Source organism: Oxalicibacterium sp. (assembly GCF_035565035.1).
In the GTDB taxonomy this organism is placed as follows: domain Bacteria; phylum Pseudomonadota; class Gammaproteobacteria; order Burkholderiales; family Burkholderiaceae_D; genus Oxalicibacterium.
Genome location: NZ_DATMTD010000105.1, coordinates 1 through 57,671, shown reverse-complemented (window position 1 = coordinate 57,671; position 57,671 = coordinate 1). Strand labels below are relative to the sequence as shown.

Genomic DNA, 57,671 nt, shown 5'->3' with positions numbered 1-57,671 from the left:
CAGCCTGTTCGTGAATCAGGAGGCGAACGTGGTTGTCGTCGATCCCGCATTCGTGCAGACATTGCGCGAACACATCCAGCGCGGCGTCGCCGATGGAGTGGAGGTAACGCTGGCGGATTTTGCGGGCATTCCGCAGTACAAAAAATTCTTCTATCAGGTCGCCTACTGGATTTACAAGAATGCACTGCGTTTGATCACGTGGGGGAAATCCGCCGAATAGCGGAACGGCACCCCTTCGGCGCGGGTTTGCAAATCGATTTACACTACAGAACGTCAGCGGCGCCGTCGGGCAGGAAAATGTCCGGCGGCGCCGCATTGTTTCGATGTAATAGCGAGTGCGTAAATGGTCCAGCAGACTGCCAATGTGAATCCCGACACACTGATCGACAGGGATGGCCTGCCGCCCAAAGAGCGTAACTGGGCCATTCTGTCGGTGGCGATGGGCGTTTCCATGTCATCGCTCGATACGGCAATTGCCAATACGGCGCTGCCGGCCATGGCGGCACAACTGCATGCGACGCCGGCGGATTCGGTGTGGATCGTCAACATCTATCAGCTCGCCATGGTGGCGACGCTGTTGCCTTTTGCGGCGCTGGGCGAAATTCTCAGTTTCCGTCGCATCTTCATCTTCGGCCTGTTCCTGTTCACTGTTGCATCGCTGGCGTGTGCGTTTGCATGGTCGCTGCCCTCGCTGGTGACTGCGCGATTTTTTCAGGGCGTCGGCGCGGCTGCCGTCATGGGCATCAATACGGCGCTGCTGCGTTCGATCTATCCGTCACGCATGCTGGGGCGCGGCCTCGGCACGAATGCGCTGGTGGTGGCGGTCTCGTTTGCGGTCGGCCCGACGGTCGCTTCCACGATCCTGTCATTGTGGTCGTGGCCGTGGCTGTTCGCGATCAATGTGCCGTTCGGTACGTTAGCCTTCTTCCTTGCGCGCAAGGCCTTGCCGGAAACCAAACGTGCGACGCATCGCTTCGATACGCTCACGGCAATCTACAACGCCGGTGCATTCGGCCTGCTGATCCTGGCCATCGGCGAAGGCGCGCACCTGAGTGGCATCGGTACCGTGGCGCTGGAGGCGGCCGGAGCATTATTTTTCTTCATCCTTCTGTTGCGTCGTCAGGCCGGTCATCAGGCACCGATGCTGCCAGTCGATCTGTTCCGCCTGCCGCAATTTTCATTATCTGCATTGACGGCGGTTTTCACATTTGCAGCGCAAGGATTTGCGTTCGTTTCCCTGCCGTTTTATTTCGAAGCGGTGATGGGGCGTTCTGCGGTCGAGACGGGCTTTCTGCTGACACCGTGGGCCGTATTGGTCGGCATCATGGCGCCGATTGCCGGTCGCATGAGCGATCGTTATCCGGTCGGTATTCTCGCCGGCATCGGTACCGCGGTGCTGTCGTTCGGCATGATCTTGCTGATCGTCATGCCGGCGGATGCGTCGGTCCTCAACATTTGCTGGCGCATGGCGGTCTGCGGCATTGGTTTCGGTTTCTTCCAGGCGCCGAATCTACGGGCAATCCTCAGCAGCGCCCCGCCTGAACGCGGTGGCGGCGCGAGCGGCATTGTCGCGACCTCGCGCCTGATCGGTCAGGCGTCCGGCGCTGCACTGGTGGCGTTCTGCTTCACCATTTCCAGCCAGCATGGCGAAACGCTGGCGCTTGGCATGGGCGCGGCTTTTGCGGCGGCAGCCAGCATTGCCAGCTTCATGCGCATGTTCGTGCTGCCGTCGCCGCATATTTCCGGCTCTGGAAAGATTTCGCGTTGAAAGGACGGCCATGACGATCGAGAACGTACGCATCGACAAATGGCTGTGGGCCGCGCGTTTCTTCAAGACGCGCTCGCAGGCGAGCGATGCAGTTGATGCCGGCAAGGTGCGCATCGATCGCGATCGCGTCAAACCGGCGCGCAATGTACGTATCGGCGAGACGCTGCAGATCGATAACGGTTCGACCGAGTGGGAAGTCGAAGTCCGTGCGCTGTCCGACAAGCGCGGCTCTGCCGAAGTGGCGCAGAAACTCTATGCGGAAACGGCAGAAAGTGTGCTGAAACGCCAGCAGGAATCCGACCGACGCAAATTCTTCCGCGAGCCCTCGCTGGAAATCAAGGGCCGTCCCACCAAGCGCGATCGCCGTCTGCTGGACAAGTCAAAATAATGTCATGGGCCGGACACAACGGCCCCGGCGTCATGAGATAGTATTCATCTGGTAAATCAATAGCCGCGAGGAGACATTTTCATGGGTCAATACAATGCACCGCTGCGCGACATGCGATTCGTGCTGCATGAATTGCTGAACGTTTCGGATGAGTTGAAGCAACTGCCGAAATATGCCGACATCGATGCCGATACCATCAATCAGGTACTGGAAGAGGGCGGCAAGTTCACCTCCGAAGTATTGTTCCCGCTGAATCATTCCGGCGACCGCGAAGGCTGCAAGCTTGATCCCGCCACACACGAAGTGACACCACCAAAGGGCTTCAAGGAAGCCTACGACCAGTACGTCGCCGCCGGCTGGCCTGCGTTGTCGGCCGATCCGGAATACGGCGGCCAGGGCTTGCCGATGGTGTTGCAGAACTCGTTTCTCGAAATGCTCAATTCGGCCAATCAGGCGTGGACCATGTATCCCGGCCTGTCGCACGGTGCCTATGAATGCCTGCACAAGCATGGCACGGAAGAACAAAAATCCCTCTATCTGCCGAAACTGATTTCCGGTGAATGGACCGGCACCATGTGTCTGACCGAAGCGCATTGCGGCACCGATCTCGGACTGTTGCGTACGAAAGCCGAACCGCAGGACGACGGCTCCTACAAGCTGACCGGCAGCAAGATTTTCATTTCCGCCGGCGAGCACAACATGTCGCAGAATATTCTGCATCTGGTGCTGGCACGATTGCCGGACGCGCCGAAAGGCACGCACGGCATTTCGCTGTTCATCGTGCCGAAGTTCCTGCCGAAGGCGGACGGCACGCCTGGAGAACGCAATCCGATCTTCTGCGGTGCGCTCGAAGAAAAAATGGGTATCCACGGCAATGCAACCTGCCAGATGAATATCGACGGTGCCAGGGGCTGGTTGATCGGCGAGCCGAACAAGGGCTTGAACGCGATGTTCGTGATGATGAATGCGGCGCGCCTCGGCGTCGGCATGCAATCGCTCGGCCTGACGGAAGTCGCCTATCAGAATGCATTGGTATATGCGAAGGATCGTCTGCAGATGCGCAGCCTGACCGGACCGAAGGAAGCCGACAAGCCGGCCGACCCGATCATCGTGCATCCGGACGTGCGACGCATGCTGCTGACTGCCAAAGCCTATGCCGAAGGCGGCCGCGCATTCAGCTCGTACGTCGCGCTGCAGATCGACCGCGAACTGAATCATCCGGATGAAGCGGTGCGCAATGAAGCTGCCGACGAGGTTGCCTTGCTGACGCCGATCATCAAGGCCTTCCTGACCGACAACGGCTGGATTTCCACTTCGGAAGCGATGCAGGTGTACGGCGGTCACGGCTTCATTTCCGAATGGGGCATGGAGCAGTACGTGCGTGACTCGCGCATCAACATGATCTACGAAGGCACCAACACGATCCAGTCGCTGGATCTGCTGGGCCGCAAGATTCTGCAGGACAACGGTGCGAAGTTGCGCAAGCTTGGTGAAAAGATTCGCGGCTACGTTGAAGAAAACGGCCTCGATGAATCGATGTCCGAATTCGTCACGCCGCTCGCCGATCTGGCAGCGAAGGTCGAAAAGCTGACGACTGAAATCGGCATGAAGGCATTCCAGAATGCGGATGAAGTCGGTGCTGCCGCGGTGCCGTATCTGCGCGTGGTCGGCCATCTGATCTATGCCTACTTCTTTGCTCGCATGGCAAAGATCGCATTGTCGAAACAGGATAATGGCGATCCATTCTATAAATCCAAGCTGGCAACGGCACGTTTCTATTTCGCACGTCTGCTGCCGGAAACGGCGATGCTGATCCGTCAGGCACGCGCCGGTTCGGCCAGTCTGATGGCGCTGGATGCGGAACTGTTCTAAAGCGGTACCGATCCATCATGACAGGTCGGTAACGATCGGGTACCACGCCGATCATGCATTGGCATCAATCACGGAGAAGTGCATCGAGAGACGCATTGGGGGATTCAAGCATGTCAAATTTCATCGTCAGGAAAGTAGCCGTATTGGGCGCGGGCGTGATGGGTGCGCAGATTGCCGCGCAATGTGTCAACGCAAAGGTGCCGGTCGTGCTGTTCGATCTTCCTGCGAAGGACGGGCCGAAGAACGGCGTCGTGCTGCGCGTAATCGATAACCTGAAGAAACTCAATCCCGCACCGCTCGGCAATCCGGAACATGCCGCGCTGATCGAGGTAGCGAATTACGAAGACGATCTGGCAAAACTGGCGGAATGCGATCTGGTCATCGAAGCGATTGCCGAACGCATGGACTGGAAGCACGATCTGTACAAGAAGGTCGCACCGCATATCGCACCCGATGCGATCTTTGCATCGAATACGTCGGGACTGTCGATCACGGCATTGTCGGAAGGTTTCGATGCGGCGTTGAAGGAGCGATTCTGCGGCGTGCATTTCTTCAATCCGCCGCGCTACATGCATCTGGTCGAATTGATCCCGACCGCGGCAACGCGCCCCGACATTCTCGATCAGCTCGAAGGATTTTTGACGACCGTATTGGGCAAGGGTGTCGTGCGTGCGTTCGATACGCCAAACTTCATCGCCAATCGCGTCGGCATTTTCGCGATGCTGGCAACGATGCGCGAAGCGGAGAAATTCGGCTTGACCGTCGATGTCGTCGACGACCTGACCGGTAGCAAACTCGGGCGCGCCAAATCCGGCACGTTCCGTACGGCGGACGTGGTCGGTCTCGACACGATGGCGCACGTGATCAAGACGATGCAGGATACGTTGAAAGACGATCCGTTCTATGCGGTTTATCAAACGCCGGCCATCTTGACGAAACTGATTGGCGGCGGTGCACTCGGCGCCAAGGCCGGTGCCGGTTTCTACAAAAAGGTCGGCAAGGATATTTTGCGCATCGATGCCGCCAGTGCCGATTACGTGCCGGGCGGCGGCAAGGCGGACGACCTGATCGGGCGAATCCTGAAGGAAAAAGATCCGGCCAGGCGGATGAAGGCACTTCACGACGCGACCAATCCGCAGGCGCAATTCCTGTGGGCGATTTTTCGCGATGTGTTCCATTACATCGCCGTGCATCTGGAATCGATTGCCGATAATGCGCGCGATGTCGACTTCGCGATACGCTGGGGATTCGGCTGGAACAATGGACCGTTTGAAACCTGGCAGGCCGCCGGTTGGCAGCAGGTCGCCGAGTGGGTGAAGGAAGACATCGCGGCCGGCAAAGCCCTGAGCGATGCACCGTTACCGGCATGGGTATTCGACGGTCGCGACGGCGTTCACGTCGAAGACGGTTCATGGTCGGCCAGAAGCGGCAAATATGTGGCGCGTTCGACACTGCCTGTCTACAAGCGTCAGGTTTTCCGCGCCGCGGTACTGGGCGATCAGACGCCGAACGGCAGCACTGCCGGCACCACGGTATTCGAGGACGATTCGGTACGCGTCTGGCATCAGGGCGACGATGTCCTGATTCTGTCGTTCAAGACCAAGATGCACGTGATTGGCCTGGGCGTGATCGACGGCATGGAAAAGGCCGTCGCCGAAGCCGAGAAAAACTACAAGGGGTTGGTGATCTGGCATGCAGACGCTGCCGAGGGCGGGCCGTTCTCGGCTGGTGCCGATCTGCAGTCGATGCTGCCCTTGTTCATGTCTGGTGGTGTGAAGGCGATCGAGCCGATGGTGAGCAGATTGCAGCAGGTGCATCAATCGCTGAAATACGCGAACGTGCCGGTGGTCGTCGCCGTTGCCGGCATTGCGTTGGGTGGCGGTTGCGAACTGTTGCTGCACGCCGCAAAACGCGTGGCATCGATCGAGTCGTATATCGGCCTGGTCGAAGTCGGCGTCGGCCTGATTCCCGGTGGTGGCGGTTTGAAGGAAGCGGCGGTACGCGCAGCGAACGATGCGAAGGGCAACGACATCCTGCAATTCCTGAAGAACTATTACATGAATGCGGCGACCGCAGCCGTGTCGCGTTCGGCCATGGAAGCGCAGACGATGGGTTATCTGAAACCGGATGACGTCATCGTCTTCAATCCGCACGAATTGCTGCACGTGGCGAAAGTGCAGGCTCGTGCGATGTTCGACAGCGGTTATCGCGCACCACGCAAAGCGCTGGTGCCGGTGACGGGACGTTACGGTCTGGCGACGATCGGGGCGCAACTGATCAATATGCGCGATGGCGGGTTCATCTCGGCCCACGATTACAAGCTCGGCATGATGATTGCCGACGTGGTCAGCGGTGGCGAAATCGAGAACGGTAGCCTGGTCGATGAACAATGGCTGCTGGATCGCGAGCGCCGCGCTTTCATGGAATTGCTCAATCATCCAAAAACGCAGGAGCGCATCATGGGGATGATGCAGACCGGTAAACCCGTACGCAACTAAAAAGGGCTGAACAAGCTACTGCGCAAGCCAATCTCAATGCTGCGATGCTCGCCGTACTTTCGTACGACTGTGCTTCTCACACCGGCCTTGACTCGCTCGCTACGCTTGTTCAACCCTTCGACAGTCAGTTAAATATGAGTCTTCTCAGGAGAGAAAGATGAGCAAACAACTTCAAGACGCCTACATCGTTGCAGCAACGCGTACCCCGATCGGCAAGGCGCCGCGCGGGATGTTCCGGAACACGCGACCCGACGATCTGCTGGTGCGCGCCATCCAGTCGGCGTTGTCGCAGGTTCCGGAACTCGATCGCAACCTGATCGAGGACGCGATCGTCGGCTGTTCGTTCCCGGAGGCGGAGCAGGGCTTGAACATGGCGCGCATGAGCGTCTTGCTGGCGGGCTTGCCGAAGACGGTCGGCGGCGTGACGGTCAATCGGTATTGCGCATCCGGCCTGACGGCGCTGGCGATGGCGGCTGATCGCATTCGCGTCGGCGAGGCGGACGTGATGATCGCCGCCGGTGCGGAATCGATGTCGATGGTGCCGATGATGGGACATCATCCATCGATGAACATGGGCATCTTCAAGGATGAAAACATCGGCATGGCCTACGGCATGGGGCTGACTGCCGAACGCGTTGCGGAACAATGGAAGATTTCGCGCGAGGCGCAGGACCAGTTTTCGCTGGAGTCGCATCGCAGGGCGATCGCTGCGCAGCAAAGCGGTGAGTTCAATAACGAAATGACCGAAGTGGAAATCGTCGAACGCCATCCAAATTTGTCTAGTGGTGAGATCGATCTTGCCAAACGCATCGTCAACATGGACGAAGGCGCGCGTGCCGATACCAGTCTGGAAGCACTGGCAAAACTGCGCCCGGTCTTTTCACCGAAAGGTTCGGTTACCGCCGGCAACAGCTCGCAGACTTCGGATGGTGCCGGCGCGTTGATTGTCGTCAGTGAGAAAATTCTCAAGCAGTTCAACCTGACGCCGCTGGCACGTTTCGTCTCGTTCGCCGTGCGCGGCGTACCGCCGGAGATCATGGGCATCGGCCCGAAAGAGGCCATGCCTGCCGCATTGCGTGCCGCCGGTTTGACGCAGGATCAGATGGACTGGATCGAATTGAATGAAGCATTTGCCGCGCAATCGCTGGCAGTAATTCAGGATCTCGGACTCGATCCGGCAAAGGTCAACCCGATGGGCGGCGCAATTGCGCTCGGCCACCCACTGGGCGCAACCGGCGCCATCCGTTCCGCGACCGTCGTGCATGCATTGCGTCGCCGCAATCTGAAATACGGCATGGTGACGATGTGCGTCGGTACCGGGATGGGGGCTGCGGGGATTTTCGAACGGATGTAGTTGGTTGCATCGGCCGATCGTAAAACATAAGAAAACGCAGACCTCGAGGTCTGCGTTTTCTTATGAAGCTTCCTCTTCCATTTCCGCTTTCGCGCCTTCGTCCGAATGAAAACGCTGCCGATAATCGAATGGACTGATCCCCAGTCGCTTGCTGAAAATCCGCCGGAACGTCGGTGCGTTGCCAAAGCCGCAGCGGCGTGCGATCTCGGTCAGGCCGAGATCGGTCGATTCCAGATGGCGGCGTGCAGCATCGATACGCGCGTCGTTGACGAAGTTCATCACGGTCATGCCGCATTCCTGCTTGAAGACGCGCGACAGGTGGCGTGCGCTCATCTGCATCTTTTCCGCAATCGATGGCAGTGTGTGTTCGGTTTCCAGATTGCCAAGGATGTAGCCTTGCACGGCGGCGACTGGCGAATCGTTTTCGACCTGCAATTCCAGCAACGGGCTGAACTGCGACTGGCCGCCGGCGCGGCGCAGGTAGACGATCAGATATTTGGCGACGTCGATCGCCATCTTCTTGCCGAAATCTTCCTCGATCAGCGCGAGCGACAGATCGATGCCGGCAGTGACGCCGGCCGTTGTGTACAGTGCGCCGTCCTTGACATAGATGCGATCCGGTTCGACGGTCGCCTTGCGGAACATCGTCGCCAGGCGTGCGGCGTCCATCCAGTGTGTGGTGACGGTCTTGCCGCTGATCATGCCGGCGGCACCCAGTGCGAACACGCCGTTGCAGATGGCGCCGATGCGGCGACAGTTTTCTCCCTGCGTGGCGAGCCAGTCCGTCAGTGTCGTGTCTTCCAGAATATCGAAGACGCCGAGTCCGCCGGGAACGATCAGCGTGTCGAAGTGCGGGCACGGATCGAAGATCGTGCGGTCCGGCGAGATCGTCAAACCACTGGATGACTGGATCGGGCCGCGCGTGGTGGCGACGGTCAGGATTTCATACTCGCATTCACCGTTGCTGAGGACGCGGACTTCGGCGAAGGCATCACCCGGCGCAGCGATGTCGAGCATCTGAAAGCGTGGAAAGACCAGCAGGCCGACGGTTATTTTTCGCATGATGAATACGGTGATCAAGAATGTTGGGGTATGCGGCGATCATAGCAAGATCGCCGCGCATGTTGCGTTACCTGTGACGATGCGTGGATGTGCGTATCGTCGCAGAGGGAAAGAACATTCGCTGGAACGTTCCTTGCCATTTCGGAAATCCTTGTGAAGATGTTCCGTTACACCGCTTGTGCTGCGTGCAGGGCGGCAATCTGTTCATCGTTATAGCCGAGCCGTTTCAGCACTTCGTCGGTATGCTCGCCGAGCAATGGCGATTCCTTGATTTCCGGTTTCAGGTCGGAAAACTTGATCGGACTGCCGACGGTCAGGTACTTGCCGCGTACCTTGTGGTCGACTTCGACGATGGAGCCGCTTTCACGCAGCGATTTGTCTTCGGCAATTTCCTTCATGGTCAGCACCGGTGCGCAGGGAATGTCGAACTTGCGCAGGATGTCGACCGCTTCGAACTTGGTCTTGTCGGCCAGCCATGTCTCGATGTAGGCAAAGATGTCGAAGATCTTGTCCTGGCGTGCCTGCGCAGTGGCGTATTCCGGATCGGCGATCCATTCCGGTTTGCCGATGGCGCGGCAGATCGGCTCCCATGCGTGGCCCTGAATCGTGAAGTAGATGTAGGCGTTCTGATCTTCTTCCCAGCCCTTGCATTTCAGCACCCAGCCAGGCTGACCGCCACCGCCGGCGTTGCCGCCGCGTGGCACGACATCGGTGAATTTGCCGTTCGGGTATTGCGGATATTCTTCCAGATAGCCGATCTTTTCCAGACGTTGCTGGTCGCGCAGCTTGACGCGGGTCAGGTTGAGCACGGCGTCCTGCATCGAGACCGAAACCTTCTGGCCCTTGCCGGTTTGCTGGCGTCCCATCAATGCGGTCAGGATGCCGATCGCCAGATGCATGCCGGTATTGGAGTCGCCGAGCGCGGCGCCGCTGACCATGGGCGGGCCGTCCCAGAAGCCGGTGGTCGATGCGGCACCACCTGCGCATTGCGCGACGTTTTCATACACTTTCAAATCTTCGTAGTGGTGGCCATCGCTGAAGCCCTTGACCGACGCGAGGATCATGCCGGGATTCAGTTCCTGAATGCGTTCCCACGTGAAGCCCATGCGATCGAGTGCGCCCGGTGCGAAATTTTCGACCAGCACGTCGGATTCGCGAATCAGTTTTTCCAGCACTTCCTTGCCTTCCGGCTTTTTGGTGTCCAGCGTCAGCGATTTCTTGTTGCTGTTCAACATGGTGAAGTAGAGCGCATCGACGCCTGGAATGTCGCGCAGTTGCGAGCGCGTCACGTCACCGGAACCCGGGCGTTCGATCTTGGTCACGTCGGCGCCGAACCATGCCAGCAATTGTGTACAGGCCGGACCTGCCTGCACGTGGGTGAAATCGATAATCTTGATGCCGTCGAGTGGCGTGTTCATGGAATTCCCTTTCAGTCGTGAAGATGCAATGTGTCCGTTTTTGGACGATGCCATGTCCTGGAAAGCGGTTTCTGTTGCACAGAATTGGCCAGCTTTTGGTCGCGTGTTCGGTGAATTCCTGTCACGCGATTTGTCTGGTTCGATTTGATTCTGCACAGGCCTGCGATCGATTTCCACGCCTATTTTTCGGCTGGCCCGCATTGCATTCGGGGTGTCAGGGATGTGTTGAAGGATCGTCCTTTTTATTTGAATGGTTAAAATAAGGACATGGCTGAAATGTCTGTTTTTGGTCAAAACAGACTGACTGAAAGAGAAGGAAAGTGCAGTTCGAGACAAGTCGCGGACAGAGCGCAGACAGGCTGGTTTAGCTTTTGCCGAAGCCTGCAAAATTGTCGCGGTACTGCATGGCGGTGATGCCGAGTCGTTTGACGAAGACTTGCCGCATCTGGTCCGGATTGCGAAAGCCGCAACGCCAGGCGACTTTTTTCAGCGGATCGTCGGTCGTTTCCAGTAACGCTCGTGCTGCATCGAGACGCGCGCTTTCGATGAATTCGGCAGGAGTGATTTTCGCGTCGCGCACGAACACGCGTGCAAAATTGCGCGGGCTCATGGTGACAATGGCGGCCAGATGTTCGACCGTCAGCTCATCCATCAAATGGTCGAGTACGTATTGCTGGACGATGGCGACCGGAGAGCTTTCCTCGACATACGGTGTCAGGTACGGGCTGAATTGCGACTGGCCGCCACGGCGCTGCATGAAGACCACCAGTCGCCGTGCGACGTGCAATGACACTTCCGCACCGCAGTCCTGCGAAAGGAGAAACAGGCAAAGATCGATGCCGGCCGTCACACCGGCCGATGTCACGAGACGACCATCCTGCGCAAAGATGCGGTCGGCATCGACTTGTGCGTGCGGGAACATGGTGGCCAGCAACGCAGCATCGTTCCAGTGCGTGGTGACGGTGCGGCCATCAAGTAATCCGGCATGGCCGAGCAGGAATGTACCGTTGCAGATCGAACCGTAGCGGCCGCTTTTTTCAGCGGCATGTTGCAGCCATGTCAGCAATGCTTCATTGCGCGGTGCCTGTGGCAACGCGGGACCGCCGGCAACCAGCACCAGGTCATGGGTTTCGTCGACTTCGCTGAAATGCCGGTGCGCGGCGATCGGCAAACCGTTCGAGCAGGGAATCAGTCCGTGCTCGGTCCCGAGTACGTCGAGTCGATACTGTTTTTCAGGCGGCAGAATGCAATTGGCTTCGGCGAACACGTCGAGCGGTCCGGTGACGTCGAGCGCCTGCACCCCAGGGAAAACAAGAATCGCAACGTTTGGCATCAGTGTTTTCTCCTGCTTTTGTATGAACGGCTGTAACTGTTGCCTGGACGATGGGCGCAACTGCTGGATGAACGCTTGCACGCGGGCAGTATGGGCGATGGCAGGATTGTCGTCATCGTTGTCCGTGATCCGCGTCGCGTCGCACTTGGGTTCGGCACTACGACTCTCCATACTTTGTGTAATGCGAAGACAGGTTGTTTTCGCACTTTTTCACCGTTCAGGAGAGTTGATGATGACATCTGCAGTTTCCAACTCCGAGCAGGTCGGCCCCGCATTTTCGGTAGAAGGTATGTTACAGGCAAGAACGCAGACGCGAAAAGCGATTCGCACGATTGCCGCACTGATCAAGCCCGGCATGCTGGAAGAGGATGCAGTCGACATGGCGAAGCGCACACTGATTGCGTCGGGCTTGAACCTGACCTGGCATCCGACACGGGTGCGTTTCGGCAGCAATACGACGAAGGCGATGAAGCAGGCGTCCGATCCTGGTGTCGTGCTGCAGGAAAACGATATTTTCTTCATCGACATGGCGCCGCGCTTCGAGGCATGGGAAGGCGATGGCGGCGCATCGTTTACCGTCGGTCATGAAGAGGAATACGCGCGTTGTGCGGCGGATGCGGAAGCCTTGTTCCATGACGTGCGCAAGGTCTGGTTGAACGAGCGCTTGAGCGGCGAGGCGCTGTATCGCTACGCCGAACAACAGGCGAAGAAGATGGGATGGGAACTGAACTTCGATCTGCCCGGGCATCGCGTATCGGATTTTCCGCATGCCGCAATTCATACCGGTTCGCTGGCCGATTTTCAAGGGACGCCGTCCGCGATGCGCTGGATTCTGGAAATCCATCTGCGTCATCCGGAAAAGCAGTTCGGTGCATTTTTCGAAGACATGCTGCTGGAAGATCAGGATTACGACCTGTGATGTCTGCGCGGGGTTGCGTGAGAACCTGATCGAGGGCCTGCATCGGATCGCTGAAAAAATTTCATCCGTTGCCTGCCCTTGTTCTTTTGCCGCGACTGATAGGATGGACGGGGTGATGCTATGGATATGTTCACGAAACGGGCACAGTTCAGGCGTCGCTTCTCTCATCACTCCGTGCGATTCTTCTCATGCTCAATACGCTGCTCACGCTTCTTGTATTCCAGACTCTGGGCGAAGGCCTTGTCTACGTGCTGTCGCTGCCGATTCCCGGGCCCGTCATCGGCATGCTGTTGTTGCTTCTCTATCTGATCCTGAAAAAAGGCGTGGCGGCGAAGTTGGCACCGACAGCGTCGCAACTGCTTTCCAACATGGCACTGTTGTTCGTGCCAGCCTGCGTCGGCATCAGTGTGCATTTGCATCGCATTGCAGACGAATGGCTGCCGATTTCGGTCTCACTGATTATCAGCACCGTCGTGTCCATTGTCGTCACGGCCTTCGTCGTCGATCGCCTCAAACGTAAGGGAGGTGAATGATGCCGCACTTGAATACGGTCTGGGTTTATCTCGCCGGTTCGCCATTGTTGTGGCTGACCGCAACACTGATTGCGTACAAAATCGCCACGCTGGTGTACGAAAAATCGGGACGCAGTCCGCTCGCCAATCCGGTTGCGATTTCCGTCATTCTGCTGGTCAGCGTGCTGTACGTGACAGGTACGCCATACAAGACCTACTTCGATGGCGCACAGTTCGTGCATTTTTTGCTGGGCCCGGTCACGGTGGCGCTGGCAATTCCGTTGTATCAGCAGCTCGACAAGCTGAAGCGCAACTGGCTTGCGCTGCTGACCGGTTCGCTGATCGGCGGCGTGGCGGCGATTGTCAGCGCGATGGGGATAGCCTGGCTGCTTGGTGCATCGCCATTGACGATTCTGTCGATGGCACCGAAATCGGTGACGATTCCGATTGCGATGGGCGTGACTGAAAAAATCGGCGGCTTGCCGTCGTTGACCGTCGTGATGGTGATGCTGACCGGTGTGTTCGGCGCAGGCATCGCGCAGTATGTTTTCCGCGCGATGAAGATCAAGGATGAAGCGACCTGCGGTTTTGCATTGGGTGCGACGGCGCACGGTGTGGGTACCGCGCGCGCGTTTCAGGTCAGCGAAGAGATGGGCGCATTTTCCGGGCTGGCGATGGGGATGTCCGGCATTCTCACAGCAGTGTTGCTGCCGCTGGCCTTGAAGTTATTGGGCGTGATTTAAATCCGGTTGACCCGATCAGCCGAAGGCGCCGCCGGTCAGATACAGGTCGGTCGCGCGTGCGATGCCGGCGATGAGTGCGGTAAAACCGAGCGCAAACGATAGCACCAGAATCACGGCGATCGGCCATTTGGACGTCGTGGTGCTGCCCGATCTGGCATTGTATTTCGCATCCCATTTGTCGTCCGGTGTCAGGCCGATGACCAGCGCTTCGATCAATCCTGCGTATATGGATAGCGGAAAAAGCGCGATGAAGATGAGAATCAGCGATTGCTGTGTGCGCAGCAGGAACAATGCGCAGACAAACAGCAGGAATGCCACCACATAATTCCATCCCCAGAAATCGCGTGAACCGTGCAGGTAAAAACGGTGCGCGCCCACTCCGCCAAACAGTGCCGACAGTAGCGTGGCAAGCATCTTGTTCTTGTGTTTAGGCGGCGTGCCTGCGCTGGTGCTCGCGTTCGTATTGATCTCTGTGCTCATGCCCCTGTTACTCCGTAACGTTCTTATTGCTGGCCCTGTCTGGACCGAAGGTGATTGACGTCAACCGGCGAAACAGCGTTCGCCTGGTTGCCCCAGGTGTTGCGAATATAGGTGATGACGGCGGCAACTTCGCTGTCACTCATCGACTGGCCGAAGGGCGGCATGCCATACGGTCGCGGATTGCCCGCAGTGCCGGGTGCAAAACCGCCTTGCAGCACCATGTGCACGACATTGGCTGCTATCGGCGAGGTCACGGAAGGATTGCCGGCAAGCGCAGGGTAGATCGACGGCACGCCTTTTCCGGACGCCTGATGGCAACTGATGCAATGATCCTCGTACAGCTTGGCACCGGCCGATAGCATCGACTTCTTGCTGTCGGCGTTGATGTCAGGCGCGGCAACCGGCGGGGCAATCTGCTGCGGCAGCGACTTCAGGTAACCGGCGATCGCTGTTGCATCGGTGTCGGTCAGATGCTGCAGGCTGCTGCCGATGACTTCTGCCATCGGCCCGCTGGCCGAGCGTTCTGGTGTCACGCCGGTTTTCATGAATGCAGTGAGATGTTCGATTTCCCATTTGCCGAGGCCGGCTTGCGTGTCGCCATTCAGCGGTGGCGCGTACCAGTTCAGAATCGGAATCATGCCGCCGCCAAGTTCGGCTTTCAGATCGGTTCCGCCGAGGGAATCACGCGGCGAATGGCAGGCGCTGCAATGGCCGAGGCCTTGGGCCAGATAGGCGCCGCGGTTCCATTCAACCGATTGCTTGTCGTCGTTGACGTACTGGCCAGGGCGAAAGTACAGCGCACGCCATGCATACAACAGGGCACGATTGTCGTACGGTGAACGCAGTTCCGGCGCGCGATTTTCCTGCACTACTGCCGGCAGCGTTTGCAGCCAAGCGAAGATCGCATCCGAATCGGCGCGTGTGACTTTGGTGTAATTGGTATAAGGAAAAGCCGGATACAGCAGGCTGCCATCCTTCGAGCGGCCGTTGTGCATCGCGCGCCAGAAGTCGTCGCTGTTCCAGTCGCCGATGCCGGTCTGCTTGTCCGATGTCAGGTTGGATGTATAAATATTGCCGAACGGTGTCGGCACGGCACGTCCGCCGGCGTAGGCATCGCCACCGCGTGCGGTATGGCAGCTCATGCAATTGCCGATGCGCGCCAGATATTCGCCGCGTGCGATTTGCTGCTGGACATCGACTGGCGGCGTCGATGGCTGGGCGAGATCGGGATAGCGGTTTGCCCAGGCGAGCCACGCAACGGCGATGACGACGATCGCGACGAAAAAGCCGAGTACGCGCAGAAGGATGCGCTGAAGTGTGTGCTGCATCATGGCGAGAGCTTGCCGCATTCAAGCGGCAGTTTGACGGTGAGCGTCGGAGTCGGCGATGCATCCGCCGGCACGTGCTGCTCCGACAACCAGGCAGTGGCGGCACTGATGTCGGCAGTACTCATTTTTTGCACGATATGCGCCATGCAATCCGGCTGCGCGGCATGACGTGTACCGATTTTCCATGCGCCGATCTGCCCCAGCAGATAATCGCGCGGCAAGCCGATCAGGCCCGGAATCGCGGGTGCGGTGCCGGTCAGTTTCGCACCGTGGCAGGCGATGCAGGCAGGAATGCCTTTTGCCTTGTCGCCTTCGTGCACCAGGATGCGGCCGCGTTCCAGTTCGGCCGGATTCGACTGCGACGGTTGCGGCGGCGGGTACGGCGGATGTTGGTCGGAGAAATACTGGGCGATTTCGCGCAGGTAGGCGTCGGGCATATTGTCGAGCATCGCCGTCATGACCGGATAGGTGCGCTTGCCGTCACGAAAATTGACCAGCTGGTTGTACAGATAGCCGGCCGGTTTGCCAGCGATGCGCGGATAGTAGCCATCGCTGCCGGCGCGGCCTTCCTTGCCGTGACAGACGGTGCAGGCCATCACGCGTTGCGTGATCGTGTCGGGCACGACGGCTTGCTGTGCAACAGCGGCATGCGTGGAAAATGCAAGGCCGGCTGTAGCAAACAGGCGAACAAGGTGTACGAGGCGATGGGGGAAAGGCTTGCTCATTCTTATAAGTCTCATCAGGCAAATGCACATTCGACCAGTACATGATACTGCAAGGATGGGGCCGATTCTGCTTTCGTGGACTACAATGTCGGCTGAAGCAGGACAAGACAACCGCTGGTCGTCATTTCGGTGACGGCGGGAGGAAGGTCCGGACTCCACAGAGCAGGGTGACGGTTAACGGCCGTCCGCTGAAAGCCGTAAGCGCAGTTTGCCCAAGGTATAAGGCGAGGAACAGGGCCACAGAGACGAGCGTATTAAGTTACGGTGAAACGCGGTAACCTCCACCCGGAGCAATTTCAAATAGGCACGCGTTGAGGCGGCTCGCGGAGCGTGCGGGTAGAAAGCTTGAGCCGTGCAGTAATGCACGGCCTAGAGGAATGGTTGTCATAGCAGCCGGGTTCGCCCGGATGCCGTAACAGAATCCGGCCTATCGGACTGCTTCATTTAATTTCAAAACGACGCGATTTTCGCGTCGTTTTTTTATGCCCGGCGACCGCGCACGGGGTTTCGACCGACAAACCGGACGGATGTGTCTTACCGCACAGAAAAATTCCGGGCAGACAGACATGCTGTTTCCAGCCTGATGCATTTGTTTCGCAATCTCTGCGGACATGCGATTCAGGACGGAGTCTCTATGAACCTGTATCTCTCCATCGGTCCGCTCGTTTCCCTGATCGCCGGCATCCTGATTCTGGTCGTGCCGCGCCTGCTCAATTACATTGTCGCCATTTACCTGATCGTCATCGGCCTGATCGGATTGTTCGGCAACGGCACCTTCAAATAGTAAGGCGCAGCATTTACGCAATCGCCGTGCTATAAAGGATGCATGACTTCCATCATGCGAGGCAGACGAATGATCATCAGAATCATGCTGTTCGGGTTGATTGTGCTGAGTGCGACCGCCAGTGCCGGCGATCTTTATCGCTGGGTGGATGGAAACGGTCGCACGCATGTGTCGGACGTGGTGCCGGCGCAGTACCGAGACGTCGCCAAACGTGTGGATACCAGCGCTTCCGAAATTCCCGACAGCCAGCGTCAGGAAGCACTGGCCCGGGCTGCGCGCGAGAAGCAGTTGTCTGAAGAGCGGGATCGCGCCGCGCAGATCGAACAGGCGCAGCGGCCACCGCCTCCAGCCAAGACGGTCGAATTGACTCCACCGGACAATAGCGCCGCCGAATGCGATCAACTGGTTCGCGAATACCGCGAGAGTCAGGAGTGCTTTGCACCTTTCATGTTTAGCCACGGCTACGGGAGACATCGCCGGAGTGGCGTTCGGCAGGAAGCCTATCTTTACTGCAAACGTGTGCAAAGCCCCTATGCAAAATGCGGAGTGCCGTCGCGTTCACCGAGTGACGAATATTCGCATCCCTGATTTTCCATGAGGCAGGGACAGAAATGTTGCAGGAAGAAATTTCCGAAGCGTGATGATTTCTGACCTGGTTCGGTCTTGCGCTCTGCGTCCCCGTAATTCGCCATTCAAACTGCAGGACCAAAGGCCGGTGGACCGCTTGGCACCGCATACACCGCATCGCCGGTGGTCACGAATACCCGCTCGTCTGCCTGCGGGCTGATCGCAAAACCGCCGGTAAACGCGCCGAACGACGGCAATATCCCGCTGGCAGGACCAAACACAAAACACGGAAGCCGCACCGAATCGCCGGCCGCGCTGAGCCTGAAAACCGGGTGCAAGTGACCGGCGATCACATAACCCTGTGCGTGCGCATGCGGATGATGGCAGAAAGATAAACCGTTCATCTCGAATGGCTCGTCGACAACGGCGATGTTCAGATCGGCAGGCGGATCGCCGGCGCTTTCGTCATGATTGCCACGCACCAGCGTCAACTTTAGCCAAGACCTGTTTGCGCGCCAGCGTCGCAACACCGCCAGCGTGGTCGGTGCATGCGAGGCGCGCGCATGCAGAAAGTCGCCGAGGAACAGGACGTGCTGCACATCGTGTGCATCGATCAGCGCATCCAGTCGTGCCAGATTGTCGCTCGTCGTGCCGCTCGGCACCGGTACACCCAGCGCACGAAAAGCGGCAGCCTTGCCGAAATGGATATCCGCAATCAGTAACAGGTGCTGCGCCGGCCAGTATGCAGCGCGCTGCGGCAGCAACTGCAGGGTTTGGCCGGCAATCTCGATGTTCTGGACAGTCATGTTCACGGTTTCAACGCGGCTTTCTCCAGGTCGCGCACCATGCGCGCGATACGGTCGGACAGTTTTTCGGTGCTCAGCTTTTCGCGGAAGCGTTCGACCATCAGCGGAAACGCAAACGGCGTCACGCGTTTGGTCTGATGCAGATTCATTTCGCGCCCCTGCAATTCGAGCAGGGTGTCGCGCAGTCGCGTCAGTTCCAGCTCCTGTTCCAGCACTTCGCGTTGCGCCTGCGTCAGCAGCAGGTTGTCGGCGTCGTGCTTGCGGAATACTTCGAAGAACAGGCTCGACGATGCCTGCAGTTGTCGGTTGCTTTTCGGCTGACCCGGATAGCCCTGAAAGATCAGGCCGGCGATGCGCGCGATTTCGCGAAAGCGTCGCTGCGCCAGCTCGGCCGCATTCAGGCTCGCGAGCACGTCTTCCAGCAGATGATCGATCGAAAACAATCCGCCGGCATCGGGCGCACTCAACAACGAGTTCCAATCCACTGGCACGGGGGACAGCAACTCGAAGCCGTAATCGTTGATCGAGATCGAAAACGTCGCTGCCTGATGCTTGCCGAATCGATATGCGAGCAGCGATGCGAGACCGATGTGCACCGATCGGCCGGCAAACGGATACATGAACAAATGTTGACCTTCGCGGCTGCTCGTCAGTTCCGTCAGCAGGCAGGCGTCGGTCGGCAGGCCGGACCAGCGTTGCTGCAATTCAAGCAGCGGTTGAATCGCCTGCATCTCCGGGCCGTCGTAACGATGCTCGGCGGCTTCGTGCAGTCGATCCAGCACCGCATGCGCCAGTTCGGATGACAGCGGCATCTTGCCGCCGTTCCAGCGCGGCACGGCACCGCGATTGCCGGTCGCGCGTTTTACGTAGGCCGACATTTCATGCATGCGCACGAATTCGAGTATGCGGCCGCCGAACAGAAAATGATCGCCCTGGCGCAGGCGCGAGACGAACGATTCCTCGACCGAGCCAATCATGCCGCCGGACATGTAGCGCACCTGCACCGACGCGTCTGACACGATGGTGCCGATACTCATCCGGTGCCGGCGTGCGATCAGGTTGTCGGGGACGCGATAGATGCCGTGCTCGTCGGGCAGCACGCGGCGGTATTCCGGGTACACGGTCAGGCTGCGGCCGCCGCGCGCGACAAAATCGAGTGCCCATTGCCATTCTTCAGCCGTCAGATGTCGATAGGCATACGCAGTGCGCACTTCGTCCAACAATTCGCCGGAACGAAAGCCGCCGCCTAATGCGATCGTCACCAGATGCTGGACCAGTACATCGAGCGGCTTGTTCGGCACGGCGCGGCCTTCGACCTGACGTTTGGCAATCGCGTGTCTGGCGGCGGCCGCTTCCAGCAGTTCGAGACTGTTGGTCGGCACCAGCGTCACGCGCGACACGCGCCCCGGTGCGTGGCCGCTGCGACCGGCACGCTGCAGCAGTCGCGCCACACCCTTGGCGCTGCCGATCTGCAGCACGCGTTCGACCGGCAGGAAATCGACGCCGAGATCGAGACTGGAAGTGCAGATGACCGCTTTCAGCTGTCCGGTTTTCAATCCCTGCTCGACCCATTCGCGCACCGCCTTGTCGAGCGAGCCGTGATGCAGCGCTATCAGTCCGGCCCAGTCGGGGCGTGCGGCCAGCATGTTCTGATACCAGATCTCGGCTTGAGAGCGCGTGTTGGTGAAGACCAGCGTCGTCGCATGTTGCTCGATCTCGTCGATCACCGGTTGCAGCATCTGGATGCCGAGATGGCCGCCCCACGGAAAGCGTGACGGATTTTCTGGAATCAGCGTATCGACCAGGATATCTTTCCTGATCGCGCCTTCGACCAGTATGCCCTGATCGACGCCGAGCAGCGCGTCCTGCGCCTGTCGCAGATTGCCGAGCGTGGCGGACAGGCCCCATACCAGCAATTGCGGTTGCCATTTGCGCAGTCTTGCCAGTGCGAGTTGTGTTTGTGCGCCGCGCTTGCTGCCCATCAGTTCGTGCCATTCATCGACGATGATCATGTCGAGCGACTTGAATTGTTCGATCGCATCGGCCTTGCTGAGCATCAGTGTCAGGCTTTCCGGCGTGGTGACCAGTGCGGCGGGTAACGATTTGCTTTGTCTTGCGCGCTCGCTCGACGAGGTGTCGCCGGTACGTGTGCCGATCTGCCACGACGGCATCAGATCGTGCAACGGTTCTTCCAGCGCGCGCGTGGTGTCGGCGGCGAGTGCGCGCATCGGCGTGATCCACAACACGCGCAAACCGGCTTTCTTGCGCCTGCCTTCTTTTTGCATCGCGCGTTGCAGTGCGGCCAGCCATACCGCGTAGGTTTTGCCGGAGCCGGTGGTTGCATGCAGCAATCCCGATCGGCCTTGCATGGCGGCGCGCCAGACCGCTTTTTGAAACGGGAAGACTTTCCATTGCCGGGCGGCGAACCAGGCGTCCACGCGTTGTCGCGGTGTGCGCGAACTGCTTGCGTCGAGCGTGTCGTCGACAAGCTGTGCGGCGGACTTGCGCGCGCTCACGCCAGCAAATCCTTCAGCACATCGAGCGTGTCGGCCTGCTCGATCGGCTTGTCGTCGCGGATGCGCAGGATGCGCGGAAACCGCACGGCGATGCCGGCCTTGTGTCGCGTCGATTTGGCGATGCCTTCAAAGCCGATCTCGAACACCATCGTCGGCTTGACGCTGCGCACCGGGCCGAATTTTTCCACCGTGGTCTTGCGAATCGCCGCATCGACCTTGGCGATCTCGGCATCGGTCAGGCCGGAATAGGCTTTGGCGAAAGGCACCAGCTTGCGCGTACCGTCCGCGTCGTCGTCCCACACGGCGAAGGTGTAGTCGGTGTACAACGACGCGCGGCGGCCGTGGCCTGCCTGCGCATAGATCAGCACCGCATCGACCGCATATGGATCGATCTTCCACTTCCACCACACGCCGACATCTTTCGTGCGACCGACGCCGTAATGCGCATCGGCGCGTTTCAGCATCATGCCCTCGACGACACGTGAGCGCGAAGTGGTACGCAGTTCCGCCATCGTCTGCCAGTCGACGGCGTCGACCAGCGGCGACAGCTTCAATGTCGGATGACCGATCTGTTCGACGATGTTCTCCAGCAGCGCGCGACGCGACGATTGCGGCGTGCTGCGCAGATCGTTGCCTTCGTGTTCGAGCAGATCATAGGCGACCAGAACGGCGGGCAGTTCGTCGAGCATCTTGCTGCTGATCGTCTTGCGGCCGATGCGTTTTTGCAGATCGGCAAACGGTGCCGGCAAGTCGTCGCGCCAGATCAGGATTTCGCCATCGATGACGGTGCCGTCGGGCAGCGGCAACGACGCGATTTCGGGAAAACGATCGGTGATCAGGTCTTCGCCACGCGACCACAACCAGCTTTGTCCATGACGTCGCACCAGTTGCGCACGGATGCCGTCGTATTTCCATTCGACCAGCCAGTCTTCGGTCGGACCGAGCGACTGCGGGTCGACAGTCAATTGATGCGCGAGAAAGAAGGGATAGGGTTGGCCGCCACGCAGCTGATGTTCGTCATGCGTCTGCGGTGCGATCAGTTGCGTGTAGCGCTCGGCGGTAGGATGCACTCTGCTATCGGTCCATCCGATCAGGCGTTGTGCAATCAGCTTGCTGTCGAGCTGCGCGACATCGCTCAATGCGCGCGTGACCAGCAGCTTGGACACACCGACGCGAAAGCCGCCGCCGATCAGTTTCATCAACAAAAAACGTTCGCGCGCATCGGTCTCGTCCCACCATGCAAACAGTGCGGTGCGAATCGTCTCCGGCGCGGCACCGCGCAACGGCGCGATGCGTTCGGTCATCCAGTCGGCCAGACCGATGTCGCTCGAATGCGTCGGCGGCGGCAGGATGTGCGCGATGGTTTCGGCCAAATCGCCGACGGCGTTGTACGACTCGTCGAACAGCCACGTATCGATGCCTGCATACTCGATCGCGTATTGCGTGATCAGTTTGGTCGGCACCGTCTGGCGCGGCTTGCCGCCGGCCAGAAAGTACACCGCCCACGCGGCGTGTTGCGGCGGCGTGCGGCTGAAATAATTCTTCAACGCGTCCAGCTTGCGATTGGTCGCGGTGGTTTCGTCCAGCTCCGCATACAGTCGGGCGAAATCACGCATGCGACGACGCCTCCGCGCTGGCCGCTTCCTGTTGCGCGGTCACGGCTTCATCATCGTCGTCGCCGTATTCAGTATCGAACGCACCGGCGTCCAGTCCGTTCTGGCTCAGCCAGCGCACCATCACCGGAATTTGTCCGTGCGTGACGATCACGCGTTGCGCCTGCGTCGCCTGAATCGCCTGCATCAATCCCGGCCAGTCCGCGTGGTCGGACAGCACGAAGCCGCGATCGACAGCGCGTCGTCGGCGAGCGCCGCGCAACTGCATCCACCCGCTGGCGAATGCATCGCTGTAATCGCCGAAGCGCCGCATCCACGTCGAACCGCCGGCAGATGGCGGAGCGATCACCAGCGCGCGTTGATACAGTGATTTGTCCTTGATGTCGGGCACCGCCAGTGTGTCGGGGATGCGCACGCCGGCTTCGCGATACACGCGATTCAACGGCTCGACCGCACCGTGGCAAACAATCGGACCGATGCCCGGATCGATGCCATGCAGAATCCGTTGCGCCTTGCCGAACGAATAGCAGAACAGCACGCTGCAACGACGGTTGTCGGCATTGCGCCGCCACCATTGGTTGATGTCGTCGAAGATGACCGATTGCGGTTGCCAGCGATAGATCGGCAGACCGAACGTCGATTCGGTGATGAAGGCGTCGCAGCGAATCGGCTCGAACGCTTCGCAGGTGCCGTCGGGCTCCACCTTGTAGTCGCCGGATGCGACCCAGACTTCGCCCTTGTGTTCCATGCGCACTTGGGCGGAACCGAGCACGTGGCCGGCCGGATGCAGCGAAATTTTCACCCCGTTGTGCGTGATGCTGTCGCCGTATTCCAGCGTATCGATGGCGATCTCGCCGAGGCGCGACAGCAGGATCCCTTTGCTTTTTGCCGCCGCCAGATAGCGCGTGTGACCGACGCGCGCATGATCGGAATGCGCATGCGTAATAACTGCGCGATCGACCGGCCGCCACGGATCGATATAAAAATCACCGGGCACGCAATACAAGCCTTCCTTTTTCGCGATGACCATGTCCGACATTCGGTTCTCCGTCTGACCGCATCGGTTTCACAGTACCGATGCCGAAACATCAGCTTGCGGAAACGCGACCTATGCGTCTGTGCGGGCATTCACTTTCAGCGCTTGATGAAGATCGTCTGGTTCCGCCGAGGCCTGCCCGTCCGAGTGCGCATTCAAACCGGTGAGCTGACTTATGCAAGCTGATTGCGTATCGACGTAAAAATTTTTACCGGGCATACAGTGGTTTTGCGCATCAAACACATGTGTTTATCTGATGTGCCACTTTTAGTGTCCGTTGTAAGTGCTTAATTCTTAGAGGAATTTGGTGTGCGGTGTTGCGTCAACGTAATGCGCTAAGTCATTGACTTCATTGGAAAAAATCATGTTTTTACCCATGAATTTAGCTTGACCGCGAATACGCCATCCACTAAAGTGGGCGACAGTGTGAAAAAGTGTTTATTTGTGGGTATTTGAAGCCGCAAATGCAATGCGAATCATCGTGCAACGCATACCTAAAAAAAGGATTTCAGGGTGTTTCAAGGCGCGTCTTCTCTCAGTCTCGATGCCAAAGGCCGGATGACCATTCCCGCCCGCCATCGCGACGCATTGCAATTGCAATGCGAGGGACGCGTCACCCTGACAAAACATCCGGACGGATGCCTTCTCCTCTTCCCGCGCCCTGTGTGGGAAACCCGCCGCGAAGAAATTGCCAAATGGCCGATTTCTGCGCGCGCCTGGCAACGCATCTTCCTCGGCAATGCCGTGGACGTCGAATTCGATACCGCCGGCCGTATCCTGATTGCGCCTGAATTGCGCGCAGCAAGCGGGCTGACGCGTGACGTCATGCTGATGGGCATGGGCAGCCACTTCGAAATCTGGGATGCAGCAAAACTGGCCGAAAGCGAATCGGAAGCAGTGGCTTCCGGCATGCCTGACGTATTAAACGACTTTACCTTCTGACGCCGTGATGAATGTAGAAGCGGTGCAGCAGTACCAGCACAAGACGGTGTTGCTGGAGGAGGCGGTGAACGCGTTGGCACTGGAAGGCGCGCGCGTCGACGGTACGTACGTCGATGGCACCTTCGGACGCGGTGGCCACAGCCGGAAAATTCTGCAGCAGCTGGGCGAAAAAGGCCGTCTGCTGGCATTCGACAAGGACACGCAGGCGATTGCAAACGCGGCATCAATCGACGATGCGCGTTTCGACATCGCACACGACAGTTTTGCGACGCTCGCCGATGCATTGGCGGCGCGCGGTATCGGGCAGTTGGATGGGGTGTTGCTGGACCTGGGGATATCGTCGCCGCAAGTCGACGATGCGGCGAGAGGTTTCAGTTTTCGCGCGGACGGGCCGCTCGACATGCGCATGGATACGACGCGTGGCATGTCGGCAGCAGAGTGGCTGGCCACGGAAACCGAACAGAAAATCGAGAAAGTGATACGAGAATATGGGGAAGAACGGTTTGCTTTTCAGATTGCAAAGGCGATTGCTGCTCGCAGGGCAGTCGAACCGATTTCAAGCACACGACAGCTTGCCGAGATCGTGGCACACGCCGTCAAAACTCGCGAGAAAGGCAAAGACCCGGCCACTCGTACATTTCAGGCTATCCGGATTTTCATCAATCAGGAGCTTGAAGAACTCGAAATAGTTCTGCAAGAGGCTTTTCGGCATCTGGCCCCGCACGGGAGATTGGTTGTGATCAGCTTTCATTCGCTGGAAGATCGCATCGTCAAGCAGTTCATGGCAGGCAAAGCCGTTGTGCCGCAGCCGGACCGTCGCCTGCCGATTCGTGCCGTCGATCTGCCGCAGCCGGAAATGAAGTTGCTGGGTCGTATCAAACCATCTGCCGAAGAAATCGCCGCCAATCCGCGTGCCCGTTCTGCCGTAATGCGCGTGGCGGAACGTTTGCCCGCATCGGGGACCGTGCAATGAGCGGCCGCATCACTTTCATCCTGACTTGCGCGCTGGTGCTGTGCGCGCTGTCGCTCGTCAACGCACAGTACAAGGCGCGCAGCATGTTCATCGCGCTCGAGCGTGCGCAGTCCAAGGCGCGTCAGCTCGACATCGAATGGTCGCAATTGCAGCTCGATCAATCGACGCTCGGCAAGCACGCCCGTATCGAACTGACTGCGCGTCGCGATCTGCACATGGTGCCGGTGACACCGGCCCGCACGCAATACCTGACGATGGAGGGCAAATGACGCGTAGTACATCGCGTACCGCCGCCTCGAAAGGTGTGCCTTTCGTTTCCAGTCCGGTGCTTGCAACCAAGCTGCCGGCATGGCGTTCGCGTGTCGTGCTGTTCTTGATGTTCATCGCTTTCCTCACGCTTGCCGGTCGTGCGTTGTGGCTGCAGGGCATGTCGACCGATTTTCTGCAAAAACAGGGCGCTTCGCGCTACACGCGTACGCTGGAATTGCCCGCGACGCGTGGCAAGATCACCGATCGCAATGGCCAGGTGCTGGCGTCGTCGATTCCGGTCAAGGCAGTCTGGGCGATTCCGGATGATGTGCTGGAAGCGCCGAAGGAAAAAATTCGACAGCTGGCCGACCTGCTCGACATGAGCGAACGCGATCTGCGCCGCAAGCTGGATTCGGACCGCAATTTCGTCTATCTGAAGCGTCAGGTCGATCTGGATACGGTCGACAAGATTCTCAAGCTTGGCATCTCCGGTATCGACACGCGCAAGGAGTACAAGCGCTACTACCCTGAAGGCGAGGTGATGGCGCATATCGTCGGCTTCACGAATGTCGAGGATAAAGGGCAGGAAGGCATGGAGCTGGCGTTCCAGAAAACGCTCGCGGGCGTGACCGGAAGTCGTCGCGTGATCAAGGATCGCCTGGGCCGCATCGTCGAGGATATCGAAGCCGTGCGCGAGCCGCATGACGGCAAGGATCTGGCGCTGTCGATCGACAGCAAGATCCAGTACATCGCGTTCTCGCAACTGAAAGAAGCGGTAGAAAAAAACAAGGCGAAGGCCGGCGGCATCGTCGTGCTCGATGCGAAGACCGGCGAAGTGCTGGCGCTTGCCAACCTGCCGACCTACAACCCGAACAATCGCTCTGTATTGACCGGCGCACAGTTGCGCAATCGCGTACTGACCGATACCTATGAGCCGGGTTCGACGATGAAACCGTTCACGATCGCATTGGCGCTCGAGCACAAAATCATCACGCCGAACACGATGATCCAGACTGCGCCGGGCAAGCTGACGATCGGCACGGCGACGATTGGCGATGCGCATGCGGAAGGCTTGCTGAGTGTGTCGCAGATCATTGAAAAATCATCGAATGTCGGTACCGCCAAGATCGCGCTGCAGATGCAGCCGCACGACATGTGGGACATGTTCACCGGCGTCGGCTTCGGCCAGCAGCCGAAAATCGGCTTCCCGGGCGCAGTTGCAGGTCGTGTCCGCCCATACAAGTCATGGCGCCCGATCGAGCAGGCGACAATGAGCTACGGCCACGGGATTTCCGTTTCGCTGTTGCAGATGGCGCATGCGTATACGATCTTTGCACGCGATGGCGATCTGATCCCGCTGACGTTGCAGCGTTCGACCGATCAGCCGATCGGCCAGCGTATCGTTTCCGAGAAAACCGCGCATCTTGTGCGTGACATGCTTGAAATGGCAGCCGGGCCAAACGGTACGGCGCCACAGGCACAGGTACCGGGCTACCGCGTCGCCGGCAAGACCGGCACCGCCTACAAGATCGAGCACGGCAAATATGTGAAGAAGTATGTCGCGTCGTTCGTCGGTTTCGCGCCGGTGTCCGATCCCCGCATCATCGTCGCCGTGATGATCGATGAGCCAAGCGTCGGGCAGCACTATGGTGGCCAGGTCGCGGGTCCGATTTTTTCTGCAGTGACGGCAAACGCGTTGCGCGCACTGAATGTGGCGCCCGATTCCAGCGTGACCAACGTCATCATTCCAACCGAACCTTTGCGGGAGAGCTTGTAATGAGTGTCTCCACGCTGATCACTGTGTCGGACGCCGTTTCGAACGTTCTGGCCTGGCTGCATGCCAATGCGCCGGCAGCCGAACTGACATCCGATTCGCGCAGCGTGCATGATGGGGATGTGTTCGTCGCCTATCCTGGTGATGAAGCGGACGGACGTGCGTATATTGGCGATGCAATTGAGCGCGGCGCGCGTGCAATTCTGTATGAAGCCGATGGTCATGTCGCCAGCGCGGAATGGAATGTACCGCATTTCGCCGTCGAGAACCTGAAGCACCATGCGGGCGAGATTGCTGCCGTCTGGTACGACCATCCCGATCGCTCGATGTTGACGATCGCCGTGACCGGCACCAACGGCAAGACATCGTGTACGCAATGGCTGGGTGGCGCCTTGTCGCGACTCGGCATGCCGACGGTCGTGATCGGCACGTTGGGTGTCGGCATTTTCCGCGACGGTTCGGCAGGCGATTTCAACGTCACCGGTTATACAACTCCTGATGCGGTCTTGTTGCAGCGTGCGTTGGCGAATGCGCGACGCGATGGTGCGACGGCACTGGCCATCGAAGCTTCGTCGATCGGATTGCATCAAGGCCGCATGTCCGGCATGCATGTTGATATTGCGGTATTCACCAACTTCACGCGCGATCATCTGGATTACCACGGCGATGTCGCGGCCTATGAAGAAGCCAAGGCGATGCTGTTCGACTGGCCGGAATTGCGTCATGCAGTCGTCAATCTGGATGACGCGATGGGATTGCGCCTGATCAAGCGACTGCAGGATCGACAGCCGCAAACAGCCATCACGGGATATACGCTGGAAAATCATGTCATCGATGGCATCGGTATCCTGAGCGCAGACGATATTCGCAGCACGCAACGCGGAACATCGTTCCAGCTGACGGGACGGCAGACGGCACAGCACGACGCTACGCTCGTCAAAACACAACTGGTCGGTCAATTCAACGTCAGTAATGCGCTCGGCATTATCGGTGCGCTGCTGGCGCAGGACGTGGCATGGCGCGATGCCGTTTCTGCAATCGAGGCATTGCAACCGGTACCCGGACGCATGCAGCAGCTCGGCGGCACGGATGCGCCGCTGGTCGTCATCGATTATGCACATACACCGGACGCGATCGACAAGGCGCTGGCCGCGTTGCGTGTCGTTGCCAATGAACGCGGCGGCGAACTGTGGTGCATCTTCGGTTGCGGCGGCGATCGTGATGCCGGCAAACGTCCGCAGATGGGACGCGCGGCAGATGCGGCAGATCATGTCGTCGTGACGACGGACAACCCGCGCAACGAAGAACCGGCCGACATCATTGCGCAGATCGTGCAAGGTCTGGATCGCCCGGAGAAAAAGCCGTACATCATCGAGGATCGCGCGATGGCGATTCTGTGGGCTTGCCAACGTGCCGCCAGGGAGGACGTCATTCTGATGGCCGGCAAGGGACACGAAGCCTATCAGGAGATCAAGGGGCGCAAGCTGCCTTTCCTCGACGCGGATCACGCGACGCTGGCGCTATCGGCGCGCAAGATGAAGGGAGGCGGCTGATGAAATCGTCGCTGGCCGTCCTCCAAACCGTCGTGCGTGGCGCGTCGATGAAAATCGATGCAGCGTTTGATGGTGTTTCGACCGACAGCCGCAATTTGTCGTCGGGCAACCTGTTTGTCGCCTTGCGTGGTGAACGTTTTGATGCGCATGATTTTCTGCCGCAGGTCTCCGAACACAAGGTCGCTGCCGTCGTGGCCGAAAAAATCCCGCAAGGATTCAACGTTCCGGCATTGGTCGTTCCCGATACACGCATCGCGCTCGGCGAGATTGCGCACTATTGGCGCGAACGATTCGACCTGCCGCTGATCGGCGTGACCGGCAGCAACGGCAAGACGACCGTCAAGGAAATGATCGCCGCTGTACTGGATGCTGCTTTCGGTACAAACAACTATCTGGCGACGCGCGGCAATTTCAACAACGATATCGGCGTGCCGTTGACATTGATGCGCCTGAACGATGCGTGCAAGGCGGCTGTTGTCGAACTCGGCATGAATCATCCTGGTGAAATCGATGTGCTGTCGCAGATCGCGCAGCCGACGGTCGGTCTCGTGAACAATGCGCAGCGCGAACATCAGGAATTCATGACGAGCGTGGAAGCCGTCGCGATGGAAAACGGAACGGTGCTACGCAATCTGCCAGCCAGCGGCACCGCAGTATTCCCGGCAGACGATCCGTATACATCGTTGTGGCGCGGTTATGCAGAGCACTGCAAGGTCATGACATTCGGCCTGTCGGACGACGCGGATGTGCGTTGCACGCATGTCGCCAATGTATTCGGCAGTGATCTGCAGATCACTGCGAGCGGTCGACAATTCGCGATCAGGCTTAATGCAGCGGGACTGCACAACGTACGCAACGCGCTTGCGGCCATCGCCTGCACGCTGGCAATCGGTATTCCTGTGGAAGCGATCGTCAACGGATTGCAGGCATTTGCTCCGTTCAATGGCCGCCTGCAGCGAAAGCTTGCCGTCAACGGTGCACAAGTGATCGACGATACCTACAACGCCAATCCGGATTCGGTTCGCGCCGCGATCGATGTGCTGGCGCAGACTGCCGCACCGCGCATTCTGGTTCTGGGCGACATGGGCGAAGTCGGCAACGACGGTCGTCAATATCACGAAGAAGTCGGCGCCTATGCGCATGCATGCGGGGTCGACCGTGTGTTGACGCTGGGCGAGCTGGCACGTCATACCAGCGATGCATTCGGTGCGCAGGCCGTGCATTGCAACAATGTCGAGCAACTCAATGAAGCGCTCGATGCATTCATCAACTCCACTGCGACAGTGCTGGTAAAGGGATCGCGTTTCATGAAGATGGAACGCGTGGTGCAGCATCTGCTCGGTCAACAAATTCAGGAAGGCCATTAATCATGCTGCTCTGGCTGGCACAACATTTTCAGGACGAAATCGGACCGATGCGGGTATTCAACTTCATCACGTTCCGTGCCGTATTCGCGACGATGACCGCATTGTCGATCGGCTGGATCTTCGGTCCGGCCGTGATTCGCACACTGGCGCGTCTGAAAGTCGGACAGGCGGTGCGCACCGACGGTCCGCAAACGCACCTGATCAAGAGCGGCACGCCGACGATGGGTGGTGCGCTGATCCTGTTGTCGATTGGTATTTCGACATTGTTGTGGACCGATCTCAGCAACCGTTTCATCTGGGTCGTGCTGATCGTCACGCTGGGTTTCGGCGCAGTCGGTTGGGTCGACGATTATCGCAAGGTGGTCTACAAGGACCCAAAGGGGATGTCGTCGAAGGAAAAGTATTTCTGGCAATCGCTGATCGGATTGTTCGCTGCGATCTATCTGGCATTCTCCGTTTCCGCGCCGAGCAATTCGCAATTCCTCGACTTGTTCGTCGCATGGGTGGAATCCGGCTTCAGCATGGATCTGCCGCCGAAGGCCGATCTGATCGTGCCGTTTTTCAAGACGGTCAGCTATCCGCTCGGCGTCTGGGGTTTCATCGCGCTGACGTATTTCGTCATCGTCGGCACCAGCAATGCCGTCAATCTGACGGATGGTCTGGACGGCCTGGCGATCATGCCGACCGTGATGGTCGGTACCGCGCTCGGCGTGTTCGCTTATCTGACCGGCAGCGCGTCCTATGCGAAGTATCTGTTCATTCCACATATTCCCGGTGCCGGAGAGCTGCTGATTTTCTGCGGCGCGATGGCGGGGGCAGGACTGGCATTCCTGTGGTTCAACGCACATCCGGCACAGGTGTTCATGGGTGATGTCGGCGCGCTGGCATTGGGTGGCGCACTGGGCACCATCGCCGTCATCGTGCGTCAGGAAATCGTGCTCTTCATCATGGGCGGCATCTTCGTTGTCGAAACGTTGTCGGTCATGGTGCAGGTCGCCTATTTCAAATACACCAAGATGCGGACCGGTACCGGCAAGCGCGTGTTGTTGATGGCGCCGCTGCACCACCACTATGAACAGAAGGGCTGGAAGGAGACGCAAGTCGTTGTGCGTTTCTGGATCATCACGATGATGCTGGTGCTGTTCGGTCTGTCGACACTGAAGTTGCGTTAATTGTTACGTTAATCAAGAAAGCGCGTTAAAAAAATACATGAACTACGCAGGCAAACATTTTCTGGTGCTCGGCCTTGGTGAATCGGGGCTGGCGATGGCGCGGTGGCTGCAACGCTGCGGCGCCAAGCTGCGCGTTGCCGATACGCGCGCCACACCAGACCGCCTGCCGCAATTGCGAGAGATTGCACCGAATGCCGAATTTGTCGGTGGCGACGGTTCTGCAACATTCACTGCTTCGCTGCTGGATGACATCGATGTCGTCGTGGTCAGTCCCGGATTGATGCCGGAGCGTGAACTGGCCGCCATCATCCCGGCAGCAGAAGAAAAAAACATTCCTCTGTGGGGCGAAATCGAACTGTTCGCGCAGGCACTGGCTGCGTTGAAAGAAGAGCGTGACTACACACCGAAGGTCATTGCGATCACCGGCACCAACGGCAAGACAACGGTGACGAGTCTGACCGGATTGCTGTGCCGCCGCGCCGGCCTGACGGTGGAAATCGCCGGCAACATCAGTCCGGCCGCGCTCGATCGCCTGTGCGATGTGCTCGATGGCGACCAATTGCCGCAGGCATGGGTGCTCGAGCTGTCGAGCTTCCAGTTGCACACCACGCATTCGTTGCAGGCCGATGTCGCCACGGTTCTGAACGTGACGCAGGATCATCTCGACTGGCACGGCGACATGGACGCCTATGCCAGCGACAAGGCACGCATCTTCGGCGCCAATACGGTGCGTGTATTGAATCGCGACGATGCGGTCGTCATGCAGATGGCATCACCGCTTGCGTCCGTGATCACGTTCGGTATCGATGAAGCAGAGCAGGCGGATTGCTTTGGCCTGGTCGATGAAAACGGCATGCGTTGGCTGTCGGTCGGCGTTGCCGACGAAGAATTGCCGCAGAAGCGCCGCAAGAAGGGCGATGCCGAAATCGAAGTGGATGTCTCGACGAAGAAGCTGATGCCGGTCGATGCATTGAAAATTCGCGGCCAGCACAATGCCGTCAATGCGTTGTCGGCGCTGGCGTTGTGTCGTGCGATCGGATTGCCGATGGCGCAACTGCTGCATGGCTTGCGCGATTATCAGGGCGAACCGCATCGCGTCGAACATGTGACCACGATCGGGGGCGTCGATTACTACGATGACAGCAAAGGCACTAATGTCGGCGCAACGGTTGCGGCATTGAACGGACTGGGAGCGAATCAAGACGCTTCACAACAACTGGTGCTGATCGCCGGGGGCGATGGCAAGGGACAGGATTTTTCGCCGCTGGCCGAGCCGGTTGCCAAGTATGTGCGTGCCGTTTTGCTGATCGGCAAGGATGCCGGCAATATCCGCGACGCGATTCAATCGACGAATGTGACCCTGGTCGATTGCGCGACGCTGGAAGAAGCGACACAGAAAGCCGCAGAACTGGCGCAGTCGGGTGATGCCGTATTGCTGTCGCCGGCTTGCGCCAGCCTCGACATGTTCAGGAATTACGCCCATCGCGCTCAGGTATTCGTCGATACCGTGCGTGAAATCGGTTTGTCCCGCGGCGAGGTGAGCGCATGAAGCTGGCGCTGCCATCTTTTTCGCGCGCCACGGCAACGAAGGCCGTGGGCAGTCTCGAGCAACGCTCGAAGATGATGGCGTACGACCAGCCGTTGGTGTGGGTCGTGTTGCTGCTGATGCTGTTCGGCATGGTGATGGTGTATTCCGCATCGATCTCGCTGCCGGATTCGCCGAAGTATGCGCGTTACGACAATGCGCACTTCCTGACGCGACAGGCAATGTTCATTTGCGTCTCGCTGTTTGCAGGATTGCTGGCGTTCCGCGTGCGTATCGAAACCTGGCAGAAACTCGCGCCCTATCTGTTCGTCGGAACGTTGATTCTGTTGATCATGGTGCTGATTCCTGGCGTCGGCAAAGGCGTGAACGGTGCGCGTCGCTGGCTGTCGTTTCACGTTTTCAATCTGCAGCCGTCAGAATTGATGAAGCTGTTCGTCGTGCTGTACGCCGCGGATTACACCGTGCGCAAGCAGCAGGTGATGCACAAGCTGACAAAGGGTTTCATGCCGATGACGCTGGCGATCGGCTTCGTTGGTTTGTTGCTGTTGCTGGAGCCGGATCTCGGCGCGTTCGGCGTCATCGTCTGCATCGCGATGGGCATCCTGTTCCTGGGCGGTATCAACGGCATCTGGTTCGGCGGCATCGGTGCGACGCTGGTCGGCATTTTCAGTCTGGTGATCGTGCTTTCGCCATGGCGCCGCGAACGTATTTTTGCGTACCTGAATCCGTGGGAAGAAAACAATGCACTGGGCAAGGCGTATCAGTTGTCGCATTCGCTGATCGCTTTCGGTCGCGGCGAATTGTTCGGCGTCGGTCTTGGCGGCAGTGTCGAGAAACTGCATTACCTGCCGGAAGCGCATACCGACTTCCTGCTGGCAGTGATCGGCGAGGAGCTCGGCTTTGTCGGTGTGCTGCTGGTCGTGGTCCTGTTCTACTGGCTGATCAAGCGCGCATTCGAAATCGGCCGTCAGGCAATTGCAATGGATATGACCTTCGCCGGTTTGACTGCAAAAGGTATCGGTATCTGGATCGGCGTGCAGGCGTTCATCAATATGGGCGTCAATCTCGGCCTGTTGCCGACGAAGGGTTTGACGTTGCCGCTGATGAGTTACGGCGGTTCGGGTGTGCTGATCAACTGCATCGGTCTGGCGATTCTGTTGCGCATCGATTATGAGAATCGTGTGCTGATGCGCGGAGGTCGTGTATGAGCGCGCAAGAAAAAAAACTACTGATCATGGCAGCGGGAACCGGTGGTCATATTTTCCCGGGACTTGCGATCGCCGACACGATGCGCAAGCGCGGCTGGCAGGTGACATGGCTCGGTACGTCGCATGGCATGGAAGGCGATCTGGTGCCGAAGCACGGCATCGAGATGGACACGATCGAATTCAGCGGTCTGCGCGGCAAGGGCTTGATGCATACGGTGAAGGGCGCATTCCGCCTGCTGGCAAGTTTCGGTGCGTGTCGCTCGATTCTCGGTCGTCGCAATCCGGATGTCGTGGTGGGCATGGGTGGTTACGTCACCGTGCCGGGCGGATTCATGGCGAGACTGCGCGGTATTCCGCTGGTGCTGATCAATGCGGATGCAGCGCTGATGCTGTCGACGAAGACACTGGTGTCGTCAGCGCAACGCGTATTGTTCGGTTTTCCTGCAGATTTCGGTGCGGCTGCCGACAAGGCGATCGTGACCGGTAATCCGGTGCGGGCAGAAATCAGCACATTGCCAGAACCGGTGCAACGTTATAGCGGTCGAAGCGGCGTGCTGAATATTCTTGTGGTCGGCGGCAGTCTGGGCGCACAGGTGCTGAACGACGCATTGCCGGCAGCGCTGGCGCTGATTCCAGCCGAACAACGGCCGCGTGTCACGCACCAGTCGGGCAAGAAGAATATCGATGCGTTGCGTTCTAACTATGCGCAGGCGCAGGTCGAGGCGGAAGTGGTCGACTTCATCGACGACATGCCGCGTAGGTATGCGGAAGCGGACCTGGTGATCTGCCGTGCCGGCGCCATCACCGTTTCGGAACTGACTGCGGCGGGCGTCGCCAGTGTGCTGGTACCGCTGCTGGTCTCGACCACCACGCATCAACGCGACAACGCGCAATGGATGGCGCAGCAGCAGGCGGCGATTCATTTTCCGCAAAGCGAATTGAATGCACAACATCTGGCCGATTTGCTGCAGGGGCTGACGCGCGAACGATGCCTGCAGATGGCGAAAGCAGCTTATGAAAACGGACGGCGCGACGCGAACACGACGATTGCCGACGTACTGGAACAACTGGTGAAAGCAGCATGAAACACAAAGTCAAAAACATTCACTTCGTCGGTATCGGCGGCAGCGGCATGAGCGGCATTGCCGAGGTATTGCTGAATCTCGGCTACACGATATCCGGCTCGGACCTCGGCAGTAATGTTGCGACGCGCCGTTTGATCGAACTCGGCGCCAAAATCACGCTCGGCCATGCCGCGGAAAACGTTGTCAACGCGGATGCCATTGTCACGTCGACTGCCGTCAAGGCCGACAATCCGGAAGTTGTCGCTGCGCGCGAAAAACATATTCCAATCGTGCCGCGCGCGATCATGCTCGGCGAATTGATGCGCCTGAAGCAGGGCATCGCCATTGCCGGCACGCATGGCAAGACCACGACCACCAGCCTGGTTGCCAGCATTCTGGCCGAAGGCGGACTGGATCCGACATTTGTCATCGGTGGCGTATTGAACAAGGCAGGGGCGAATGCACGTCTTGGTACCGGTGAATTCATCGTGGTGGAAGCCGACGAATCGGATGCATCGTTCCTGAATCTGTCGCCGGTGATCGAAGTCATCACGAACATCGATGCCGATCACATGGAAACCTACGATCACGACATCGAGAAACTGAAGCAGGCGTTCGTCGAATTCACGCAACGCCTGCCGTTTTACGGTGTCGCCGTCTTGTGCATCGATGATCCGACTGTACGTGAAATCATGCCGCGCATCGCCAAATTCGTGACGACCTACGGGTTCCATGAAGAGGCAGAAGTGCGCGCGACCGACGCGAAGGCGGTCGACGGTCAGATGCAGTTCACCGTGATCCAGAAAGGCTATGCACCGATGCAGGTCAGCCTGAATCAGCCGGGCATGCACAACGTGCAGAACGCCTGTGCCGCGATCGCGATTGCACGGGAGCTCGGTGTCGACGATTGCGCAACACAAAAAGCGTTGACGGAATTCAATGGCGTCGGTCGTCGCTTCACGCGTTACGGAGAAATAAGTATTCGCGATGTCAACGGCAAAGCCGCAGGGACGTTTGCTCTGGTCGATGACTACGGACATCACCCGGTGGAAACGGCCGCAACGCTGGCGGCAGCACGCGGTGCTTATCCGGATCGCCGGCTGGTGCTCGCATTCCAGCCGCATCGCTATACGCGAACCCGAGATTTGTTTGAGGATTTCGTCAAGGTACTGTCGGCAACGGACATGCTGGTGCTGGCGGAAGTGTATGCGGCTGGCGAGCAACCGATCGTCGCGGCGGATGGTCGTACGCTGGCACACGCGCTGCGTGTGGCGGGCAAGGTCGATCCGGTGTTTGTCGAAGATATCGCCGACATGCCGGCCACGATCATGAATGTCATTCGGGATGGCGACGTCCTGATCACGATGGGAGCCGGCTCGATCAGCGGTGTTCCGGCAAAGGTAATGCAGATGCAGGTTCAATCATGAGTGCAGCAGAATTGAAAAATGAATTCGGCAAGGTCGGCGTGCTGTTCGGCGGTCGTTCCGCGGAGCGCGAGGTTTCGCTGATGTCGGGCAACGGCGTGTTGAACGCATTGCGCAGCAAGGGCATCGATGCGCATCCGTTCGATCCGGCCGAGCGCAGTCTGGCCGAACTGGCCGCGGAAAAATTCGATCGCGTTTTCATCGCCTTGCATGGCAGCTACGGCGAGGACGGTACGTTGCAGGGTGCGCTGGAACAGCTTGGTATTCCGTACACCGGTCCGGGTGTGATGGCTTCCGCGATCGCGATGGACAAGATCATGACCAAGCGCATCTGCATGAGTCATGGTGTGCCGACGCCGAAGTTTGTCGCGCTGGATGCAAGCGCCACGTCGGCTGCGCGTTTGCGGGAAGTTGCCAGTGAACTCGGCCTGCCGCTTATGCTGAAAGCACCACATGAAGGTTCGACGATCGGTATTGCGCGTGTGGAAGATGCGGCAGGTTTGCAGGCCGGTTTCGACCTGTGCGCCAAATACGACAGCGTGGTGCTGGCAGAACAGTTCGTGAAAGGACGTGAGTTGACGGTGCCGGTGATCGGCAGCGGTCGCAATGCACGTGCGTTGCCGATCGTCGAGATCCGCGCACCGCAAGGCAATTACGACTACCAGCACAAGTATTTCAGCGACGACACGCAGTATCTGTGTCCGGCGCCCTTGGACGAGGCATTCACGAAGCGCGTGCAGAAACTGGCGGTCGATGCATTCAATGCGGTCGGTTGTACCGGCTGGTCGCGTGTCGATTTCATGGTGCGCGAATCGGACAACGAGCCGTTCCTGCTGGAAATCAATACCTCGCCCGGCATGACGAGTCATTCGCTGGTGCCGATGTCGGCCAAGGTGGCGGGCACGGTGTATGAAGATTTGTGCGTTGAAATTCTGCGGTTGGCCAGACTGGATCTGAAGCCTGCGCAGCATGTAAAGAAAGATTGATATCGCCATGTGGCAAGACATCAAGATGCTGAACGCAACTGCCAATGCCCTGTTCGGGCTGGTTGCGCTCGCTCTGGTTTCCGCCTTGCTGTGGTGGGTGGCGCAACGGCCGTATTTCACGCTGAAGGTGATCCGGATCGAAGGGACGCAGCAGGAGCAGTTGCGGCACATCAATCCACTGACGGTACGCAGTGCAGCGCTGGCCAATATCAAGGGCAATTTTTTTACGGCGAATCTGGATACGGTGCGTCAGGCATTCGAATCCGTGCCGTGGGTGCGCAAGGCGACGGTGCGTCGCGAATGGCCGAACCAGTTGACGGTAACGCTGGAAGAGCATCGGCCATTGGGTACGTGGGGCGATGACGGCAAGTTGCTGTCAACGAAGGGCGATGTCTTTGTCGCCAACCTGGCGGAAGCTGAAGAGGATGCGCGCCTGCTGGAATTCAGCGGCCCGGTCGGCAGCGAAAAGGAAGTCGTTGCCCGGTTGCAGGACCTGAATGTGTGGTTTGCTCCATTGAGCCTGTCGGTCGAATCACTGGATCTGTCAGGCCGTTATGCATGGACGATGACGTTGAATAATGGTGTCACGGTGGAATTGGGCAGGGAAAAAAGCAGTACGACGTTGAAGGAGCGCGTCGACAGGTTGATCGGAATTTATCCGCAACTGGTCGACCGCTTGCAGAACCGGATTGAAAGTATCGACATGCGTTATCCGAACGGTCTGGCATTGAAGGCAGAAGGCCTGACCGCAGGATTGGACAGTAAAAAAAAGTAAGCGGAACAACATGACTAAAGACGCAAAAAACCTGATCGTTGGCCTCGACATCGGCACCTCGAAAGTGGTCGCCGTGGTGGCGGAGGTGCTGCCGAATGGCCGTCACGAAGTGATCGGCCTGGGGCAGCACGAGTCCAAGGGATTGAAGAAAGGGGTCGTCGTCAATATCGAGGCGACGGTCGAATCGATCCAGAGCGCGCTGGAAGAGGCCGAACTGATGGCCGACTGCAAGATTCGCAATGTGTATACCGGCATTGCCGGCAACCATATTCGCAGCTTCAATTCGAGCGGCATGGTGGCGATCAAGGAGAAGGAAGTCACTGCGACCGACGTCGCGCGCGTGATTGAAACCGCGAAGGCAGTCAATATTCCGACCGACCAGCAATTACTGCACACTGTGCCGCAGGAATTCATTGTCGATAATCAGGAAGATGTGCGTGAACCAATCGGCATGAGCGGCATCCGACTCGAGGTCAAGGTGCACATCGTTACCGGTGCGGTGTCCGCGGTCCAGAACATCGTCAAGTGCATTCGTCGCTGCGGACTCGAAGTATCGGATCTGATTCTGCAACCGATGGCATCCGCGGATGCGGTGTTGACACCGGATGAAAAGGAACTGGGCGTAGTACTGATCGATATCGGCGGCGGCACGACCGACGTGGCGATTTTCACCGAAGGTGCGATTCGCCATACGGCTGTAATCCCGATCGCCGGCGACCAGATCACCAACGATATTGCGATGGCAGTACGTACACCGACGGCGGAGGCGGAAGAAATCAAATTGCGTTACGGCATGGCGAAGCAGGTGCTGGCCGATCCGGGCGAAACGCTGGAAGTGCCGGGACTTGGCGATCGCGGTTCGCGCGCGCTGTCACGCCAGGCACTGGCCGCCGTGATCGAACCGCGCATCGAAGAGTTGTTCTCGCTGGTGCATCAGGTGGTACGCGAATCCGGTTACGAAGAAGTGCTGTCGTCCGGCATCGTCCTGACCGGCGGCACCGCGATGATGCCCGGCATGGTCGAGCTGGCCGAAGATATTTTCCTCAAGCCTGCGCGTTTGGGTACGCCCGAATACAACGGCCAGTTGGCAGATGTAGTCCGCAGTCCGCGTTACGCAACGGTGTTGGGTTTGTTGTTGGAAGCGAAAAAGCAGTATCTGCGTGGACACAGTGTCACGCGGCAGGATGGATCGGCGACGGCGCTGGTGCGTCGCATGAAGGAATGGTTCCTCGGTAATTTTTGATTCTGGTTTGCGTATTTATATAGTCAGTCTTTAATTTTATTTTTAATTTTGTATCAACCAGCAGTTAGCAGTTGCTAGTCGCCACACCGCGTGGTGCCTATCAACTGGGAACTGCAACTTTATGAAGGAAATATCATGGAAATCGATATGCTCGAAAATGCCTCCCAAGGTACGATTATCAAGGTTGTCGGTGTCGGTGGTGCCGGCGGTAACGCAGTGCAGCACATGATCAACAAGGGTGTGTCCGGCGTTGAATTCATCGCCGCCAATACCGATGCGCAAGCACTGGAGCAGTCGAAGGCGCACAACGTGATCCAGATCGGCGATACCGGTCTGGGCGCAGGGATGAAACCAGCGGTCGGTCGCCAACTGGCGGAAGAATCGCGCGCGCGCATCGAAGATGCACTGCGTGGCGCACACATGGTCTTCATCGCAGCCGGCATGGGCGGCGGTACCGGTACCGGTGCTGCACCGATCGTTGCGCAGATCGCAAAAGAGCAGGGTGCATTGACGGTGGCAGTCGTCTCCAAGCCGTTCTCGTACGAAGGCAAGAAATGCATGGACATCGCAGACGAAGGTCTGGAAGCGCTGGGCCAGCACGTCGATTCGCTGATCGTCATCCTGAACGAAAAGCTGGAAGAGATCTATGAAGACGACAGCATGATCGAATGGCTGCAACACGCCGATGACGTGCTGAACAACGCGGTTGCCGGTATCGCCGAAATCATCAACGTACCGGGCCACATCAACGTCGACTTCAATGACGTGAAAACGATCATGGGCGAACAAGGCAAGGCAATGATGGGTACGGCGACGGCGCAAGGCGTCGATCGTGCACGCATCGCGGCCGAACAGGCGGTCGCTTCGCCATTGCTCGACGGTATCGACCTGTCCGGCGCACGCGGCGTACTGGTCAACGTGACGGCAAGCCGTGGTCTGAAAGGTAAAGAGATCAAGGAAGTCATGGCGACCGTTCGCGCATTCGCCGCACCGGATGCATCGATCGCGCAAGGTATCGCGTACGACGATGACATGGGTGACGATATCCGCGTGACCGTCGTTGCAACCGGTCTGGGCCGTGCGCGCAAAGGTGTGCAACTGGTGCAGACGCCGATGCTGCGCACCGGTACGCACAACGAACCGATGATGGCCAATACCGGCATGAGCGCAGGCATGACGCAAGGCAGCGCGCAACCTGCATTCGACGGTTTGAAGGCGCCGGCTGTATGGCGTCGTGAATCGGCATCGGACACGGTCCGTGCTTTGGAAAAGAACGGCATGGAAACCTATGACATTCCGGCTTTCCTGCGCAAGCAGGCCGACTGAACGCTGACCAAGCAGCGTTGCCCTGAATGACCGACGCATTGTCGCCGGTCATGTTTCCGCCCGGCAGTTGATGAGGAACTTGTCAAATTGCCTGCAAAAAAAGACGGAACAAGGCATACTTCGCTCTTCACGCCGCGCCTCGTGCGCGGCGTTTTTCCGCTTGGCATGGCCGTTCTATCCGGTTCGCCTTTCTGTTTATTTATAGAGGATTCAAAAAATGACGATCAAAGTTGGTGATCAGCTGCCAGAAGCGCGGCTCGCAGAATACAAAGACGTAGCCACCGAAGGCTGCTCGATCGGCCCGAACAAGGTCATGGTGCACGAAGCCACCCAAGGCAAGAAAATTGCAATTTTCGCCGTACCTGGCGCATTCACCCCGACCTGCTCCGAACAACACGCGCCTGGCTACATCAAGGCTGCGGACCAGTTCAAAGCCAAAGGCGTGGACGAAATCTGGTGTATCTCCGTCAACGATCCATTCGTGATGGGTGCATGGGCACGCGATCAAAAAGCCAACGACAAAGTCCGCTTCATCGCTGACGGCAGCGGCGTCTTCACCAAGGCACTGGGTCTGGAATTCGATCTGACCAAAGGCGGCCTGGGCGTGCGTTCGCAACGTTATTCGATGCTGGTCGACAACGGTACCGTCAAGGTCCTGAACGTGGAAGACAGCGGCCATCTGGAAACGTCGACTGCAGAACAACTGCTGAGCCAGATCTGATTTCGGATCGCTCGACAGGAAAACGGCGCTTCGGCGCCGTTTTTACATTCGGCATGTCAACGTGCACCTAAGCAAATCGTTTGAAAAGGTCTGGAGAGCTGTTGTTTTGATGGCATTCTCTAGCCGGCTGCGGCCCTTGATCCAAGCGCGTTAGCTATATTGATTGCTATAATTTCTCATGCTCAAACAACGCACCATCAAACAGCTCGTCAAGTCCGTCGGCGTCGGTCTGCATTCCGGTACCAAGGTCGAACTGACCTTGCGTCCGGCGCCGATCAACACCGGCATCATCTTCCGTCGCATCGATCTCGATCCACCGGTTGTGTTGCCTGCGCGCGCCACCGATGTCGGCGATACGCGGATGGCATCGACCTTGCAGCAAGGCACGGCCAAAGTCTCCACGGTTGAACATCTGATGTCGGCATGTGCCGGCCTCGGCATCGACAATCTCTATGTCGATCTGACGGCGGAAGAAGTACCGATCATGGACGGCTCGGCATCGTCCTTTGTCTTTCTGCTGCAGCAGGCCGGTTTGCAGGAGCAGGAAGCTGCCAAGAAATTCATTCGCATCAAGAAGCCGGTCGAAGTACGTCACGGCAGCGGCGATCGCGAAATCTGGGCACGACTGGAACCGTATGAAGGTTTCAAGCTCAAGTTCTTCATCGAATTCAACCATCCCGCCGTCGATGGCACGGGGCAAACGGCCGAGATCGATTTCAGCTTCGAGTCCTATGTAAAAGATGTCGCGCGTGCGCGTACCTTCGGCTTCATGCAGGATATGGAAACCTTGCGCGGGCTTGGGCTGATTCGCGGCGGTTCGCTGGAAAACGCGATCGTGATGGATGAGTACCGCATCCTGAATACCGATGGTCTGCGTTACGACAACGAGTTCGTGCGACACAAGATTCTGGATGCGATCGGCGATCTCTATCTGGTCGGTTATCCATTGATTGCCGCGTACAACGCACACAAATCCGGCCACATGCTGAACAACCTGCTGGTGCGTGCCTTGCTCGAGCAACCGGATGCCTATGAAATCGTCGAGTTCGAGCGGATCGAAACCGCGCCGAAGGACTATGCGCGCCAGGCCGGGCTTGAATGGGCATTGAGCTGATGCTCTTTGGGCAGGGCGGCTTTGACGTCGCCGTGCAATTGCCATCCCTTCTGTATAAACCCCGACAATCTATTTTGTGCCGCGATGGTGTTTGACCATCATGGCGACGGCTGCCTTCAAGGTGCGATTGCGTGGCGAATCGTCCAGCGCGGCGTCCAGTTCCGCGAACGCGGAAACAGCCTGAACCGGCAGCGCCGGTTTGACGGAAGTCTTTGATTTTGCTGGAATTTTGCCAACTTGCACTTTGAGACGGATTGCGCTAACCTGCCATCCCCGCTGCAGCAGTTCGTCTTGCAACTTGGGCAATTGCTGTTTGAGTCTTGCGGCCAGCGCGGCGTTCGGCACAGATAGAACCAGCTGGCTCGCTTCGAATTGCAGCACGTCGCACTGCGAGAACAGCGCAGGCAGCGCCGCTGCACAATCCTTTTGCAGTGATGCCATGCGCGCGACAGCGGGTAGCAGCGTGGCCAGCTTGTCGTGAGAGCGCAGAAATTCCGCTGCGCCTTTCGCCGGTTTCGACGAAGAGGCGCTTGGCTTGAATGGGGTGAATGAGGATGGACGCATCGTCATGAAACCTTATCACACCTCGTCTGCGGCAGGCGAGGATCAGGGGAGTTGCGATGCAGATCATTTTGTTGCACCCGCGTTTTACGCATGCCAAGTCAGTCACGCTGACGCGTCGGCATCTGCTGCTTTGCCTGATCGGTTTCGTTCTCGCGGTCATTTGCGGTGCTTTGCTGCTTTCCTATCTTGCATTAAGTCACGCATCGGACATGCCGGCCCCGGTGCGCAGCATGATGGTCTCCGCTTCCGGCTCTGAAGAAGCCAACAAGGATAAATTTCTCAAGGAAAACCTGGCGTTGATGGCGCGCCGACTCGGCGAAATGCAGGCGCAACTGATGCGACTGGATGCGCTGGGCGAACGCGTGCAGGGTCTTGCCGGCGTCAAGCCGACCGAATTCAATTTCGGGGATTCGCCGGGCCGTGGCGGCATGGAGCCCAGTATGGACGGTACCAGCAGTCGTGATCTGACGATATCGGAATTCCAGGCCTTGCTCGATTCAATGGGACACGATCTCGAACGTCGTTCCGATTACATGAACGTTGTCGAGTCCACCTTGATGACGGACAAGATCAAATCCAAGCTGCTGCCGACCAGCCAGCCGGTCAATGTCGCTTATAACGCATCCAGTTTTGGCTGGCGGCTCGATCCGTTCACCGGACGCAGTGCAATGCATGAAGGCATCGACTTCGCCGCGCCGGTCGGTACGCCGATCGTGGCGGCTGCCGGCGGTGTCGTGACGGTGGCGGAATTCCATCCGCAATACGGCAACATGCTGGAAATCGATCACGGCAACGACGTCATTACCCGCTATGCGCATACCTCGCGCATCCTTGTGCATGTCGGTGACATCGTGCGACGCGGTCAGCGTGTCGCCGATATCGGCACGACCGGACGATCGACCGGGCCGCATCTGCACTTTGAAGTGCGGATCAAGGGCGTTGCGCAAGACCCGCGCAAATTCCTGGCGGCCGGCGCCAATCAGGCCAAGGTTGCCGCGCTGGTCGCCAAATAGCCTCGGCACGGAGGCGGTCACTTTGCGCCATTGTTCGCGCTCTTTTCCGGCAGCTATTGTTTCCGCATTGATCGGCACAATATGCCGGAAAACCACATGATAGAATCCGCAATTTAGCCCACAGCCCGATTTGGCGCAGTCATATGATGTATTTTGTCTGCGGCGATAGTTTTCAGGCGTCTTTTTTAGAATCCAAGCATGTCATTACTGACCCAGATTTTCGGTAGCCGCAATCAGCGCCTCATCAAGCAATATCAGAAGACCGTTCGCGACATCAATGCGCTCGAACCGATGCTGGAGAAACTGTCGGACGAGGAGTTGAAGGCCAAGACGCCTGAATTCAAGGAACGTCTTGCCAAGGGCGAAAACATCGACGCGATGTTGCCCGAAGCATTTGCCGTCTGCCGCGAAGCCAGCAAGCGCGTGCTGAAGATGCGCCACTTCGACGTGCAGATGATCGGCGGCATGACACTGCATTACGGCAAGATCGCCGAGATGGGGACGGGCGAAGGCAAGACGCTGATGGCGACGCTGCCTGCATATTTGAATGCACTGACGGGCAAGGGCGTGCACGTCGTCACGGTCAACGATTATCTGGCGCAGCGCGATGCCGAATGGATGGGCATTCTGTATGGCTGGCTTGGCCTGACGACCGGCGTCAACCTGTCGCAGGTCGATCATGACGCCAAGCAGATTGCCTACAACGCCGATATTACCTACGGCACCAACAACGAATTCGGCTTCGATTATTTGCGCGACAACATGGTCTACGATTCTGCCGATCGCGTGCAGCGCGGTTTGCATTTCGCCGTGGTGGATGAGGTCGATTCGATCTTGATCGATGAAGCGCGTACGCCGCTGATCATTTCCGGTCAGGCGGAAAATCATACCGACCTGTATCACAAGATCAATGAAGTGCCGCCGTTGCTGACGTTGCAGATCGGCGAGGAAACGCCGGACGGCAAGGGCAAGGTTGAAGTGCCGGGCGATTACACCAAGGATGAGAAAGCGCATCAGGTGTTGTTGACGGAAGCCGGCCATGAAAAAGCCGAACAGATTCTGACGCGCATGGGCTTGCTGGCCGACGGTGCTTCGCTCTATGACGCTGCGAATATTTCACTGATCCATCATCTGTATGCGGCATTGCGTGCGCATACGCTGTATCACAAGGACCAGCATTACGTTGTGCAGAACAACGAAGTCGTGATTGTCGACGAATTTACCGGTCGCCTGATGTCGGGACGCCGCTGGTCGGACGGTTTGCATCAGGCAGTCGAAGCGAAGGAACACGTCAAGATTCAAAACGAGAATCAGACGCTGGCATCGATTACGTTCCAGAACTATTTCCGCATGTACGGCAAGCTGGCCGGCATGACCGGTACTGCCGATACCGAAGCCTACGAATTCCAGGAAATCTACAATCTTGAAACGGTGGTGATTCCGCCGAATCGTCCAAGCCAGCGCAAGGACCGTCAGGATCAGGTCTACAAATCGTCCGATGAAAAATACGGCGCAATGCTGAAGGATATTCAGGATTGCTACGAGCGCGGTCAACCGGTGCTGGTCGGCACGACCTCGATCGAAAACTCCGAACTGCTGTCCGGCATTCTTGCCAAGGCAAAATTGCCGCACAACGTGCTGAATGCAAAGCAGCATGCGCGCGAAGCAGAGATCATTGCGCAGGCGGGACGTCCGCAAGCGATCACGATCGCGACCAACATGGCTGGTCGCGGTACCGATATCGTCCTTGGCGGCAATGTCGCCAAGCAGATTCAACTGCTGGAATCCAACGACCAATTGAGCGATGCCGACAAGGCAGCGCAGTCGGAGAAACTGCGTACCGAATGGCAATCGCTGCACGACCAGGTGGTGGCGGCGGGCGGTTTGCACATTATCGGCACAGAACGTCACGAATCGCGTCGCGTCGATAACCAGTTGCGCGGTCGTTCCGGTCGCCAGGGCGATCCTGGCTCGTCGCGTTTCTACCTGTCGCTGGATGACGCGTTGCTGCGTATCTTTGCCGGCGATCGCGTGCGTGCGATCATGGACCGTCTGAAGATGCCGGAAGGTGAACCGATTGAAGCCGGTATCGTGTCGCGCTCGATCGAATCGGCGCAACGCAAGGTCGAAGCGCGCAACTTCGATATTCGCAAGCAATTGCTGGAATACGACGACGTTGCCAACGATCAGCGCAAGGTCATCTATCAACAGCGTAACGAACTGCTGGAAACGCAGGACGTCGGCACGCTGATCACTTCCCTGCGTCAAGGCGTCTTTACCGAACTGTTCCGTCTGTACGTGCCGGAGCAATCGATGGAAGAGCAATGGGACCTGCCTGCGCTCGACAATGCCTTGCGTGACGAATGGCAGCTTGATCTGTCGATGGCTGCCTTGCTGGAAAGCGAACCGAACATCACCGACGAGGAAATGCTCGAACGCCTGCTGAAAACAACGGATGAGGCGTACGAAGCGAAGATTGCCGTCGTCGGCCGTGAATCCTTTGCCGGTTTCGAACGTAGCGTGATGTTGCAGGCAGTCGATTCGCACTGGCGCGAACATCTGGCAGCGCTTGATCATCTGCGCCAGGGTATCCATCTGCGCGGTTACGCGCAGAAAAATCCGAAGCAGGAATACAAGCGCGAGGCATTTGAATTGTTCGGGCAGATGCTGAACCTGATCAAGGATGAAGTTGTGCGTACCGTGATGACGGTGCGTATCCAGTCGCGCGAGGAAATCGATGCGGCCGAAGCACAGCTGGCACAATCGCACGTGGAAAATGTGCATTACCAGCATGCCGATTTCGACGCGAATGCCGCCCCGGAAGAGCTTCTCGCGCCGACCGCGGTTCCTGACGATGCCGGAACGTCGAAACCGCATGTCAACACATTGCCGAAAGTCGGCCGCAACGATCCTTGCCCATGCGGCAGCGGCAAGAAATACAAGCAGTGTCACGGCCGTCTCGCGTAAAGCATTGCGGAGTTTGATTGCGAAGGGCGGGGAATCCCGCCCTTTTGTTTTTTCTCGACGGGTTTTCGTCTGCAACCTGCCGTCAACTGTGTTGAACCGATGCGTTTACAATAACGATCCGATTTCAATGATTCGCTTCGCGAATATCTTCTCAACCACTTTCCCTGAAAAACGCCATGGCCGTTAATCTTCCTCTCCCGATTCCTGAAAATCTGACTGCCGTCGCCGGTATCGAACTCGGCCACGCCGAAGCCGGTATACGCAAGGCCGACCGCAAGGATTTGCTGGTGATGAAACTGGCGCCGACGGCAACAGTGGCTGGCGTATTCACGAAAAACCGTTTTTGCGCGGCGCCTGTTCAGTTGTGCAAGGAACATCTGGCCGGTCTGCGCCCCGGCGCACCGATTCGGGCGCTCGTCGTCAACACCGGTAATGCCAATGCCGGTACCGGCGAGAGTGGTTTGGCGAAGGCAAAAGAGACATGTGCAGCGCTGGCCGATTTGCTGGGATGCGCGCCGACGCAGATTCTGCCATTCTCGACGGGTGTGATTCTCGAACCGTTGCCGGTAGATCGTCTGGTGGCAGGTCTGCCGAAAGCGATCAGCAATCTGAAAACCGATAACTGGCATAATGCCGCCCTGTCCATCATGACTACCGACACACAGCCGAAGGCGGCATCGAGCAAGGTCACGATCAATGGCCAGACGATCACGTTGACCGGCATCAGCAAAGGCGCGGGCATGATCAAGCCGAACATGGCGACCATGCTCGGGTTTCTGGCGACGGACGCCAAGGTGGCACAACCTGTTCTGGATCGTCTGGTAAAGGACGTGGCAGATCGTTCATTCAACTGCATCACGATCGATGGCGATACATCGACTAATGATTCGTTCATCGTGATTGCGACGGGTACTGCTGCTGTCGAAGTGAACGCAATCGATACGCCGGAATACAAGGCACTATTCGCCGCCGTGCAGGCACTGGCACAGGCGTTGGCGCAAATGATTGTGCGTGATGGCGAAGGCGCAACGAAATTCATCACCGTGACTGTTGAAGAAGGGCGCAATGTCGAGGAATGTCGCAAGATCGCCTATTCGATCGCGCATTCGCCATTGGTCAAGACCGCCTTCTTCGCCTCCGATCCCAACCTCGGCCGTATTCTGGCGGCAATCGGCTACGCCGGCGTCGACGATCTCGATGTCACGCAACTGAACCTGTATCTGGATGATGTCTGGGTCGCAAAGAACGGCGGCCGCAATCCGGATTATCAGGAAGCCGACGGCCAGCGCGTGATGAAACAGAGCGAGATCACTATCCGGGTCAGGCTCGGTCGCGGCGATGCAGTATCCACTATCTGGACCTGCGATCTGTCGCATGAATATGTGACGATCAACGCGGATTACCGGTCGTGATCCTGTGCCGAAACGTGTTTCGGCTTTGCTCACTTCAATAAAGATTTGATCCCATGACTCAACTTGAACAATTCCTGACCCGCGCTGAAGCATTGCTCGGACGTCTTGAAACACTGCTGCCGCCAACAGCGGCCGAACCGGACTGGGGCGCAGGCATTGCCTTTCGCTGGCGCAAATCGAGTGGTGGTCGCGGTTACCTGCAGCCAGTGGCCCACCTGTCGCCGATCGCTTTGGATGATCTGCATAATATCGGCCCGCAAAAAGAACAGATTGAGCAAAACACACGGCAATTCGTCGAAGGTTTGCCGGCCAATAATGTGTTGCTGACCGGCGCACGCGGTACCGGCAAGTCATCGCTGATCAAGGCGTGCCTGAATCAGTTTGCAGATAAGGGATTGCGTTTGATCGAGGTCGATAAAAGCGATCTGGGCGACCTGGCCGATATCGTCGATATGGTCTCGAAGCGGCCGGAACGTTTCGTCGTTTTCTGCGACGATCTGTCGTTCGAGGAAGGCGAGGGCGGCTACAAGGCATTGAAGGTCGCGCTGGATGGCAGCGTGTCCGCACAATCGGACAACGTGCTGATTTATGCAACGTCGAACCGTCGGCATCTGCTGCCGGAACGCATGTCGGACAACGCTGGTTATCACCACAGCGACGATGGCGATCTGCATCCGGGCGAAACGGTCGAGGAAAAGATTTCGCTATCCGAACGCTTCGGTCTGTGGGTCACGTTCTATCCGTTCAAGCAGGACGATTATCTGGACATCGTCGGTCACTGGCTGTCGCACTTCGGTTGCAATGCGCAGCAGATCGAGGAGGCGCGAGCCGATGCATTGCGCTGGGCGTTGCAGCGCGGCTCGCGTTCCGGCCGCGTGGCTTGGCAATTCGCCAAGGACCATGCCGGAAAAATGAATAAGTAACCTCTATTGACCTGCGATTGCGTGATGCAATCGCAGGTGTTCCTTGCGGGATTTTTGTCGCAGTCGTCCTTTCTTTTATCTTCTGTTCACATCATGTCCGACTCCCCCAACAATGCAACGCAACCGATTGACGTTGCTGTCGGCATTCTGATGAAACCGAATGGTGACGTGCTTCTGGGGCAGCGACCGGACGGCAAGCCGTATGCCGGATACTGGGAATTTCCCGGCGGGAAGGTGGAATCCGGTGAGGCGATACTCGATGCGCTGAAGCGTGAGTTCGTCGAAGAGTTGGGAGTGCAGGTATTGTCGGCAGAGCCGTGGTGTGGCGTCGAACATGTCTATCCGCACGCGCATGTGCGACTGCACTTCTACATCAGCCGCGACTGGCAAGGTGAGCCGCAAAGCCTGGAGAACCAGGCATTCGCCTGGCAGGGAAGTGTCGGCGTAGAACCCTTGTTACCGGCGACGGTGCCGTTGATTGAATGGCTGGACAGGCTGCGCTATCCGGGCTGATTGAGTCGCGTCGGTTATTGCCGTCGCTGATAGCTTCAGGTTTTGGATTGCGGGGATGGCGGCGCGTCGTCTTCGAAATCATCCAACGGATTGACGACCGGAATCACATATTTTTCTTCAGCCCACGCACCCAGATCGATCTGGCGGCAACGGTCCGAGCAGAATGGACGAAACTTGTTCGCTTCGGTCCATTCGACCTTGGTACCGCAGGTGGGGCAATCGACAATGGTGGCCATCTTGGTCTTAGAAACTGCAGAGACTGAGTTCGAACGGCACATCGCCTTCGAGTGGTTTCGGTTTCATGTCCCCGCCTTGCGAGGTGAAGCGAACCCACAGCATGTATTTGTTGGCTGAAATCTCCGGAATTGCTCCCATCGTTTCATCAATGTTCAGACGCAGCATTTGATATGTTTTCCCTTGCAGCATTTGCTGATAGCTGCCGGATTGCGCGATCATCTTTACCGGGCGACCGGATTCGCGCAGCAGGCGCAATACCATTGCAATGGCATCGAACAGCGGTGCCAGCGGCGTAAACCATTTCTGGATATCGGCAATGCGTTGTTCGGCCGAATCATGCTGCCACGCGTAATACGACGGCAGGTCGAATTCGCAGGCGCCGCCTGGAATGATCGTGCGACCTCGGATGCTCATCAGCCATTCGTTCTCGCGGATGTGCTGGCCGGTTTTGCCTTGTGACGCGACCAATGCGGTGCTGATGCGGTCGATGTCAAAGAGGATGGCGTCCAGCATTTCTGCTTCGACATTGGGATTGGATTTGAAGCCGAGCAGGGTTTGCTTCTGGCGTTCCAGTTCCTGCAGCAGATCCGATTTGAGGTCGGCGCGTCCGGCAACTTCCAGCATTTCAAAAATGGTGGAAAGGGCGACATGATGGTGTTGCGGGTGGTCATGACCAATGAAGAAAGCGAATTTCTCGTACAGGTCTTCCAGCCGCAACAACGTGCGAATACGCTCGTTGAAAGGGTACTCGTAGACAATCAAGGTGGCATCCCTTTAAAGTTAAAACCCGGGCGGTGCAGTGTATATACAGCAATTGTGTGATTCTGACCGAAGCCGGGACAAAATACAAATGCGTCAGGCCGTTTTGCCGCCAGACAGCAGTGCGTGGCATGAACGCGTCCCATGTGACCTGGCCTGGTCCAGTGGTAGACAGGCGATTCTGCCTGACGTTCAGCAGCCTCGTTAATTGCGTGCGAGGGAGATATATCGTTGATGCAGTCGCTCTACCTGGACCGGTAGTGCTTCCGTGTTGTCGTCATTGACAATGACGTCGTCCGCAGCGGCCAGCCGGATTGCGCGCGAAACCTGTGTCGCCATTATCGTCCGCACCTGCTGCTCCGTGAGGCCATTGCGCTGCATGACGCGGCGAACTTGCACTTCCTCAGGGCAATCGACGACCAGTACACGCGCGACACGTTCTTTCCACACTCCGGATTCGACCAGCAGAGGCACGACGAACAATGGATAAGCTCCCTGAGCCTCGGACGCGGCACGCTCGGTTTCTGTCCTTATCAGAGGGTGAAGAATGGCTTCCAGCTGCTTTTTTGCTGCAAGGTCGCCAAATACCGCTTCACGCATTTTTGCCCGGTCCAGGGCGCCGTTCGCCGCAATGAAGGAAGGACCAAATGCTTGCCGGATGGGTTCAATCGCAACACCGCTGGCCGCGGTCAACTGATGTGCAATCAGATCGGTATCGATGACACTGGCGCCAAGCGCGGCAAACAAGTCGGCAACGGTGCTTTTTCCGCTGCCGATGCCGCCGGTGAGGCCGACGGAGAATCTTGGCACAGGGGTCATGTGTTCAATAGAATCCGAGATAGGTTTGCGTCAGTGTTTTGCCGTACAGCAAAGCCAGCAGCCCGGCTGCTGCCAGATACGGACCGAAAGGGATTGGAATGTCGCGTCCGCGTCTTGCCAGCAGGATCAGCGCGATGCCGACAACAGCACCGACAGCCGACGATAACAGAACGATGACTGGCAGCATTTTCCAACCCAGCCAAGCTCCCAGCGCAGCCAGCAGCTTGAAATCGCCATAGCCCATACCTTCCTTGCCGGTTACGAGCTTGAACAGCCAGTATATCGACCATAAGCTGAGATAACCGGCTACCGCTCCGATGACCGCTTCGGACAGCGGAACAAACGTACCGTTCAGGTTGATCAGCAGTCCCATCCACAAAAGCGGCAACGTCAGATCGTCCGGAAGCAGCTGTGTATCGGCATCGATGAAGGTCATTGCAATCAACAGGCCGGTAAAAACCAGTGTGCCGATTCCCATCAGGCCGCTGCCGAAATGCCAGATCATCAGGGCGGAAAGCAACCCGGTCAGCAATTCGATGATCGGATAACGCAACGAGATCGGTGTTTTGCACTCCGAGCATTTTCCTCCAAGGACGGCATAACTGATGACGGGGATATTTTCCAGCGCCGTGATCTGATGACCGCATTGCGGACAAGCCGAACGCGGCACCATCAGGTTGTAGCGGTCTTCGTGCGGCAGCGGTTTGCCGCTTTCGCTGGCAACGTAGTTATCTGATTCACGCTGCATCATCTTCGGGATGCGATGGATGACAACGTTGAGAAAACTGCCGATCAATAGGCCGAAAATGCCGGCAATCACGGTGGGTAAAAGACTGGCAGGTGCGGCGAAAAAGATTTGATTCATGGAATGCGTGTCTGGGTTAGGACAATACAGGGCATATGGTTCGCGGACGAAGCACTGTCCGCTTTGTGTCACTACTTGCAGAAACGACGATGCAGGCAACGCGCAATCAATGCACGTTGCCTGCGTCTCCCGTATTGGTTTATACGACCGAACCCAGTTTGAAGATCGGCAGGTACATGGCGATCACCAAACCGCCGATCAGCACGCCCAGAATGACCATGATCAATGGTTCCATCAGGCTGGACAGGGAAGCGACGGCTTCATCGACTTCTTCTTCGTAGAAGTCGGCGACTTTGCCGAGCATGCTGTCGAGCGAACCGGATTCCTCACCGATCGCCACCATTTGCGTCACCATGTTCGGGAAAACATCGGCATTCTGCATGGCGACGGTCAGGCTGGTACCGGTGCTGACCTCCGTTTGAATCGCCTTGGTGGCATCCAGATAAACCGCATTGCCGGAAGCGCCGCCGACCGAGTCCAGCGATTCGACCAGCGGAACACCGGCTGCAAACATTGTCGCCAAAGTACGGGTCCAGCGTGCGATCGTGGCCTTACGAATGACCGCGCCGAAGATCGGCAGTTTCAGCAGCAGGCGATCCATGGTGCGCTGCATTTTCAGCGAACGCTTCCACGACTGGAAGAACAGGTACAGTCCGGCGAACAGCAGGCCAAAAATGATGTACCAGTAGGCGACGAAGAAGTCGGAAATCGCCATGACCATCAGTGTCGGCGCAGGCAAATCGGCACCGAAGCTTTTGAACACATCCTTGAATGCAGGTACAACCCAGATCATGATGACGGCGGTCACAATGAAAGCAACCGCCAGAATCGAGACCGGATAGAACAGAGCCGATTTGATCTTGCCCTTGATTGCCAGCGTTTTTTCCTTGTAGACAGCCAACCTTGTCAGCAGATCTTCGAGAATACCGGCCTGTTCGCCGGCAGCAACCAGGTTGCAGAACAATGGATCAAAATACAGCGGGAATTTGCGGAATGCCTGGTTCAGGCTGGTACCCGTTTCGACATCGCCGCGAATATCCTGAATCAATTTGGAAACAGACGGATTATCGTTGCCCTTGGCTACAATATCGAACGACTGCAGCAATGGAACGCCAGCCTTCATCATGGTGGCGAGCTGGCGGGTGAACAGCGTGATGTCCTTTTCGGAAACCTTCTTGCCGCTGCGATAGGCTTTCTTTTTAACCTTGGTGACGACGACGCCTTGTCTTCTCAATGTGGCATTTACCACGGCCTCGCCGCCGGCGCGTAGTTCGCCGCGAACAACCTTGCCGGTTTTGTCTCTGCCCTCCCAGGCGAAAACGGATTCCTTGGCCAGTGTTGCTCCTCCTGCCTTGCGTGCTGACGTTGCCATCCATCGACCTCTGTTTTTTTAAGTGTTGGTGCAGCCGAGAATTTCTTCCAGACTGGTAAGTCCCTGTTTAACCTTGATCAAGCCGGATTCGCGCAAGGTATTGACGCCTTCTTTTCTGGCCTGCTCTTCGATTTCGATTGCTGTTGCGTGATTCAGGATCAGGCGTTCGATTTCTTCTGTGATCGGCATGATCTGGTAAATGCCGACGCGGCCTTTGTAGCCGCTGCCATTGCAGCGCTCGCAACCGACCGGTTTGTAGGGAAGCCACGTCCCGTCCAGATCATCTTCCTTGAAGCCTGCATCCAGCAATGCCTCGTCGGGAATCGTCGTCGTTTGCTTGCAAGAGCAGAGTCGACGCGCCAGACGCTGCGCCGTAATCAGAATAACGGATGACGCGATGTTAAATGGGGCAACGCCCATGTTCATCAGGCGCGTCAGCGTAGCTGGAGCATCGTTGGTGTGTAGCGTGGAAAACACCATGTGACCGGTTTGGGCAGCCTTGATGGCAATGTCCGCAGTTTCCAGATCACGAATTTCGCCGACCATGATGATGTCGGGATCCTGACGCAGGAAGGCTTTCAGTGCGACTGGAAATGTGAGTCCGGCACGATCGTTGACATTGACCTGATTAACACCGGGAAGATTGATCTCCGCAGGATCTTCAGCCGTCGAAATATTGATGCCGGGTTTGTTCAGGATATTCAGGCAGGTATACAGCGAAACGGTTTTGCCGGAGCCTGTCGGTCCCGTGACAAGCACCATCCCGTATGGGCGGTGAATGGCATTGAGCAGCGTTTCTTTCTGATCTGCGTCGTAGCCGAGTGCCTCGATGCCCATCTGGGCTTGCGAACCATCCAGGATACGCATGACAATCTTTTCGCCGAACAGGGTCGGCAGCGTACTGACACGAAAATCGATGGAACGCGTTTTCGACATGACCAGTTTCATGCGACCGTCCTGCGGTACGCGTTTTTCGGAAATGTCGAGTTTGGAAATGACCTTGATACGTGAAGCAAGTTTTTCCTTGATGGCCAGTGGTGGCTGGGCGATATCGCGCAGGACGCCATCAACGCGGAAACGGATGCGGTAAAACTTTTCGAACGGTTCGAAGTGAAGATCGGACGCGCCCTGGTTGATCGCGTCGACCAGAATCTTCTGGAGGAATTTGACGACCGGAGCGTCATCGATATCCACCGCTGCACCGTCTGCCACGACGACTTCGTCTTCGGCGAAATCGATGTTGTCGAGGTCGTCGCCTATCAGTTCGTTCAGATCCTGCTCGGCGCTTTGTACAAGTTTTTCGATCAGTTTGAGCAAAACCGCGTGGTCGACAATGATCGGCTCGACCGTCAACTGGGTCTGGAACTTGATCTGATCCAGCGCCTGTGAATTGGTCGGGTCGGAAATCGCAACGGAAACCTTGTTGCCGCGTTTTGCAAGAGCAATGACGCGCTGGCTTTGCATCAATTTCGGGTCAAGGATCTTTTCAGGCAAGACGCCGGAATTGAATGCCGCCAGGTCCATTAACGGATAGCCGAAGGTTTCCGAACAGAAGGCAGCCAGTCGTGGCGCATCGATCGCATCGCTTTTCAGCAGGATGTCGACGAATGGGATTTTTTCGCTAACGGACTGTTTGGTGATGCTGTCAGCTTGTTGCTGAGTCAGCTTTCCCGCCTGGAGAAGCGCGCGGGCAAGGCCGGGCATCGAGGTGCCGGATGCCGAAGTAGGAGGGACTGCAGCCATGTATCTATGCCGAAAGGGTCGATGCATCAAAGGTGCATCAGATAATGCCTCCGGGCATCTGTTTTGTAAAGATAAGGCCGGGAATTGTTACTTTTTTGCGTGATTGCGACACGGGTCCATGCAGATACGAGACATGTTGCGTCCGACAGGATATGCGGCCGGCCGGACAGAGCGTCAATGGTTGCGATGAACGGCAAACACACTCAGTTTAAGCAAAGCTTCCTTGAATGTATTGTTCGGCAATTCGGCAATCGATGCGGCGGCCGTAGCAGCTGCGTCTTCGGCCTTGCGTTTCGTGTAATCGAGGGCGCCGGATGTGGTGACGGCGCTTAGTACCGCGTCGAAATGCTGCTCATCGCCGTTTTCTATGCAACCGCGCACCAGCGCACGTTGTTCGGGTGTTCCGTGTTCCATCAGGTAGATCAGCGGCAGGGTCGCCTTGCCTTCGCGCAGATCGTCGCCGACATTCTTGCCGATATCTTCGGCCTGGCCTGAATAATCCAGTACATCATCGATCAGCTGGAATGCGGTGCCAAGCGAGCGACCATATTCGGCAGCGGCTACAATCTGTACATCGTTTGCCCCTGCAATCAGTGCGCCGAGTTGCGCTGCCGCCTCGAACAGCTTGGCTGTCTTGGAGCGAATGACCTGCGTGTAGCGTTCTTCCGAAACGTCCGGATCGTGCATGTTCAGCAACTGCAGTACTTCGCCTTCGGCAATCACGTTGGTGGCGTCCGCCAGAATCTGCATGATGCGGATGTCGCCGACAGAAACCATCATCTGGAAAGCGCGGGAATAAAGAAAATCGCCAACCAGAACAGAGGCGGCATTGCCGAACAGGGCATTGGCCGTTTTGCGCCCGCGTCGCAACGATGACTCATCGACAACATCGTCATGCAACAGCGTTGCCGTGTGAATGAATTCCACCACGGCCGCCAGTTGATGATGATCCGTGCCGCGATAGCCATATGCATTGGCCATCAGAAGAACCAGAACCGGCCGGATACGCTTGCCGCCTGCGCTGATGATGTAGTCGGCGATCTGGTTGACCAGAGCCACTTCGGAATGAAGTTTCCGGCGAATGACGCCGTCAACAGCGGTTAAATCGTCGGAAATGGGCTGGATAAGCAGGTTTTGTGCAGTCGGGGCGGAAGCGGAAACCAAGATAAGCCTGATCAAAAGCGTTAATTTCACGAATTATACGATGATGGCCGGGGAAAAACGCGTGTTCCTTGGCGTCCGGAGAACGGGGTATTGCTTGAAACACACGTTGTTTCAGAATACCGACAGTCTTTGACCACGGTGATAAGTCCATGTATAATTTG

General features: G+C 57.7%; 52 protein-coding genes and 1 other RNA gene (1 of these 53 running past the window's edge). 34 read left to right on the top strand and 19 right to left on the bottom strand.

The genetic code is table 11. The features are described 5' to 3' along the window. From VN114_RS10645 to VN114_RS10620, 6 genes are all read left to right on the top strand, one after another. On the top strand, positions 1–220 hold the 3' end of the coding sequence (locus VN114_RS10645; protein ID WP_325514668.1) for a phospholipase D-like domain-containing protein. 953 nt of this gene lie to the left of the window's left edge; 220 of the gene's 1,173 nt are visible here — the last part of the coding sequence; its start codon lies beyond the left edge, outside the window; it ends in the stop codon at positions 218–220. A 123-nt stretch (positions 221–343) separates the two neighbouring features. After that, entirely contained in the window at positions 344–1,768 is a 1,425-nt protein-coding gene (locus VN114_RS10640) for an MFS transporter (RefSeq protein WP_325514666.1), read from the top strand. 10 nt (positions 1,769–1,778) lie between these two features. After that, positions 1,779–2,156, top strand: a complete 378-nt coding sequence (locus VN114_RS10635) for an RNA-binding S4 domain-containing protein (RefSeq protein WP_325514664.1) — start codon at positions 1,779–1,781, stop codon at positions 2,154–2,156. 81 nt (positions 2,157–2,237) lie between these two features. Continuing rightward, positions 2,238–4,028: an acyl-CoA dehydrogenase C-terminal domain-containing protein gene (locus VN114_RS10630; RefSeq protein ID WP_325514662.1), complete on the top strand. Its 1,791-nt coding sequence runs from the start codon at positions 2,238–2,240 to the stop codon at positions 4,026–4,028. A gap of 110 nt (positions 4,029–4,138) precedes the next feature. Further along, positions 4,139–6,526, top strand: coding sequence for a 3-hydroxyacyl-CoA dehydrogenase/enoyl-CoA hydratase family protein (locus tag VN114_RS10625; RefSeq protein ID WP_325514660.1), 2,388 nt, complete (start codon positions 4,139–4,141; stop codon positions 6,524–6,526). 157 nt (positions 6,527–6,683) lie between these two features. Beyond that, on the top strand, positions 6,684–7,880 hold the full coding sequence (locus tag VN114_RS10620) for an acetyl-CoA C-acyltransferase (RefSeq protein ID WP_325514658.1): 1,197 nt from the start codon (positions 6,684–6,686) through the stop codon (positions 7,878–7,880). A 60-nt stretch (positions 7,881–7,940) separates the two neighbouring features. On the opposite strand, the gene VN114_RS10615 is transcribed toward VN114_RS10620, so the two are convergent. The 3 genes from VN114_RS10615 to VN114_RS10605 form a co-directional block, all read right to left on the bottom strand. Then, on the bottom strand, positions 7,941–8,942 hold the full coding sequence (locus VN114_RS10615; protein WP_325514656.1) for a GlxA family transcriptional regulator: 1,002 nt from the start codon (positions 8,940–8,942) through the stop codon (positions 7,941–7,943). A gap of 167 nt (positions 8,943–9,109) precedes the next feature. Continuing rightward, the gene (gene frc / locus VN114_RS10610; protein WP_325514654.1) at positions 9,110–10,360 is read right to left on the bottom strand and encodes a formyl-CoA transferase; all 1,251 of its coding nucleotides are present in this window, start codon (positions 10,358–10,360) and stop codon (positions 9,110–9,112) included. Positions 10,361–10,724: 364 nt separating this feature from the next. Further along, positions 10,725–11,693, bottom strand: a complete 969-nt coding sequence (locus tag VN114_RS10605; RefSeq protein ID WP_325514652.1) for a GlxA family transcriptional regulator — start codon at positions 11,691–11,693, stop codon at positions 10,725–10,727. 229 nt (positions 11,694–11,922) lie between these two features. On the opposite strand from VN114_RS10605, the gene VN114_RS10600 reads away from it, so the two are divergent. From VN114_RS10600 to VN114_RS10590, 3 genes are all read left to right on the top strand, one after another. Continuing rightward, the gene (locus VN114_RS10600; protein WP_325514650.1) at positions 11,923–12,612 is read left to right on the top strand and encodes a M24 family metallopeptidase; all 690 of its coding nucleotides are present in this window, start codon (positions 11,923–11,925) and stop codon (positions 12,610–12,612) included. A 188-nt stretch (positions 12,613–12,800) separates the two neighbouring features. Next, complete coding sequence (locus VN114_RS10595; protein ID WP_325514648.1) at positions 12,801–13,145, top strand: CidA/LrgA family protein; 345 nt, start codon at positions 12,801–12,803, stop codon at positions 13,143–13,145. Then, complete coding sequence (locus tag VN114_RS10590) at positions 13,142–13,867, top strand: LrgB family protein (protein ID WP_325514647.1); 726 nt, start codon at positions 13,142–13,144, stop codon at positions 13,865–13,867. Before VN114_RS10595 ends, VN114_RS10590 begins: the two co-directional genes overlap by 4 nt. 15 nt (positions 13,868–13,882) lie before the next feature. Here VN114_RS10590 and VN114_RS10585 read toward each other — a convergent pair whose 3' ends face one another. From VN114_RS10585 to VN114_RS10575, 3 genes are read right to left on the bottom strand one after another with little or no spacing between them, the layout of a single operon-like run. Beyond that, positions 13,883–14,347, bottom strand: coding sequence for an NINE protein (locus VN114_RS10585; RefSeq protein ID WP_325514645.1), 465 nt, complete (start codon positions 14,345–14,347; stop codon positions 13,883–13,885). Between the two features lie 23 nt (positions 14,348–14,370). Beyond that, positions 14,371–15,675, bottom strand: coding sequence for a c-type cytochrome (locus tag VN114_RS10580; RefSeq protein WP_414694217.1), 1,305 nt, complete (start codon positions 15,673–15,675; stop codon positions 14,371–14,373). Continuing rightward, the gene (locus tag VN114_RS10575) at positions 15,675–16,400 is read right to left on the bottom strand and encodes a cytochrome c4 (RefSeq protein WP_325514641.1); all 726 of its coding nucleotides are present in this window, start codon (positions 16,398–16,400) and stop codon (positions 15,675–15,677) included. The genes VN114_RS10580 and VN114_RS10575 overlap by 1 nt, the downstream gene beginning before the upstream one ends. 94 nt (positions 16,401–16,494) lie before the next feature. Here VN114_RS10575 and rnpB point away from each other — a divergent pair. The 3 genes from rnpB (at position 16,495) to VN114_RS10560 (ending at position 17,772) form a co-directional block, all read left to right on the top strand. Next, an RNA gene (rnpB, locus tag VN114_RS10570) (RNase P RNA component class A) lies at positions 16,495–16,846 on the top strand. Positions 16,847–17,034: 188 nt separating this feature from the next. Continuing rightward, positions 17,035–17,184 carry a DUF3096 domain-containing protein gene (locus tag VN114_RS10565; protein WP_325514640.1) on the top strand — a complete coding sequence of 50 codons (150 nt, stop codon included), beginning with the start codon at positions 17,035–17,037 and terminating at the stop codon, positions 17,182–17,184. Positions 17,185–17,253: 69 nt separating this feature from the next. Continuing rightward, positions 17,254–17,772 carry a DUF4124 domain-containing protein gene (locus tag VN114_RS10560; RefSeq protein ID WP_325514638.1) on the top strand — a complete coding sequence of 173 codons (519 nt, stop codon included), beginning with the start codon at positions 17,254–17,256 and terminating at the stop codon, positions 17,770–17,772. 104 nt (positions 17,773–17,876) lie between these two features. Here VN114_RS10560 and pdeM read toward each other — a convergent pair whose 3' ends face one another. Genes pdeM through VN114_RS10540 form a run of 4 tightly spaced genes read right to left on the bottom strand, consistent with a single transcriptional unit; the run spans position 17,877 to position 23,725 of the window. Further along, on the bottom strand, positions 17,877–18,557 hold the full coding sequence (gene pdeM / locus VN114_RS10555; RefSeq protein ID WP_325514636.1) for a ligase-associated DNA damage response endonuclease PdeM: 681 nt from the start codon (positions 18,555–18,557) through the stop codon (positions 17,877–17,879). 2 nt (positions 18,558–18,559) lie between these two features. After that, positions 18,560–21,073 carry a ligase-associated DNA damage response DEXH box helicase gene (locus VN114_RS10550; protein ID WP_414694216.1) on the bottom strand — a complete coding sequence of 838 codons (2,514 nt, stop codon included), beginning with the start codon at positions 21,071–21,073 and terminating at the stop codon, positions 18,560–18,562. Continuing rightward, a complete protein-coding gene (locus tag VN114_RS10545; RefSeq protein WP_325514634.1) occupies positions 21,070–22,689 on the bottom strand; it encodes an ATP-dependent DNA ligase in 1,620 nt (539 codons plus the stop codon). The genes VN114_RS10550 and VN114_RS10545 overlap by 4 nt, the downstream gene beginning before the upstream one ends. After that, complete coding sequence (locus VN114_RS10540) at positions 22,682–23,725, bottom strand: ligase-associated DNA damage response exonuclease (protein ID WP_325514632.1); 1,044 nt, start codon at positions 23,723–23,725, stop codon at positions 22,682–22,684. The genes VN114_RS10545 and VN114_RS10540 overlap by 8 nt, the downstream gene beginning before the upstream one ends. 510 nt (positions 23,726–24,235) lie before the next feature. Between VN114_RS10540 and mraZ the strand changes: the two genes are divergently transcribed. The 17 genes from mraZ (at position 24,236) to lpxC (ending at position 43,159) form a co-directional block, all read left to right on the top strand. Then, positions 24,236–24,664, top strand: coding sequence for a division/cell wall cluster transcriptional repressor MraZ (gene mraZ / locus VN114_RS10535; RefSeq protein ID WP_325514630.1), 429 nt, complete (start codon positions 24,236–24,238; stop codon positions 24,662–24,664). Between the two features lie 7 nt (positions 24,665–24,671). Further along, entirely contained in the window at positions 24,672–25,637 is a 966-nt protein-coding gene (gene rsmH / locus VN114_RS10530) for a 16S rRNA (cytosine(1402)-N(4))-methyltransferase RsmH (protein WP_325514628.1), read from the top strand. Further along, on the top strand, positions 25,634–25,906 hold the full coding sequence (gene ftsL / locus VN114_RS10525) for a cell division protein FtsL (protein WP_325514626.1): 273 nt from the start codon (positions 25,634–25,636) through the stop codon (positions 25,904–25,906). The genes rsmH and ftsL overlap by 4 nt, the downstream gene beginning before the upstream one ends. Next, positions 25,903–27,663 (top strand): penicillin-binding protein 2, encoded by a 1,761-nt coding sequence (locus tag VN114_RS10520; RefSeq protein WP_325514624.1) that lies wholly within the window; start codon positions 25,903–25,905, stop codon positions 27,661–27,663. Before ftsL ends, VN114_RS10520 begins: the two co-directional genes overlap by 4 nt. After that, positions 27,663–29,213 (top strand): UDP-N-acetylmuramoyl-L-alanyl-D-glutamate--2,6-diaminopimelate ligase, encoded by a 1,551-nt coding sequence (locus VN114_RS10515; RefSeq protein WP_325514622.1) that lies wholly within the window; start codon positions 27,663–27,665, stop codon positions 29,211–29,213. Before VN114_RS10520 ends, VN114_RS10515 begins: the two co-directional genes overlap by 1 nt. Continuing rightward, positions 29,213–30,580, top strand: a complete 1,368-nt coding sequence (locus tag VN114_RS10510) for a UDP-N-acetylmuramoyl-tripeptide--D-alanyl-D-alanine ligase (RefSeq protein WP_325514620.1) — start codon at positions 29,213–29,215, stop codon at positions 30,578–30,580. Before VN114_RS10515 ends, VN114_RS10510 begins: the two co-directional genes overlap by 1 nt. A gap of 2 nt (positions 30,581–30,582) precedes the next feature. Then, a complete protein-coding gene (mraY, locus tag VN114_RS10505; RefSeq protein ID WP_325514618.1) occupies positions 30,583–31,752 on the top strand; it encodes a phospho-N-acetylmuramoyl-pentapeptide-transferase in 1,170 nt (389 codons plus the stop codon). A gap of 37 nt (positions 31,753–31,789) precedes the next feature. Continuing rightward, positions 31,790–33,301: a UDP-N-acetylmuramoyl-L-alanine--D-glutamate ligase gene (gene murD / locus VN114_RS10500; RefSeq protein ID WP_325514616.1), complete on the top strand. Its 1,512-nt coding sequence runs from the start codon at positions 31,790–31,792 to the stop codon at positions 33,299–33,301. Continuing rightward, complete coding sequence (gene ftsW / locus VN114_RS10495) at positions 33,298–34,506, top strand: putative lipid II flippase FtsW (protein WP_325514614.1); 1,209 nt, start codon at positions 33,298–33,300, stop codon at positions 34,504–34,506. The genes murD and ftsW overlap by 4 nt, the downstream gene beginning before the upstream one ends. After that, the gene (murG, locus tag VN114_RS10490; protein WP_325514612.1) at positions 34,503–35,591 is read left to right on the top strand and encodes an undecaprenyldiphospho-muramoylpentapeptide beta-N-acetylglucosaminyltransferase; all 1,089 of its coding nucleotides are present in this window, start codon (positions 34,503–34,505) and stop codon (positions 35,589–35,591) included. Before ftsW ends, murG begins: the two co-directional genes overlap by 4 nt. Beyond that, the gene (murC, locus tag VN114_RS10485) at positions 35,588–36,997 is read left to right on the top strand and encodes a UDP-N-acetylmuramate--L-alanine ligase (RefSeq protein WP_325514610.1); all 1,410 of its coding nucleotides are present in this window, start codon (positions 35,588–35,590) and stop codon (positions 36,995–36,997) included. Before murG ends, murC begins: the two co-directional genes overlap by 4 nt. After that, a complete protein-coding gene (locus VN114_RS10480; protein ID WP_325514608.1) occupies positions 36,994–37,980 on the top strand; it encodes a D-alanine--D-alanine ligase in 987 nt (328 codons plus the stop codon). The genes murC and VN114_RS10480 overlap by 4 nt, the downstream gene beginning before the upstream one ends. 7 nt (positions 37,981–37,987) lie before the next feature. Continuing rightward, positions 37,988–38,755, top strand: coding sequence for a cell division protein FtsQ/DivIB (locus tag VN114_RS10475; RefSeq protein ID WP_325514606.1), 768 nt, complete (start codon positions 37,988–37,990; stop codon positions 38,753–38,755). A gap of 10 nt (positions 38,756–38,765) precedes the next feature. Then, positions 38,766–39,998, top strand: coding sequence for a cell division protein FtsA (ftsA, locus tag VN114_RS10470; RefSeq protein ID WP_325514604.1), 1,233 nt, complete (start codon positions 38,766–38,768; stop codon positions 39,996–39,998). Positions 39,999–40,133: 135 nt separating this feature from the next. Next, a complete protein-coding gene (gene ftsZ, locus VN114_RS10465) occupies positions 40,134–41,324 on the top strand; it encodes a cell division protein FtsZ (protein ID WP_325514602.1) in 1,191 nt (396 codons plus the stop codon). Positions 41,325–41,541: 217 nt separating this feature from the next. Further along, positions 41,542–42,045, top strand: a complete 504-nt coding sequence (locus VN114_RS10460; RefSeq protein WP_325514600.1) for a peroxiredoxin — start codon at positions 41,542–41,544, stop codon at positions 42,043–42,045. A gap of 178 nt (positions 42,046–42,223) precedes the next feature. Then, positions 42,224–43,159: a UDP-3-O-acyl-N-acetylglucosamine deacetylase gene (gene lpxC / locus VN114_RS10455; RefSeq protein ID WP_325514598.1), complete on the top strand. Its 936-nt coding sequence runs from the start codon at positions 42,224–42,226 to the stop codon at positions 43,157–43,159. A 69-nt stretch (positions 43,160–43,228) separates the two neighbouring features. Here the strand turns inward: lpxC and VN114_RS10450 are convergent, their stop codons facing one another. After that, positions 43,229–43,729, bottom strand: a complete 501-nt coding sequence (locus tag VN114_RS10450; protein WP_325514596.1) for a DciA family protein — start codon at positions 43,727–43,729, stop codon at positions 43,229–43,231. A gap of 50 nt (positions 43,730–43,779) precedes the next feature. Between VN114_RS10450 and VN114_RS10445 the strand changes: the two genes are divergently transcribed. From VN114_RS10445 to VN114_RS10425, 5 genes are all read left to right on the top strand, one after another. Then, complete coding sequence (locus VN114_RS10445) at positions 43,780–44,736, top strand: M23 family metallopeptidase (protein WP_325514594.1); 957 nt, start codon at positions 43,780–43,782, stop codon at positions 44,734–44,736. 198 nt (positions 44,737–44,934) lie between these two features. Beyond that, positions 44,935–47,703: a preprotein translocase subunit SecA gene (gene secA / locus VN114_RS10440; RefSeq protein WP_325514593.1), complete on the top strand. Its 2,769-nt coding sequence runs from the start codon at positions 44,935–44,937 to the stop codon at positions 47,701–47,703. Positions 47,704–47,879: 176 nt separating this feature from the next. Continuing rightward, positions 47,880–49,115, top strand: coding sequence for a bifunctional glutamate N-acetyltransferase/amino-acid acetyltransferase ArgJ (gene argJ / locus VN114_RS10435; RefSeq protein WP_325514591.1), 1,236 nt, complete (start codon positions 47,880–47,882; stop codon positions 49,113–49,115). Between the two features lie 53 nt (positions 49,116–49,168). Further along, positions 49,169–50,038 (top strand): ATP-binding protein, encoded by an 870-nt coding sequence (locus VN114_RS10430; RefSeq protein ID WP_325514589.1) that lies wholly within the window; start codon positions 49,169–49,171, stop codon positions 50,036–50,038. A 93-nt stretch (positions 50,039–50,131) separates the two neighbouring features. Continuing rightward, the gene (locus VN114_RS10425) at positions 50,132–50,551 is read left to right on the top strand and encodes an NUDIX domain-containing protein (RefSeq protein WP_325514587.1); all 420 of its coding nucleotides are present in this window, start codon (positions 50,132–50,134) and stop codon (positions 50,549–50,551) included. A 35-nt stretch (positions 50,552–50,586) separates the two neighbouring features. Here VN114_RS10425 and VN114_RS10420 read toward each other — a convergent pair whose 3' ends face one another. The 8 genes from VN114_RS10420 to VN114_RS10385 form a co-directional block, all read right to left on the bottom strand. Further along, a complete protein-coding gene (locus VN114_RS10420; protein WP_325514586.1) occupies positions 50,587–50,787 on the bottom strand; it encodes a DNA gyrase inhibitor YacG in 201 nt (66 codons plus the stop codon). Between the two features lie 7 nt (positions 50,788–50,794). After that, the gene (gene zapD / locus VN114_RS10415; protein WP_325514585.1) at positions 50,795–51,550 is read right to left on the bottom strand and encodes a cell division protein ZapD; all 756 of its coding nucleotides are present in this window, start codon (positions 51,548–51,550) and stop codon (positions 50,795–50,797) included. 201 nt (positions 51,551–51,751) lie between these two features. Beyond that, complete coding sequence (coaE, locus tag VN114_RS10410) at positions 51,752–52,366, bottom strand: dephospho-CoA kinase (protein ID WP_414694215.1); 615 nt, start codon at positions 52,364–52,366, stop codon at positions 51,752–51,754. 4 nt (positions 52,367–52,370) lie between these two features. Continuing rightward, positions 52,371–53,231 carry an A24 family peptidase gene (locus tag VN114_RS10405; protein ID WP_325514582.1) on the bottom strand — a complete coding sequence of 287 codons (861 nt, stop codon included), beginning with the start codon at positions 53,229–53,231 and terminating at the stop codon, positions 52,371–52,373. Between the two features lie 139 nt (positions 53,232–53,370). Continuing rightward, on the bottom strand, positions 53,371–54,603 hold the full coding sequence (locus tag VN114_RS10400) for a type II secretion system F family protein (protein WP_325514581.1): 1,233 nt from the start codon (positions 54,601–54,603) through the stop codon (positions 53,371–53,373). Positions 54,604–54,621: 18 nt separating this feature from the next. Continuing rightward, a complete protein-coding gene (pilB, locus tag VN114_RS10395) occupies positions 54,622–56,346 on the bottom strand; it encodes a type IV-A pilus assembly ATPase PilB (RefSeq protein WP_325514580.1) in 1,725 nt (574 codons plus the stop codon). A gap of 174 nt (positions 56,347–56,520) precedes the next feature. After that, positions 56,521–57,471, bottom strand: coding sequence for an octaprenyl diphosphate synthase (ispB, locus tag VN114_RS10390; RefSeq protein WP_325514828.1), 951 nt, complete (start codon positions 57,469–57,471; stop codon positions 56,521–56,523). Further along, a partial coding sequence (locus tag VN114_RS10385; protein ID WP_325514838.1) for a hypothetical protein occupies positions 57,437–57,671 on the bottom strand: 235 nt, incomplete at its 5' end. The genes VN114_RS10385 and ispB, both read right to left, overlap by 35 nt.

Bases quoted from the DNA above. Each gene is read 5' to 3' on its own strand.
- VN114_RS10640 (WP_325514666.1), top strand. From the start codon at position 344: ATGGTCCAGCAGACTGCCAATGTGAATCCCGACACACTGATCGACAGG.
- VN114_RS10635 (WP_325514664.1), top strand. From the start codon at position 1,779: ATGACGATCGAGAACGTACGCATCGACAAATGGCTGTGGGCCGCGCGT.
- VN114_RS10630 (WP_325514662.1), top strand. From the start codon at position 2,238: ATGGGTCAATACAATGCACCGCTGCGCGACATGCGATTCGTGCTGCAT.
- VN114_RS10625 (WP_325514660.1), top strand. From the start codon at position 4,139: ATGTCAAATTTCATCGTCAGGAAAGTAGCCGTATTGGGCGCGGGCGTG.
- VN114_RS10620 (WP_325514658.1), top strand. From the start codon at position 6,684: ATGAGCAAACAACTTCAAGACGCCTACATCGTTGCAGCAACGCGTACC.
- VN114_RS10615 (WP_325514656.1), bottom strand. From the start codon at position 8,942: ATGCGAAAAATAACCGTCGGCCTGCTGGTCTTTCCACGCTTTCAGATG.
- frc (WP_325514654.1), bottom strand. From the start codon at position 10,360: ATGAACACGCCACTCGACGGCATCAAGATTATCGATTTCACCCACGTG.
- VN114_RS10605 (WP_325514652.1), bottom strand. From the start codon at position 11,693: ATGCCAAACGTTGCGATTCTTGTTTTCCCTGGGGTGCAGGCGCTCGAC.
- VN114_RS10600 (WP_325514650.1), top strand. From the start codon at position 11,923: ATGATGACATCTGCAGTTTCCAACTCCGAGCAGGTCGGCCCCGCATTT.
- VN114_RS10595 (WP_325514648.1), top strand. From the start codon at position 12,801: ATGCTCAATACGCTGCTCACGCTTCTTGTATTCCAGACTCTGGGCGAA.
- VN114_RS10590 (WP_325514647.1), top strand. From the start codon at position 13,142: ATGATGCCGCACTTGAATACGGTCTGGGTTTATCTCGCCGGTTCGCCA.
- VN114_RS10585 (WP_325514645.1), bottom strand. From the start codon at position 14,347: ATGAGCACAGAGATCAATACGAACGCGAGCACCAGCGCAGGCACGCCG.
- VN114_RS10580 (WP_414694217.1), bottom strand. From the start codon at position 15,675: ATGCAGCACACACTTCAGCGCATCCTTCTGCGCGTACTCGGCTTTTTC.
- VN114_RS10575 (WP_325514641.1), bottom strand. From the start codon at position 16,400: ATGAGCAAGCCTTTCCCCCATCGCCTCGTACACCTTGTTCGCCTGTTT.
- VN114_RS10565 (WP_325514640.1), top strand. From the start codon at position 17,035: ATGAACCTGTATCTCTCCATCGGTCCGCTCGTTTCCCTGATCGCCGGC.
- VN114_RS10560 (WP_325514638.1), top strand. From the start codon at position 17,254: ATGATCATCAGAATCATGCTGTTCGGGTTGATTGTGCTGAGTGCGACC.
- pdeM (WP_325514636.1), bottom strand. From the start codon at position 18,557: ATGACTGTCCAGAACATCGAGATTGCCGGCCAAACCCTGCAGTTGCTG.
- VN114_RS10545 (WP_325514634.1), bottom strand. From the start codon at position 22,689: ATGCGTGATTTCGCCCGACTGTATGCGGAGCTGGACGAAACCACCGCG.
- VN114_RS10540 (WP_325514632.1), bottom strand. From the start codon at position 23,725: ATGTCGGACATGGTCATCGCGAAAAAGGAAGGCTTGTATTGCGTGCCC.
- rsmH (WP_325514628.1), top strand. From the start codon at position 24,672: ATGAATGTAGAAGCGGTGCAGCAGTACCAGCACAAGACGGTGTTGCTG.
- ftsL (WP_325514626.1), top strand. From the start codon at position 25,634: ATGAGCGGCCGCATCACTTTCATCCTGACTTGCGCGCTGGTGCTGTGC.
- VN114_RS10520 (WP_325514624.1), top strand. From the start codon at position 25,903: ATGACGCGTAGTACATCGCGTACCGCCGCCTCGAAAGGTGTGCCTTTC.
- VN114_RS10515 (WP_325514622.1), top strand. From the start codon at position 27,663: ATGAGTGTCTCCACGCTGATCACTGTGTCGGACGCCGTTTCGAACGTT.
- VN114_RS10510 (WP_325514620.1), top strand. From the start codon at position 29,213: ATGAAATCGTCGCTGGCCGTCCTCCAAACCGTCGTGCGTGGCGCGTCG.
- mraY (WP_325514618.1), top strand. From the start codon at position 30,583: ATGCTGCTCTGGCTGGCACAACATTTTCAGGACGAAATCGGACCGATG.
- murD (WP_325514616.1), top strand. From the start codon at position 31,790: ATGAACTACGCAGGCAAACATTTTCTGGTGCTCGGCCTTGGTGAATCG.
- ftsW (WP_325514614.1), top strand. From the start codon at position 33,298: ATGAAGCTGGCGCTGCCATCTTTTTCGCGCGCCACGGCAACGAAGGCC.
- murG (WP_325514612.1), top strand. From the start codon at position 34,503: ATGAGCGCGCAAGAAAAAAAACTACTGATCATGGCAGCGGGAACCGGT.
- murC (WP_325514610.1), top strand. From the start codon at position 35,588: ATGAAACACAAAGTCAAAAACATTCACTTCGTCGGTATCGGCGGCAGC.
- VN114_RS10480 (WP_325514608.1), top strand. From the start codon at position 36,994: ATGAGTGCAGCAGAATTGAAAAATGAATTCGGCAAGGTCGGCGTGCTG.
- VN114_RS10475 (WP_325514606.1), top strand. From the start codon at position 37,988: ATGTGGCAAGACATCAAGATGCTGAACGCAACTGCCAATGCCCTGTTC.
- ftsA (WP_325514604.1), top strand. From the start codon at position 38,766: ATGACTAAAGACGCAAAAAACCTGATCGTTGGCCTCGACATCGGCACC.
- ftsZ (WP_325514602.1), top strand. From the start codon at position 40,134: ATGGAAATCGATATGCTCGAAAATGCCTCCCAAGGTACGATTATCAAG.
- VN114_RS10460 (WP_325514600.1), top strand. From the start codon at position 41,542: ATGACGATCAAAGTTGGTGATCAGCTGCCAGAAGCGCGGCTCGCAGAA.
- lpxC (WP_325514598.1), top strand. From the start codon at position 42,224: ATGCTCAAACAACGCACCATCAAACAGCTCGTCAAGTCCGTCGGCGTC.
- VN114_RS10450 (WP_325514596.1), bottom strand. From the start codon at position 43,729: ATGACGATGCGTCCATCCTCATTCACCCCATTCAAGCCAAGCGCCTCT.
- VN114_RS10445 (WP_325514594.1), top strand. From the start codon at position 43,780: ATGCAGATCATTTTGTTGCACCCGCGTTTTACGCATGCCAAGTCAGTC.
- secA (WP_325514593.1), top strand. From the start codon at position 44,935: ATGTCATTACTGACCCAGATTTTCGGTAGCCGCAATCAGCGCCTCATC.
- argJ (WP_325514591.1), top strand. From the start codon at position 47,880: ATGGCCGTTAATCTTCCTCTCCCGATTCCTGAAAATCTGACTGCCGTC.
- VN114_RS10430 (WP_325514589.1), top strand. From the start codon at position 49,169: ATGACTCAACTTGAACAATTCCTGACCCGCGCTGAAGCATTGCTCGGA.
- VN114_RS10425 (WP_325514587.1), top strand. From the start codon at position 50,132: ATGTCCGACTCCCCCAACAATGCAACGCAACCGATTGACGTTGCTGTC.
- VN114_RS10420 (WP_325514586.1), bottom strand. From the start codon at position 50,787: ATGGCCACCATTGTCGATTGCCCCACCTGCGGTACCAAGGTCGAATGG.
- coaE (WP_414694215.1), bottom strand. From the start codon at position 52,366: ATGACCCCTGTGCCAAGATTCTCCGTCGGCCTCACCGGCGGCATCGGC.
- VN114_RS10405 (WP_325514582.1), bottom strand. From the start codon at position 53,231: ATGAATCAAATCTTTTTCGCCGCACCTGCCAGTCTTTTACCCACCGTG.
- VN114_RS10400 (WP_325514581.1), bottom strand. From the start codon at position 54,603: ATGGCAACGTCAGCACGCAAGGCAGGAGGAGCAACACTGGCCAAGGAA.
- pilB (WP_325514580.1), bottom strand. From the start codon at position 56,346: ATGGCTGCAGTCCCTCCTACTTCGGCATCCGGCACCTCGATGCCCGGC.